This window comes from Enterobacter sp. HK-058-C-ECC, from assembly GCF_047531125.1.
Lineage (GTDB): Bacteria > Pseudomonadota > Gammaproteobacteria > Enterobacterales > Enterobacteriaceae > Enterobacter > Enterobacter quasiroggenkampii.
Genome location: NZ_JBLKCH010000007.1, coordinates 88,892 through 146,562, shown reverse-complemented (window position 1 = coordinate 146,562; position 57,671 = coordinate 88,892). Strand labels below are relative to the sequence as shown.

Annotated in this window: 52 protein-coding genes (1 of these 52 cut by a window edge); 21 read left to right on the top strand and 31 right to left on the bottom strand. The window is 55.0% G+C overall.

Annotation, left to right across the window (positions count from 1 at the left end):
- A protein-coding gene (gene ligB, locus ACMWJS_RS15205; RefSeq protein ID WP_414747259.1) for an NAD-dependent DNA ligase LigB crosses the window boundary here: on the top strand, positions 1-834 show its 3' portion. Its footprint begins 837 nt before the window's first position; only the last 834 of its 1,671 coding nucleotides appear in the window; its start codon lies off the left edge, out of view; it ends in the stop codon at positions 832-834.
- Here ligB and ACMWJS_RS15200 read toward each other — a convergent pair.
- From ACMWJS_RS15200 to ACMWJS_RS15190, 3 genes are all read right to left on the bottom strand, one after another.
- On the bottom strand, positions 831-2,483 hold the full coding sequence (locus tag ACMWJS_RS15200) for a phosphoethanolamine transferase (RefSeq protein WP_325842082.1): 1,653 nt from the start codon (positions 2,481-2,483) through the stop codon (positions 831-833). The genes ligB and ACMWJS_RS15200 overlap by 4 nt on opposite strands.
- Before the next feature lie 113 nt (positions 2,484-2,596).
- Complete coding sequence (locus ACMWJS_RS15195; protein WP_414747258.1) at positions 2,597-3,214, bottom strand: trimeric intracellular cation channel family protein; 618 nt, start codon at positions 3,212-3,214, stop codon at positions 2,597-2,599.
- Between the two features lie 205 nt (positions 3,215-3,419).
- Complete coding sequence (locus tag ACMWJS_RS15190; protein WP_063618639.1) at positions 3,420-4,283, bottom strand: YicC/YloC family endoribonuclease; 864 nt, start codon at positions 4,281-4,283, stop codon at positions 3,420-3,422.
- Positions 4,284-4,408: 125 nt separating this feature from the next.
- On the opposite strand from ACMWJS_RS15190, the gene rph reads away from it, so the two are divergent.
- Both rph and pyrE read left to right on the top strand, forming a co-directional pair.
- Positions 4,409-5,125 carry a ribonuclease PH gene (rph, locus tag ACMWJS_RS15185; protein ID WP_006812424.1) on the top strand — a complete coding sequence of 239 codons (717 nt, stop codon included), beginning with the start codon at positions 4,409-4,411 and terminating at the stop codon, positions 5,123-5,125.
- Between the two features lie 66 nt (positions 5,126-5,191).
- Positions 5,192-5,833 carry an orotate phosphoribosyltransferase gene (pyrE, locus tag ACMWJS_RS15180; RefSeq protein ID WP_045907916.1) on the top strand — a complete coding sequence of 214 codons (642 nt, stop codon included), beginning with the start codon at positions 5,192-5,194 and terminating at the stop codon, positions 5,831-5,833.
- Between the two features lie 82 nt (positions 5,834-5,915).
- Here pyrE and slmA read toward each other — a convergent pair whose 3' ends face one another.
- The 3 genes from slmA to coaBC all read right to left on the bottom strand — a co-directional run bounded on the left by slmA (position 5,916) and on the right by coaBC (position 8,280).
- A complete protein-coding gene (slmA, locus tag ACMWJS_RS15175; protein WP_008502690.1) occupies positions 5,916-6,512 on the bottom strand; it encodes a nucleoid occlusion factor SlmA in 597 nt (198 codons plus the stop codon).
- Between the two features lie 120 nt (positions 6,513-6,632).
- Positions 6,633-7,091: a dUTP diphosphatase gene (dut, locus tag ACMWJS_RS15170; protein WP_008502691.1), complete on the bottom strand. Its 459-nt coding sequence runs from the start codon at positions 7,089-7,091 to the stop codon at positions 6,633-6,635.
- Positions 7,069-8,280, bottom strand: a complete 1,212-nt coding sequence (gene coaBC / locus ACMWJS_RS15165) for a bifunctional phosphopantothenoylcysteine decarboxylase/phosphopantothenate--cysteine ligase CoaBC (RefSeq protein WP_086374967.1) — start codon at positions 8,278-8,280, stop codon at positions 7,069-7,071. The genes dut and coaBC overlap by 23 nt, the downstream gene beginning before the upstream one ends.
- A gap of 171 nt (positions 8,281-8,451) precedes the next feature.
- Here coaBC and radC point away from each other — a divergent pair, with 171 nt between their 5' ends.
- The 4 genes from radC (at position 8,452) to mutM (ending at position 10,647) form a co-directional block, all read left to right on the top strand.
- Positions 8,452-9,120: a RadC family protein gene (gene radC, locus ACMWJS_RS15160; RefSeq protein ID WP_032675724.1), complete on the top strand. Its 669-nt coding sequence runs from the start codon at positions 8,452-8,454 to the stop codon at positions 9,118-9,120.
- A gap of 218 nt (positions 9,121-9,338) precedes the next feature.
- Positions 9,339-9,575 carry a 50S ribosomal protein L28 gene (rpmB, locus tag ACMWJS_RS15155; RefSeq protein ID WP_002436699.1) on the top strand — a complete coding sequence of 79 codons (237 nt, stop codon included), beginning with the start codon at positions 9,339-9,341 and terminating at the stop codon, positions 9,573-9,575.
- 22 nt (positions 9,576-9,597) lie between these two features.
- Positions 9,598-9,765 (top strand): 50S ribosomal protein L33, encoded by a 168-nt coding sequence (gene rpmG, locus ACMWJS_RS15150; RefSeq protein WP_003024094.1) that lies wholly within the window; start codon positions 9,598-9,600, stop codon positions 9,763-9,765.
- Positions 9,766-9,837: 72 nt separating this feature from the next.
- A complete protein-coding gene (gene mutM, locus ACMWJS_RS15145) occupies positions 9,838-10,647 on the top strand; it encodes a bifunctional DNA-formamidopyrimidine glycosylase/DNA-(apurinic or apyrimidinic site) lyase (protein ID WP_032675725.1) in 810 nt (269 codons plus the stop codon).
- 2 nt (positions 10,648-10,649) lie between these two features.
- Here the strand turns inward: mutM and coaD are convergent, their stop codons facing one another.
- The 7 genes from coaD to ACMWJS_RS15110 all read right to left on the bottom strand — a co-directional run bounded on the left by coaD (position 10,650) and on the right by ACMWJS_RS15110 (position 18,464).
- Positions 10,650-11,129 (bottom strand): pantetheine-phosphate adenylyltransferase, encoded by a 480-nt coding sequence (gene coaD / locus ACMWJS_RS15140; protein WP_023309891.1) that lies wholly within the window; start codon positions 11,127-11,129, stop codon positions 10,650-10,652.
- 3 nt (positions 11,130-11,132) lie between these two features.
- Entirely contained in the window at positions 11,133-11,903 is a 771-nt protein-coding gene (locus ACMWJS_RS15135; protein ID WP_128301798.1) for a glycosyltransferase family 2 protein, read from the bottom strand.
- Complete coding sequence (waaA, locus tag ACMWJS_RS15130) at positions 11,903-13,177, bottom strand: lipid IV(A) 3-deoxy-D-manno-octulosonic acid transferase (protein WP_024906625.1); 1,275 nt, start codon at positions 13,175-13,177, stop codon at positions 11,903-11,905. Before waaA ends, ACMWJS_RS15135 begins: the two co-directional genes overlap by 1 nt.
- Before the next feature lie 156 nt (positions 13,178-13,333).
- The gene (locus ACMWJS_RS15125; protein WP_414747257.1) at positions 13,334-14,968 is read right to left on the bottom strand and encodes a sulfatase-like hydrolase/transferase; all 1,635 of its coding nucleotides are present in this window, start codon (positions 14,966-14,968) and stop codon (positions 13,334-13,336) included.
- A gap of 18 nt (positions 14,969-14,986) precedes the next feature.
- Positions 14,987-15,958, bottom strand: a complete 972-nt coding sequence (locus ACMWJS_RS15120; RefSeq protein WP_048226536.1) for a hypothetical protein — start codon at positions 15,956-15,958, stop codon at positions 14,987-14,989.
- A gap of 8 nt (positions 15,959-15,966) precedes the next feature.
- Positions 15,967-16,950 carry a glycosyltransferase gene (locus ACMWJS_RS15115; RefSeq protein ID WP_414747256.1) on the bottom strand — a complete coding sequence of 328 codons (984 nt, stop codon included), beginning with the start codon at positions 16,948-16,950 and terminating at the stop codon, positions 15,967-15,969.
- Between the two features lie 143 nt (positions 16,951-17,093).
- Positions 17,094-18,464, bottom strand: a complete 1,371-nt coding sequence (locus ACMWJS_RS15110) for an O-antigen ligase family protein (protein ID WP_414747255.1) — start codon at positions 18,462-18,464, stop codon at positions 17,094-17,096.
- A 230-nt stretch (positions 18,465-18,694) separates the two neighbouring features.
- Here ACMWJS_RS15110 and ACMWJS_RS15105 point away from each other — a divergent pair, with 230 nt between their 5' ends.
- Positions 18,695-19,798 (top strand): glycosyltransferase family 4 protein, encoded by a 1,104-nt coding sequence (locus ACMWJS_RS15105; protein WP_353145135.1) that lies wholly within the window; start codon positions 18,695-18,697, stop codon positions 19,796-19,798.
- On the opposite strand, the gene ACMWJS_RS15100 is transcribed toward ACMWJS_RS15105, so the two are convergent.
- Genes ACMWJS_RS15100 through rfaD form a run of 5 tightly spaced genes read right to left on the bottom strand, consistent with a single transcriptional unit; the run spans position 19,777 to position 24,956 of the window.
- Positions 19,777-20,886: a glycosyltransferase family 4 protein gene (locus ACMWJS_RS15100; protein WP_262821266.1), complete on the bottom strand. Its 1,110-nt coding sequence runs from the start codon at positions 20,884-20,886 to the stop codon at positions 19,777-19,779. The genes ACMWJS_RS15105 and ACMWJS_RS15100 overlap by 22 nt on opposite strands.
- Positions 20,883-21,992 (bottom strand): putative lipopolysaccharide heptosyltransferase III, encoded by a 1,110-nt coding sequence (rfaQ, locus tag ACMWJS_RS15095; protein WP_126534967.1) that lies wholly within the window; start codon positions 21,990-21,992, stop codon positions 20,883-20,885. Before rfaQ ends, ACMWJS_RS15100 begins: the two co-directional genes overlap by 4 nt.
- Positions 21,985-22,971 (bottom strand): lipopolysaccharide heptosyltransferase RfaC, encoded by a 987-nt coding sequence (rfaC, locus tag ACMWJS_RS15090; RefSeq protein WP_414747254.1) that lies wholly within the window; start codon positions 22,969-22,971, stop codon positions 21,985-21,987. The genes rfaQ and rfaC overlap by 8 nt, the downstream gene beginning before the upstream one ends.
- A 3-nt stretch (positions 22,972-22,974) precedes the next feature.
- Complete coding sequence (rfaF, locus tag ACMWJS_RS15085) at positions 22,975-24,021, bottom strand: ADP-heptose--LPS heptosyltransferase RfaF (protein WP_045907906.1); 1,047 nt, start codon at positions 24,019-24,021, stop codon at positions 22,975-22,977.
- 2 nt (positions 24,022-24,023) lie between these two features.
- The gene (rfaD, locus tag ACMWJS_RS15080; protein WP_008502707.1) at positions 24,024-24,956 is read right to left on the bottom strand and encodes an ADP-glyceromanno-heptose 6-epimerase; all 933 of its coding nucleotides are present in this window, start codon (positions 24,954-24,956) and stop codon (positions 24,024-24,026) included.
- A 215-nt stretch (positions 24,957-25,171) separates the two neighbouring features.
- On the opposite strand from rfaD, the gene kbl reads away from it, so the two are divergent.
- The 3 genes from kbl to ACMWJS_RS15065 all read left to right on the top strand — a co-directional run bounded on the left by kbl (position 25,172) and on the right by ACMWJS_RS15065 (position 28,346).
- Entirely contained in the window at positions 25,172-26,368 is a 1,197-nt protein-coding gene (gene kbl / locus ACMWJS_RS15075; protein ID WP_048028122.1) for a glycine C-acetyltransferase, read from the top strand.
- Between the two features lie 9 nt (positions 26,369-26,377).
- Positions 26,378-27,403, top strand: a complete 1,026-nt coding sequence (tdh, locus tag ACMWJS_RS15070; protein ID WP_024906616.1) for an L-threonine 3-dehydrogenase — start codon at positions 26,378-26,380, stop codon at positions 27,401-27,403.
- 142 nt (positions 27,404-27,545) lie between these two features.
- Positions 27,546-28,346, top strand: coding sequence for a glycosyltransferase family 2 protein (locus tag ACMWJS_RS15065; RefSeq protein WP_045907904.1), 801 nt, complete (start codon positions 27,546-27,548; stop codon positions 28,344-28,346).
- 11 nt (positions 28,347-28,357) lie between these two features.
- On the opposite strand, the gene ACMWJS_RS15060 is transcribed toward ACMWJS_RS15065, so the two are convergent.
- Genes ACMWJS_RS15060 through gpmM form a run of 3 tightly spaced genes read right to left on the bottom strand, consistent with a single transcriptional unit; the run spans position 28,358 to position 32,131 of the window.
- The gene (locus ACMWJS_RS15060; protein ID WP_045907903.1) at positions 28,358-29,290 is read right to left on the bottom strand and encodes a divergent polysaccharide deacetylase family protein; all 933 of its coding nucleotides are present in this window, start codon (positions 29,288-29,290) and stop codon (positions 28,358-28,360) included.
- Positions 29,291-29,293: 3 nt separating this feature from the next.
- Positions 29,294-30,553 carry a murein hydrolase activator EnvC gene (gene envC, locus ACMWJS_RS15055; protein WP_025910576.1) on the bottom strand — a complete coding sequence of 420 codons (1,260 nt, stop codon included), beginning with the start codon at positions 30,551-30,553 and terminating at the stop codon, positions 29,294-29,296.
- 33 nt (positions 30,554-30,586) lie between these two features.
- Positions 30,587-32,131 (bottom strand): 2,3-bisphosphoglycerate-independent phosphoglycerate mutase, encoded by a 1,545-nt coding sequence (gpmM, locus tag ACMWJS_RS15050; RefSeq protein ID WP_414747253.1) that lies wholly within the window; start codon positions 32,129-32,131, stop codon positions 30,587-30,589.
- Between the two features lie 247 nt (positions 32,132-32,378).
- On the opposite strand from gpmM, the gene ACMWJS_RS15045 reads away from it, so the two are divergent.
- The 5 genes from ACMWJS_RS15045 (at position 32,379) to cysE (ending at position 35,489) form a co-directional block, all read left to right on the top strand.
- Entirely contained in the window at positions 32,379-32,810 is a 432-nt protein-coding gene (locus tag ACMWJS_RS15045; protein ID WP_414747252.1) for a rhodanese-like domain-containing protein, read from the top strand.
- 11 nt (positions 32,811-32,821) lie between these two features.
- Positions 32,822-33,073, top strand: coding sequence for a glutaredoxin 3 (gene grxC / locus ACMWJS_RS15040; RefSeq protein ID WP_008502715.1), 252 nt, complete (start codon positions 32,822-32,824; stop codon positions 33,071-33,073).
- Between the two features lie 32 nt (positions 33,074-33,105).
- On the top strand, positions 33,106-33,573 hold the full coding sequence (secB, locus tag ACMWJS_RS15035; protein ID WP_003860835.1) for a protein-export chaperone SecB: 468 nt from the start codon (positions 33,106-33,108) through the stop codon (positions 33,571-33,573).
- Complete coding sequence (gpsA, locus tag ACMWJS_RS15030; protein WP_045907901.1) at positions 33,573-34,592, top strand: NAD(P)H-dependent glycerol-3-phosphate dehydrogenase; 1,020 nt, start codon at positions 33,573-33,575, stop codon at positions 34,590-34,592. The genes secB and gpsA overlap by 1 nt, the downstream gene beginning before the upstream one ends.
- 75 nt (positions 34,593-34,667) lie before the next feature.
- A complete protein-coding gene (cysE, locus tag ACMWJS_RS15025; RefSeq protein WP_008502718.1) occupies positions 34,668-35,489 on the top strand; it encodes a serine O-acetyltransferase in 822 nt (273 codons plus the stop codon).
- A gap of 32 nt (positions 35,490-35,521) precedes the next feature.
- Here cysE and trmL read toward each other — a convergent pair whose 3' ends face one another.
- The 10 genes from trmL to ACMWJS_RS14975 all read right to left on the bottom strand — a co-directional run bounded on the left by trmL (position 35,522) and on the right by ACMWJS_RS14975 (position 51,442).
- A complete protein-coding gene (gene trmL, locus ACMWJS_RS15020; protein ID WP_048226547.1) occupies positions 35,522-35,992 on the bottom strand; it encodes a tRNA (uridine(34)/cytosine(34)/5-carboxymethylaminomethyluridine(34)-2'-O)-methyltransferase TrmL in 471 nt (156 codons plus the stop codon).
- 45 nt (positions 35,993-36,037) lie between these two features.
- The gene (locus ACMWJS_RS15015) at positions 36,038-37,378 is read right to left on the bottom strand and encodes an MFS transporter (protein WP_045907899.1); all 1,341 of its coding nucleotides are present in this window, start codon (positions 37,376-37,378) and stop codon (positions 36,038-36,040) included.
- Between the two features lie 182 nt (positions 37,379-37,560).
- A complete protein-coding gene (gene lldD / locus ACMWJS_RS15010; RefSeq protein ID WP_023334042.1) occupies positions 37,561-38,748 on the bottom strand; it encodes a quinone-dependent L-lactate dehydrogenase in 1,188 nt (395 codons plus the stop codon).
- Positions 38,745-39,518, bottom strand: a complete 774-nt coding sequence (gene lldR / locus ACMWJS_RS15005; protein WP_023294814.1) for a transcriptional regulator LldR — start codon at positions 39,516-39,518, stop codon at positions 38,745-38,747. The genes lldD and lldR overlap by 4 nt, the downstream gene beginning before the upstream one ends.
- The gene (gene lldP / locus ACMWJS_RS15000) at positions 39,515-41,170 is read right to left on the bottom strand and encodes an L-lactate permease (RefSeq protein ID WP_039267048.1); all 1,656 of its coding nucleotides are present in this window, start codon (positions 41,168-41,170) and stop codon (positions 39,515-39,517) included. Before lldP ends, lldR begins: the two co-directional genes overlap by 4 nt.
- A gap of 277 nt (positions 41,171-41,447) precedes the next feature.
- Positions 41,448-47,012, bottom strand: a complete 5,565-nt coding sequence (locus ACMWJS_RS14995) for a DUF3320 domain-containing protein (protein WP_334762680.1) — start codon at positions 47,010-47,012, stop codon at positions 41,448-41,450.
- Positions 47,013-47,277: 265 nt separating this feature from the next.
- Positions 47,278-47,640 carry a YibL family ribosome-associated protein gene (locus ACMWJS_RS14990; RefSeq protein WP_021242435.1) on the bottom strand — a complete coding sequence of 121 codons (363 nt, stop codon included), beginning with the start codon at positions 47,638-47,640 and terminating at the stop codon, positions 47,278-47,280.
- Positions 47,641-47,698: 58 nt separating this feature from the next.
- Complete coding sequence (mtlR, locus tag ACMWJS_RS14985) at positions 47,699-48,289, bottom strand: mannitol operon repressor MtlR (protein ID WP_047071159.1); 591 nt, start codon at positions 48,287-48,289, stop codon at positions 47,699-47,701.
- Entirely contained in the window at positions 48,286-49,434 is a 1,149-nt protein-coding gene (gene mtlD / locus ACMWJS_RS14980) for a mannitol-1-phosphate 5-dehydrogenase (RefSeq protein WP_167214688.1), read from the bottom strand. Before mtlD ends, mtlR begins: the two co-directional genes overlap by 4 nt.
- 100 nt (positions 49,435-49,534) lie before the next feature.
- The gene (locus ACMWJS_RS14975; RefSeq protein ID WP_045907896.1) at positions 49,535-51,442 is read right to left on the bottom strand and encodes a PTS mannitol transporter subunit IICBA; all 1,908 of its coding nucleotides are present in this window, start codon (positions 51,440-51,442) and stop codon (positions 49,535-49,537) included.
- A gap of 657 nt (positions 51,443-52,099) precedes the next feature.
- Between ACMWJS_RS14975 and ACMWJS_RS14970 the strand changes: the two genes are divergently transcribed.
- The 5 genes from ACMWJS_RS14970 to selB all read left to right on the top strand — a co-directional run bounded on the left by ACMWJS_RS14970 (position 52,100) and on the right by selB (position 57,626).
- Positions 52,100-52,456 carry a DUF3302 domain-containing protein gene (locus ACMWJS_RS14970; RefSeq protein ID WP_024906600.1) on the top strand — a complete coding sequence of 119 codons (357 nt, stop codon included), beginning with the start codon at positions 52,100-52,102 and terminating at the stop codon, positions 52,454-52,456.
- 2 nt (positions 52,457-52,458) lie between these two features.
- Entirely contained in the window at positions 52,459-53,595 is a 1,137-nt protein-coding gene (locus tag ACMWJS_RS14965; RefSeq protein ID WP_025758413.1) for an HlyD family secretion protein, read from the top strand.
- An 89-nt stretch (positions 53,596-53,684) separates the two neighbouring features.
- Positions 53,685-54,293 (top strand): glutathione S-transferase, encoded by a 609-nt coding sequence (locus ACMWJS_RS14960; RefSeq protein ID WP_045907894.1) that lies wholly within the window; start codon positions 53,685-53,687, stop codon positions 54,291-54,293.
- A 103-nt stretch (positions 54,294-54,396) separates the two neighbouring features.
- A complete protein-coding gene (gene selA, locus ACMWJS_RS14955) occupies positions 54,397-55,782 on the top strand; it encodes an L-seryl-tRNA(Sec) selenium transferase (RefSeq protein ID WP_334762679.1) in 1,386 nt (461 codons plus the stop codon).
- Positions 55,779-57,626 (top strand): selenocysteine-specific translation elongation factor, encoded by a 1,848-nt coding sequence (selB, locus tag ACMWJS_RS14950; protein ID WP_414747251.1) that lies wholly within the window; start codon positions 55,779-55,781, stop codon positions 57,624-57,626. The genes selA and selB overlap by 4 nt, the downstream gene beginning before the upstream one ends.
- Positions 57,627-57,671 lie beyond the last annotated feature (45 nt).

Sequence of the window (57,671 nt, the reverse complement as noted above, 5' to 3'; positions counted from 1 at the left end):
CGGTCGGAGGATACGCCTGCGGGGGAAGGCTGGTTGCCGGGCGAAGGCAACTGGGTGGTTGCGTGGAAATATATGCCAGCAGCCCAGGTGGCCGAGGTGAGTGATATACATTTTTCCGTGGGGCGAACGGGCAAAATGTCCGTTGTAGCCGCGCTGGAACCCGTGCAACTGGATGATAAACAGGTGCAGCGGGTGAGTCTGGGCTCAATTGAGCGCTGGCAGCGGCTGGATATTGCCCCGGGGGATCAGATCCAGGTCAGCCTGGCCGGGCAGGGTATTCCCCGGTTTGATAAGGTGGTCTGGCGCGGGACGGACAGACATAAACCTGAGCCTCCCGCCTCGCGTTATCATGCGCTTAGCTGTTTTTATGCTTCGCCGGAGTGTATGGAGCAGTTCTTTGCCCGACTGGCGTGGCTCAGCTCAAAGCAGGTGTTTGATATTGAAGGATTAGGTGAGTCAGGCTGGCGGACCCTCTGGCAGGCGCATCATTTTGAACATCTCTTTTCGTGGCTGTTATTAACGCAGGCGCAAATGCAGGCTACGCCTGGATTTTCCTCCGCGCGTGGGCTGGCGCTCTGGCATCGATTTAATCTGGTGCGCGAGAAGCCTTTTATCCGCTGGCTCATGGCACTGGGTGTTCCGCTGACGCAGGCTTCGCTGAAGGCGATGGGGGACGTAACGTGGCAAACATTGAGCGGACGTAACGCAAAGGACTGGCAGAGCCTGCCGGGAACGGGAGAGAAGAAGGCGCGACAAATTGTTGCATTCATCCATGACCCTGGCGTTGCCGGCCTGGCTTCCTGGCTAGGCAAGCAGGGTCTGCCCGGATTTTAGAGCGAGCTTGCTTTAGCTTTGCGCCAGGGGGTATGTCTGTCTGGTGAACTGAAGGTTTCGCGAAGCTGATCGTAGTCATAGATGTGGCGGCCGCCATCAATTACCGGGATCAGTGTAGGAGCCTGATAGCACGCTGCAAGCACCGAGCTGCATTGATCAACACCCGTTGTGATTCCAAGCCACGTTAACATCAACTCATAATTGCTTGCTGTGGGCCACGCTTCATGTACCCACCCCACCGCTCTTTTTTGGGCATTCAGGGCTTGCTGGCTATACCAGATAAACTGGGGGACCTGGTAAGCCTCTTTGCTTGGGTTGCGTGAGCCATGCATATAGATGGAATTCAGTTGCGGGTTTTTTTCCAGCCCATGGTCTGAAAAATAGAGCATAGAGGATGCGCTGCCCTGCAGACGTTTAGCCACTTCGCCAATGAAGTAGTCGGTAAACAGAATCGCGTTATTGTAGCAATCTTCATATTTGTTGCCGGTATGCAGAATATTCGCTGATGCCGGATACCGATCGCAGGCCATCTCATGGCTGCCGTTGATATGCAGGAAAATTAACTTCTTGCCGGGGGCTTTAAGCGCCTCATCCAGGGCCGGTAAAAGCTCGGTGTCATAACGGGTATCAATCCACTGGGCTTTATGGCTGATAGAGGCAATGGCCACAATGTAGTTATTGCTCTTGCCTGTGTTACCCTGGGCGCTAATCCACTCGGTGTGATAGCCCGTTTTTTTAGCGACGCTAACGATATTGTCAGCAAGCTTATCGGTGGTGAAGTGGTCTGGATCAGCTTTGCTTAAAATCATCGGCACGGAAAGCACGGTGGCTGACGCGGGGGCAATAGCATTGCTAAAGATGAGGGCGTCCTTCGCCAGCCTGGATTCCACTGGCGTGGTATCCTGGTGAAAACCGTAGAGCTTCATATTGCTGCGACGTGCGGATTCACCCACGATAACAACATAGTTTTCGATGCCCGTATCATGATATTGCAACGCAGGATAATTGACGCTGTGCTGGCTAATTTTCTCCGCCAGCGCGTTATCGCGATGGGCAATAATGAACTCTGCACCGGTGTAAAACGGCGTATTGGTTAAAATCCGCGAGCTTAGCGGATAATAAACTTCAAGATCGTGGCGTTTTTTTAGCCAGTTCGCCGTTGAATACCAGCCCAAATAAACGGCAAGCAGAACGAAGCCGACAGTTCTCACACGGGAAGAAACATGCTCGCTCGTCGATTTGATTGCGTACCAGGTGACAACAAAGTAAGCAACCGCGGCTGGTAAACAGTGCAGGTATAAACCTGACATGCTTTTCGCTTCGGCTACGTGAGTGCCGAGAATACTCATCGCAAATACGGTGTTAAATTCGCTCTGGTAGACACTCCATGTGCTGTAAGCAACCGCAAAATTTAACGTAAGCAGGGCGGTTAAAACAAATGCGACGATCTTACCGGGAAGCGTGCGATAGATCGCTGCGGCGCAGACCAGTAAGAGCGCATTACAAATCGCAATGCGCACTGCGAATCGCGCAGGTTGTGTTAAAAATACTGGCCATAACTGAATCAGCACGGAAACGAGCAGCAAAATTAAAAAATGGCTGCTGAGTTTTTTATTAATAATCAGTGCTGACGTTTTGGCAAAGGACATTGTTTTAACGCAAGTTTATGGGGACAAAGTGGCGACATTTTATCGTGTTTGGCCCGGTTATATGGGATAACAAAAGGTGCTTTTTACTACTTTGTTGTGGTTTTGTTGAGAATTCAATGGGTGTCCTGCGTGTAATGAAAAACGGGCAATCCCAGTTTTAAGCGCAGCGCCAGCAAGCGAGCCGTAAAACCAAATAATAACGTGGCAATGACCACAACATCATGGCTCGAAACATAATGTTGTAAAGCAATATACAGAACGGCAGAGGCAAAGGATATTCCAGCGTAAAGCTCTTTCTGGAAAACCAGTGGAATGCGCTTACAGAACATATCGCGCAGTACGCCGCCAAATACACCTGTTACGACCGCGGTGATAGTGGCTATGACCGGGCTTTCGCCCATATCCAGCGCGATTTGCGCCCCGATAATGGAGAAAACCACCAGACCCAAAGCGTCAAGGACTAAAAAAAGACGGCGAAGATGGGGCATAACGGGCGCCACGATGGTGGTCAACACGGCGGCAATCGCGACAATAACAATGTATTCAGGGTTTTTTACCCAGCCGAGCGGATAATGTCCCAGCAGGATATCTCGTACCGAACCGCCGCCCAGCGCGGTCGCTGTAGCAATAATGATCACGCCGAAGGTGTCCATACGGCGACGTCCGGCGGCAAGTGCGCCGGTCATGGCTTCTGCGGTGATGCCAATGAGATAAAGAATGTGAAGCAGCATATACCCTCCGGTGTGAATGCGGGGAGGTTAGCGATTTGTGCGCAAGATCACGATTGAGTTTTTCTAAGGCGACAGGGTTTGCCCTATATATTTTTATCAAGTTAAGTTGAATGAGCTTGATGAGCGGCGGTGAAACGCAAAATCAGGTGTTGGGATGGATTAGAAATAATAATGGGTGGCACCGTCGACACCACCCGGAAAGGCATTACTCAATATTCTGGATCTGCTCGCGCATTTGCTCAATCAGCACTTTCAACTCAATCGCGGAGTTGGTGACTTCTGCATTGATAGACTTAGACGCCAGGGTGTTCGACTCACGGTTGAACTCCTGCATCATAAAGTCCAGACGGCGGCCCACCGCTTCCTTCTTCTTCAGAATGTTGTAGGTCTCTTTAACGTGCGCTTCCAGACGGTCCAGCTCTTCAGCGACATCGATACGTTGCGCCATCAGCACCAGCTCTTGTTCCAGACGGGTGTTTTCCAGCTGAACTTCTGCTTCTTCCAGTTTGGCGACAAGCCGCTCGCGCTGCCACTGCAGCACTTCCGGCATATGGGTGCGAACTTTAGCCACTTCAGCGCTTACGCCTTCAAGGCGCTGCTCGATCATTGCTTTCAGCGCCTGACCTTCGGTTTCGCGGGCAATGATAAAGTCATCCAGCGTGCCGTCGAGGGCGGCCAGAATTTCAGCGGCAATGGCGTCCAGATCCTGCTCACCGGCGGCCATGACGCCAGGCCAGCGCAGAATATCAACCGGGTTGATTTCGCCTTCATCGCTCTGCATTTTGACCCAGTTCGCCGCATTGACGAGCTGTTTCGCCAGTTTTTCGTTAAGGATCAGCTCGCCCTGTGCGCTGGCATCAGGCTCAAAGCGCAGGTTACATTCCACTTTACCGCGCGTCAGGCGCGTACGGATACGCTCGCGTACAACAGGCTCAAGGCTGCGGAACTGCTCCGGCATACGGAAATACGTTTCCAGGTAACGCTGGTTTACCGAGCGCATTTCCCATGTAGCGCTACCCCAGCTACCCTTGATTTCACGCCGGGCGTAGGCGGTCATACTGCGGATCATAGACATTCCCGTTTTTAAAGGAGAGATGGGGGGATTATAGCTTTCGGGGGCTTCTCAGGATAGGAATAAGCGTCCTTTATCCGTATAATGCGCAGCCACATTCGTTTCAAGCCGGAGAATCCATCATGCGTCCATCAGGTCGTAGCGCCAATCAGGTGCGTCCCGTCACCCTGACCCGTAACTATACAAAACACGCTGAAGGCTCCGTGCTGGTTGAGTTTGGTGACACTAAAGTGCTGTGCACCGCCTCCATCGAAGAAGGCGTTCCGCGCTTCCTGAAAGGTCAGGGTCAGGGCTGGATCACCGCAGAATACGGCATGCTGCCGCGCGCGACCCATACCCGTAATGCCCGTGAAGCGGCGAAGGGTAAGCAGGGCGGTCGTACCATGGAAATTCAGCGTCTGATCGCGCGTGCGCTGCGCGCCGCCGTTGACCTGAAAACCCTCGGCGAATTCACGATTACTCTGGACTGCGACGTGATTCAGGCCGATGGCGGCACGCGTACGGCATCGATTACCGGCGCCTGTGTCGCGCTGGCCGATGCCCTGAACAAGCTGGTTGCAGCCGGTAAGCTGAAAACCAATCCAATGAAAGGCATGGTTGCGGCGGTCTCCGTAGGCATCGTTAACGGTGAAGCGCTTTGCGATCTGGAATACGTTGAAGATTCCGCGGCAGAGACAGACATGAACGTGGTGATGACCGAAGATGGTCGCATCATTGAGGTGCAGGGCACGGCAGAAGGCGAGCCGTTCACTCACGAAGAACTTCTCTCCCTGCTGGCGTTGGCCCGAGGGGGAATCGAATCCATTGTCACGACGCAGAAAGCGGCGTTAGAAAATTGATTTTAAAGGCGACCAATGAGTCGCCTTTTTTTTGCCTGTAAGACAGAAAACCAAAGGAGCAAATCCATGAAATCGTATCAGCGCCAGTTTATTGAGTTTGCGCTTAACAAGCAGGTACTTAAGTTTGGCGAATTTACGCTGAAATCCGGGCGTAAGAGTCCCTATTTCTTCAACGCCGGGCTGTTTAATACCGGGCGCGATCTGGCATTGTTAGGCCGTTTCTATGCCGAAGCGCTGGTAGATTCCGGGATTGATTTTGACCTGCTGTTTGGCCCGGCCTATAAAGGCATTCCGATTGCGACCACCACCGCGGTGGCGCTGGCGGAACACCATGACCGCGACGTGCCGTACTGCTTTAACCGCAAAGAGGCTAAAACCCACGGTGAAGGCGGGAATCTGGTCGGCAGCGCGCTGCAGGGCCGCGTCATGTTGGTCGACGACGTGATCACCGCAGGCACGGCGATCCGCGAATCAATGGAGATTATCCAGGCCAACGGTGCAACGCTGGCTGGTGTGTTGATTTCGCTGGATCGTCAGGAGCGTGGTCGTGGAGAAATCTCCGCCATTCAGGAAGTGGAGCGCGACTACAACTGCAAAGTGACGTCGATTATCACCCTGAAAGAGCTGATTGTGTATCTGGAAGAGAAGCCTGAGATGGCGGACCATCTGGCAGCGGTAAAAGCGTATCGCGAAGCGTTCGGGGTTTAATTGTATTGCCCGGTGGCGCTACGCTTACCGGGCCTACCCGTTCGCAGGCCGGATAAGGCGAAGCCGCCATCCGGCGATGGCGTTACTGTAATTGTGCTGCGACTAACGGCCAGCGGGCGTCAAAATCGTCCGTTGGGCGGTATTTGAACTCGCTACGCACAAAGCGGGAGAGCATCCCTTCACAAAACGCCAGAATCTGGCTCGCCAGCAGCGTTTCATCAATGCTGTATCCTTCACCTTCACGCATTTTCTTCTCGCGCAGCACCTGGCGCAGCTGCGCTTCAATGCGTTCGAAAAGTTGGTTAATGCGGCCCTGCAGTCTGTCTTGTTCAAACATCAGCGCGTGGCCGGTCAGGATACGGGTTAAGCCCGGATTGCGTTCACCAAAGCCCAGGATTAACAGCACAATCAGACGCAGACGCGCGGTGGTGTCTTTTTCGTCTTTCAGAATCAGGTTGATGCGTGTGATCAGGCTGTCTTCAATAAACTCGATCAGGCTGTCGAACATCCGGGTCTTGCTCGGAAAATGACGGTACAGCGCCGCCTCAGACACGCCTACGGAGGCGGCCAGTTTAGCGGTGGTGATGCGTTGACTGCCATCGCTGGATTCAAGCATCAGAGCCAGAGATTGAAGTATTTCTTCGCGACGATTCCTTTTCGCGGTTTGTTTTTCTGCCATGTTACAAAATACCCCTGAAAATAAGCACTTGCCAGGCTGGCATCCACACAGCGACCGCAAACGAACGTTTGCGGTTTGTTATTGCATTATGACGCTGTGGGATACGTGTCTGTCGGGCAGTTATTTGCGCCCGGAATGGCCGAAGCCGCCTTCGCCACGGTCGGTGGCATCAAAGTCTGCCACCAGGTTAAATTCTGCCTGTACCACCGGTACAAAGACCATCTGTGCGATACGCTCGCCCGGTTCAATGGTGAAGCTGTCCTGACCACGGTTCCAGACGGAGACCATCAGCTGGCCCTGGTAGTCGGAGTCGATCAGTCCCACCAGGTTACCCAGCACAACGCCGTGCTTATGACCCAGGCCAGAACGCGGCAAGATCACCGCCGCCAGCGACGGGTCAGCGATGTGAATCGCCAGGCCAGTCGGAACCAGGGTCGTGGCACCCGGAGCCAGTTCTACGGCGTCATCGAGACAGGCGCGCAGGTCAAGACCGGCAGAGCCGGAGGTGGCATAGGTTGGCAGCGGAAATTGCTCGCCAACACGCGGGTCCAGAATCTTAACGTCGATTTTTTTCATCATAACGGGTAACGATCTCGTCGAGTAAATGTTGGCCCAGGAGTTCCTTGCGCTCAAGCGGTAAGACTTTATCTCCATCCTGCCAGAAAAGGTGCAGTGCGTTGCTGTCGCTGTTAAATCCTTGTGTGGCCAGCGATACGTCGTTCGCGCAAATTAAATCGAGGTTTTTGCGGGTACGTTTTTGCCGGGCATATTCTTCCACATTATTCGTTTCTGCGGCAAACCCAACAACGTATGGACGGTGGCTTTTTAGTGCGGCGACACCGGCAACAATGTCCGGATTTTTCACCATTTTTAGTGTTAATTCATCGCCTTGCTTTTTAATTTTAGCCTCGGCGATCGTCTCGGCGCGATAGTCTGCAACGGCCGCACAGCCGATAAAAATCTGCTGGTTTTGCGCATGTGCCTGCACGGCGGCTTCCATCTCCAGCGCGGTGGTAACGTCAATTCGCTTCACAAACGCAGGGGTAGGCAGAGAGACCGGGCCGCTCACCAGCGTGACGTTCGCGCCACGCTTCGCGGCGGCGGCGGCAATCGCAAAGCCCATTTTGCCGGAGCTATGGTTGGTGATGTAGCGCACCGGATCCAGCGGCTCGCGCGTGGGGCCCGCGGTAATCATGATGTTGAGATGTTGCAGATCGTTGACAGGCGAAAAATGGGCTGCGGCCATATCAACAATCGTTAGCGGATCAAGCATGCGGCCCGGACCAACATCGCCGCAGGCCTGGCTACCACTGTCCGGACCCCAGATAAGCAGGCCGCGTGAGGCCAGCGTCTCAAGATTATGCTGAGTGGCGGCATTACGGTACATCTGCTGGTTCATGGCCGGAACGACGGCAACAGGGGCAGGCGTAGCCAGACAAATGGTGGAAACCAGATCGTTTGCCATACCGGCCGCCACCCGAGCGATTAAATCCGCGGTGGCGGGGGCGAGGATAACCAGGTCTGCCCATTTCCCAAGCTCAATATGGCCCATCGCGGCTTCGGCAGCCGGATCGAGCAGGCTGTCAGATACCGGGTATCCTGAAACGGCCTGCAGGCTCAGAGGAGTGATAAAGGCTTTACCGCCTTCGGTTATCGCGACCCGCACATCTGCCCCGCGCTCGCGCAGACGACGCACCAGCTCCGGCGCTTTGTAGGCAGCAATACCGCCGCTCACGCCAAGAACGATTTTTTTACCGGCCAGGCTCATCATGATTCTTTCCTGTTGGGTTTCACCAGAGAGCGGGCATTTTATCACAATCCCCAAAACGGGGTGATTTTGTCCTTCGACCACTTTGCGAGGCGCTACGCAAGAACGCAACGTGGCCGTCGAGCGCCGGATGGGCCTGTGGCAGCATGCGGTTAAAAAGGGAGAAAGAGCATGGAAGAAGAGGATGAGCAGCTGCTGCCGCGTGAAAAACTGCTGCGCTACGACGTCACCCTGTTAAAAGATGATGAACTGCTGGCGCTCTTTTTACGTACCGGAACGCCCGGCAAAACGGTATTTACGCTGGCAAAAGAGCTGATAGCACGTTTCGGTTCGCTGTACGGTTTACTGACCGCCGAGCTGGCGCAGTTTAAGCATGTTGAGGGGATCGGCGTGGCGAAATATGCCCAGTTGAGGGCCATTGCCGAACTTGCCCGCCGTTTTTACAATGTCCGCATGGAGAAGGACGATCCGATCCTGACGCCAGCGATGACGCGTGAATACCTGCAAAGCCAGTTAACCGATATCGAGCGCGAGATCTTTATGGTGATCTTTGTCGATAACCGAAACCGGGTACTGAAACATAGCTGCCTCTTTGCCGGTACGTTAAGCCACGTTGAGGTGCATCCGCGTGAAATTGTGCGGGAAGCGATAAAAGTGAATGCAGCGGGCGTGATCCTCGCGCATAATCACCCCTCTGGCTGTGCAGAACCGAGCAGAGCGGACAAAGAAATCACCGAGCGCATTATCAAATGCTGTCAATTCATGGACATTCGTGTGCTGGACCATCTGATAATTGGCCGCGGAGAGTACATTTCTTTTGCAGAACATGGCTGGATTTAGGCTATTTCTCGCGATCCATCGGGATCTTTGTCTGTTCGGGACTTGAGCACACCGCCGAGTCAGCGTATACTACGCCACCTTTGAGAATCTCGGGTTTGGCATTTGGGCCTGGCAATCGAGAGTTCACTTAGAACTATGCGATGACCGGGCTGTAAAGCCTGACGAGGCGCCGATACCCCATACGAAGCTCGAGCTAATTTGATTTTTGGAGAATAGACATGTCCCGAGTCTGCCAAGTTACTGGCAAGCGTCCGGTGACCGGTAACAACCGTTCCCACGCACTGAACGCGACTAAACGCCGTTTCCTGCCGAACCTGCACTCTCACCGTTTCTGGGTTGAGAGCGAGAAGCGTTTTGTCACCCTGCGCGTATCTGCTAAAGGTATGCGTGTAATCGATAAGAAAGGCATCGATACAGTTCTGTCCGAACTGCGTGCCCGTGGCGAAAAGTACTAAGTACTTAAAGAGGAAATAAATCATGGCTAAAGGTATTCGCGAGAAAATCAAGCTGGTTTCTTCTGCTGGTACAGGTCACTTCTACACCACCACGAAGAACAAACGTACTAAGCCGGAAAAACTGGAACTGAAAAAATTCGATCCAGTTGTACGCCAGCACGTACTGTACAAAGAAGCTAAAATCAAATAATTTTAGTCTCCTTGTATCGAAAAACCCCGCAACTGCGGGGTTTTTTGCATTCTGTATCTCAACGGAGGAACCATGCCTGAATTACCTGAGGTAGAAACCAGCCGTCGCGGCATTGAGCCCCATCTGGTCGGCGCGACGATTCTTCACGCGGTTGTCCGTAACGGGCGTCTGCGCTGGCCGGTGTCCGATGAGATCCACGCCCTGAGCGATCAACCCGTCCTTAGCGTGCAGCGTCGCGCGAAATACCTGCTGCTGGAACTGCCCGACGGCTGGATCATTATCCACCTGGGGATGTCCGGGAGCCTGCGCGTTCTTACCGAAGAACTGCCGGCGGAAAAGCACGACCACGTCGATCTGGTGATGAGTAACGGCAAAGTGCTTCGTTATACCGACCCACGGCGCTTTGGCGCGTGGCTGTGGACGAAAGAGCTGGAAGGGCATAACGTGCTCGCGCATCTGGGCCCGGAGCCGCTCTCAGACGCGTTTAACGCGGAATACCTGAAAGCGAAGTGCGCGAAAAAGAAAAGCCCGATTAAGCCGTGGCTGATGGATAACAAGCTGGTGGTCGGCGTGGGGAATATCTATGCCAGCGAATCGCTGTTTGCCGCCGGGATCCATCCCGATCGGCTAGCCTCTTCGCTGTCGGCGCAGGAGTGTGAGCTGCTGGTCCGCGTGATTAAAGCCGTATTGCTGCGCTCGATTGAACAGGGAGGAACAACGCTGAAGGACTTCCTGCAAAGTGACGGCAAGCCGGGCTATTTTGCCCAGGAGCTGCAGGTGTATGGCCGTAAAGGCGAACCGTGCAGAGTCTGCGGTACGCCCATTATTGCCACGAAGCACGCCCAGCGCGCCACGTTCTACTGCCGTCAGTGCCAGAAATAGGGCTACTTTAGCTTTTCCATCAACGCCTGGTGGACGTTAACCGGCAGGAAATGGGTAACGTCCCCGTGATGACGCGCCACCTCTTTTACCAGCGTGGACGAGATAAATGACCACTCTTTGGAGGGCATCAGGAACACGCTCTCCAGCTCCGGCATCAGGTGGCGGTTCATGTGCGCCAGCTGCATCTCATACTCGAAGTCTGCCACCGCGCGTAAGCCGCGGATCAGAATGTTCGCCTGCTGGGCGCGGGCGAAGTTAGCCATCAGGTCGCTAAACCCGACCACCTCAACATTTGGCAGGTGCGAAATGGCATCGGTGGCAAGCTGCACGCGCTCGGGGAGGTCAAACATCGGCTTTTTGCTGGGGCTGGCGGCAATCGCCAGGATCACCTTGTCAAACATGCACGCCGCACGGGTGATGATATCAAGATGACCGTTGGTGATCGGATCGAAGGTACCCGGATAAATCGCTTTTGTGCTCATGGCTCACGTTTTCTCTGAGTAGCCGCGGCAAAGCGCCCACAGCTCGGTGTATTTGTTGAAAGTATACTGGGCATTCACTACCGCGAGTAACCAGCCCTGCTTACCGTCCAGCACGCCACCACGCAGCAGCAGCGTTTTCAGGAACGCGCCCAGCGTGTGGGTGAAGATACCGGTCAGTGAGGCCTTCTTGCCGCGCTGGTGGCGCTCCTGCGCCCAAGCCGTGGCATAGTTGAGCTGTTTACGCTGGAAGCTCGCGAAATCCCGGCAGGTCAGGTGCAACAAATCGCCCGTCAGAGGGATGATTCGGGCGTTGTCGCAGCTCAGGGATTCATGCACAAGATTGTCGTTGTACTGATAGCGCTCGCGCTCGTAAAGGCGCGTCACGCGGTCTGGATACCAGCCGCTGTGGCGCATAAATCGGCCAAGGAAATAGTTACGACGGGCAATGCTGTATACAGCACCAGGCTGAGGCGAGGAAAGCACCGCCTGAATGGCCTGCTGAAGTTCTGGCGTAATACGTTCGTCAGTATCGAGCATCAGGACATAATCACCGGTGGCAAACCCCTGCGCGCGCTGGCGCTGGATGCCATAGCCTTGCCAGTCAGCATCGGTAAACACCTTTGCACCCGCAGCCCGGGCAACGTCCACCGTGCTGTCCGTACTTCCGGAGTCAAGAATGACTATCTCGTCAGCCCAGGCAACTGATGCCAGGCAGTCCGGAAGCAGGTCGGCGGCGTTTTTGGCGATCATCACGACCGACAGACGCGTTGACATTAGTGGCTCCGCTGGGGCAGGTAAGGTTGCAGAAGTTGCAGCAGACGGGTCAGGGCGCCCTGGTTCTGATGCAGCACTTCAACGGCATGACGCCCGTACCACAGGCGATAATCTTCATCAGTCAGAAGGGTCGATACCTCTTTGACTACCGAATCCGCATCGGTCACGGTAATTAAACCATCGGCCTGCTGTAATTTCGCGCAGATATCTTTGAAGTTAAACGTATGTGGCCCCATCAGCACCGGAATCGCGTGGGCGGCCGGCTCGAGCGGGTTATGACCGCCGCGCTCCACCAGGCTGCCGCCGACAAACGCGAGATCAGCAATGCCGTACAGCAGCATCAGCTCGCCCATCGTGTCGCCAATCACCACCTGGGTGCTGCCAGACGGGATCTCCCCGCTGCTGCGCAGCGTGAAGCTGAAACCGCCTTTCTGCACCATTTCACGGGCATCTTTGAAACGCTCCGGATGGCGGGGCACGAGGATCAGCAGTAAATCAGGGAAGCTTTCCAGCAGCTTGCGGTGCGCCTGCAGGATGATCTCTTCTTCACCGTCATGGGTACTGGTCGCAATCCAGACCTGACGACGCGGGGCCCACTGGCGACGCAGCGTGATCGCGCGGGCGGCGAGTTCCGGGGTAACCGAAATATCAAATTTCAGGCTGCCCGTCACTGCAAGCTGGTTGCGTTTGAGGCCCAGAGAGACAAAGCGTGCCGCATCTTCTTCATTCTGCGCGGCGATCAGCGTGATTTTGCTCAGCAAGCGGCGCATAAATTTACCCAGCTTGCCGTAACCTTTCGCCGATCGCTCTGACAGGCGCGCGTTGGCAATCACCAGCGGGATTTTACGGGCATGCAGGGCGGAAATCATGTTCGGCCACAGTTCGGTTTCCATCACAATCACCAGCTTCGGGCGAACGGTATTCAGGAAACGATTCATGGCGCAGGGCAGGTCGTAAGGGAGATAGACGTGATGAACGTCTTTGCCAAAAGCGGATAACGCGCGCTCCGAGCCGGTTGGCGTCATCGTCGTGACGGTGATCGGCAGCGACGGGTAGCGGTGACGCAGGGCGCGAACCAGCGGGATTGCCGCCAGCGTTTCACCGACAGAAACGGAATGCAGCAAAATACCGTCCGGCGCGACTTTATTGCGGCAGAAGCCATAGCGTTCAGCCCAGCGTTTACGATACGCAGGCGCTTTACGGCTACGAAGCAACAGTCTCAGCCACACCAGTGGCTGAATGATGTAGAGCAGAGCGGTATACAACAATTCCAAGCGATTATCCGTTTTTTTAGTTTCGGCGGGCAAATTCTAAGCATTTGAGCCGTCTAAAGCTATCTCTTTGGTGTTTTAAGACGCCCATTTGGCTGCGTTACGCTCATTCGCCTGAAAAAAAACGGGCAATTTCTTGCCCGTTTCTTGTCTCACCGTTTAGCGCTCTGCTTCGGGGAGGGCGTTCAGATGGTAGGTTACGCGCTCCGAAAGCCCGCGAATGTCACCGCCAGTGATAAAGAAGCTGTCATCTTTTTGATTTGGATTACTGACGTCGTAGCCCAGCATCTTGTTGATGAGCGTTGCCACCTGATAATGGTTGAGTGGCATCTGCGGGCTGATCTCCTTCATGGCGTAAGCTGGATCGTTGCTGAAGTAGAGGAACGGTACCTGAGCAATTGGCATTTCTACAACCGAGTGGCCAAACAGACCGTTATCGCCCACGCGTTCCCCGTGATCGGAGGTGATAAACACCAGCACCGGCAGTTTGGATTTTGCCAGCGCGGTGCGAATCGCGGACGCGAGTTCTTTGTCATACAGGCGGACCGCATCGTCATACTCATTTTTCTTCTGCGCCACATCATCACTCAGACGCGGTGTAGAGAACTTCGCGAAGCCCTGCGGGATATTACGCTCGTACGGGATATGTGGAGCACGGCTGTTGAGCACCATCAGGAACGGTTTGTTCCAGTCCAGCGTTGCTTTCTCAACGGATGGCGTCAGAACAACGTCCGCGCCGACATCCGGTGCCGGGCGGATCTGGGTATCTTCCCACAGATCAATATCATGGATACCAATCCAGTTGCTCAGCCCTTCTAGTCCTTGGGCGGAGATAAAGGCGGTCTGATAACCCTGTTTCTTCGCGTTGGCGAAGATATTGGTAGATTTCGATTTATAGGCCCCGTAGTTATCCGGCTCGCGCAGATTATTCACCAGCATCGGGATGGCCACGCGGGTGGACACGGCGTTGGAGACAATCAGACGGCCCGTACCTTGATACTGCTGGAGCAGCGCTTTCAGCTCGGGCGTGGTATCGCGTTCGTAGCCCAGGGCGCTGACGTGGTGCGGGTTAAGGCTTTCACCTATAGCCAGAATAATCGAATATTTGCCCGCACGCGTATCCTTAACAGGTTTGACCTGGTAGGGATCGTAATGGGTCAGATTCTGATTTTCTCCTGACATCGCTTCCGGGATCAGGCGTATGGCGCTGAAGCTCATCGCAGACAGGCCGTTACGCAGCAGGGAGTGGCGCAGGTCCGGGTTGAACTTGTACATCTGCCCGTCGACCGCTTTGTAGAACTGGCCGACAAACATCACGACGATGGCAAGCAGGCAAGGAAGCGCAATCCATTTGTGCCAAAGCGGCGCCAGACGACGCGCAAAGACCAGCGCAAACACGACCGCCACAATCATGATGGCGAAGTAGATGCCCAGTGAACCCAGGCTGTCGGTGATCCCACTGGCAATGTCTTTCGTTTCCACGAACGCCAGCCAGACTTCACTCGGGCCATAGAACTGACCGTAGAACTGGTAGTACACCGCTTCCGATATCTGAACGATAAACGTGACGGCCAGCAGCAGGCGAGTCAGGAAGAAACGCGCACTGGCAGCGGCAAGCAGGGAGATGATCAGATACAGCGAGATATCATCGGATTTCGGCTGGTAGACATGATCTTTCAGCAGAATGATGATTTCTGAGAGCGAGAACAGCAGCAAGAATGCCAGCGTTAACCCCAGGGTGCGCAACAGATTGCTGCGTGGGGTGAACGAAGATTGTGTCGTTGTTTTGAACATGGAAGGGCTCTATTCCGATCAGAACTTTTTAGTCAGCGGGCGAATGGCTTTACCAAAACCAAAGCGCAGTGCGCGAACTACCGTAGGACGATTGTGCAATCCTTTACGCCAGATATCCTCAAACAGGGCGTACCAGCGTGCGGCGACCGCTTCGCGGGAATAGACCTGTAGGCGTTTTTCACCCTGTTCGCGCATCTGACGATACAGTTCAGGGGAATTTTTAAGACGCATGATGGCATCGAAGGCTTCATCAGGGTTTTTGGCGATGAGGTAGTCCAGCTCGCTTTCGCGGATCGCGCGATAAGACGGCTCGTCATCACAGACCATCACCGTTTTCCCCAGCCAGTTGTTAATGAGCTTGCTGGCAGGCTTACGCGCCAGTTTATGATCGTGTGATTTGCGGAAGCTGATGCACACGTCCACGTCCTGGTAGTTTGTCCAGTTATCGAACGAGATGCGTAGCTCGATACCTTGTTCGGCAAGGCGTTGCTTAAAGTTTCCTTCGCGGTATTGGTCCGGGAAACTGTCTACACGGCCGAAGAATGCGACGGTTTTGATTGTCTCGTCGGTGCGCTCACGCGGTTTTACGCCCGGCTGTGGCCAGTAGGGGACGAAGATACGATTGCTATGATTGTCCACTTCCGGATTCTGGTCGACGACAACATCTGCGCCAATGACGGGAGGGCGGTCCGCACGCGCGACTACGGTGAAGCCACGCCACGGCTTCACTCGGGAACCAAAGTCATCGTTATGCATCAGGTTAATGGCATCCGGCCTGCATTCAGAGCCAAACGAACATTCGATTGCATCACCATAATAGTGCTTCAGCGCCAGGGTGGTCTGGAACGTCCAGCCTCCGCGACCACCGCAATAAAATCGCTCCGGAATGTCGTCAGGATTGACATGGTTATCCAGAAGGGTTTGGAAATCTGCGTAGTTTTTAGCGATGAAATCCGCGCGGGAAACCGCATGTAATTTAAGTTTGTTCATAATTTCCGTTAGCCAGCCAGTTTTTTAAGACGGAAGTAGCGACGTCCCAGACGCCACCGTTGGCGGAAGCCGCGCGCATTTTGCCAAATCAGCGTCCAGATACCGCGATCGAAAAGCTCACGAGTGATCTCGCGTTTTTTGGCCATATCGTCAATGTTGTTAATGCTATGCAGGATCCCCAGACCCTCTTTGGCGATTTGCCAGCCGCAGGCGGGTACGCGTTTCACCTGTTCCGGATAGCGTTTGTTGATGGCGTCCAGCATCTCCAGAATCTTCATGTAATGGCGCGAAGAGCGCATGCGCGTGTCGTCCGTGCCTGGCGTATGGGAAACGGAAGCGGAATGGATCAGGTAATCGTAATAGACCTCATCAATATACTGCACGCGTCTGGCGGTGAGCAGTACTTCCGTAGTCCAGGGGATGTCCTGATGGCGCAGACCATGTTCAAAGCTGAAGCCCTGCTCTTTGATAAAGGCGTGTCGATAGATATTCAGCCACGTTACGTGCAGGAACTTGCGCGATTCGAGCGCCATCTGCAGCCAGGTCGGGCCGTCCAGCACGCCGGTTGACGCAAGTTTATCTGAAGGGAAAATCTTCTTCGACGGGCGTCCGTCATCATAAATATAGGTACCGTTGCAGGTCGCGACGTCCAACTGCCCGGCGAGTGCAATCTCCAGCAGGCGCGGATACATACCCGGATAGATAACGTCATCAATATCCGGGAACGCGACGTACTCACCCGTAGCCACGGCCAGACCGGTATTACGGGCCGCAGAGACACCCCCATTAGGCTGGTCGATGACGTTAAAATGGCTGAATTCACTGGCGTAGCGGGCGATGATATCTGCGGAGCCGTCAGTTGAGCCGTCATTAACAATAACAAGTTCCAGGCTGGGCAGATTCTGTTTCTTTATGCTGTCAAAAAAAGCGCTCAGGAAATTCTCGCCATTATAGACGGCGACAACGAGGCTTAATTGAGGCGTTCCAGACATGCTTACTCCGTAATTTAACGCGGTGAGATGCGGCTAACGAGCGATACAGTAATGTGCAATGGCTTTTCGACAGCCGGCAGGCAAAAGAGTTCTGATGGGTAACGTTGCGCCGATGCCTGTTATCATCGGCGCAATATACGCGATCAGGAGGTTGTTTCTGTCCGTTTAGCGGGTCGTAACGCGCACATTCCCACAAGCAACCCGGTTAACATCATATATTGTTCCAGGTAGTGATCTTTCAGATTATGGTCAACCATGGTTCGGGAGAAGAAACCAACCGTAAACAGCAGCAAGAACATGCCTGCCATCATATTGCCATGGCGGAACTCGCGCCAGCCGATGTACCAGCAGCCTGCCAGCAGAATCAGCCAGCCTGCAATGCCCACAACCCCGTTCTGGATACCAAACTCAATCAGGCCGTAGTGGCTGTGTGGAATATCAATGCGATTGTCCTGCGTGTCGCGACGCAGCACATAACGGAAGGCCTCTTTGCGAGGTCCCATTCCTGCAGGATGTTCACCCACCAGTTTCCAGCCCTGATGGAAGAAACTCGCGCGACAGCCGTTGGAGTGGTTCATTGGACGACCGAGATCGTTAGTCGGTACTGTTCCGTTGGTTTTGTTATAGCAAAAACTGGTGAAAGGCGCGTTCCAGCCGGTTACGGCATCATCTTCCAGACTTTGCCAGCGCGGATCGGTTTTCCAGGAGGCATAGCCCAGAAGCGCAGAAGCGATAGTAATGCCCAAAAGAATGCCGCCTGTGAGCAACACCCGGCTGCGACGCATGCTGTGCAGGCTGAGCAGAATGAAGGTGGAGAACAGGCTGCCAACCAGGCCGATCGTTCCCCAGCGGGTATCGACTAATGCCGTGCAGACAAGGTTACACAGCAGCATAAAGGCGAGGAACGGTGTCTTCAGGCGTAAGAAACGCTGATGAAGCAGGCCGCGTGCAAGCAGTTCAGCGAGCAGGAAACCGGTGATCATATTGACCTGGAAGCTCATGCGCGTGCGGTTATAAACAATCCGCGTTTCGCCCCAGTGGATCACGCCGTCTCGCCAGTAAAGCCAGACGGTATCAAGGAGATGGATACAGACGACGCCCCAGAAAAAAAGGACGACGAGAGTAAAGAAACGGGCTGCCGATAAAGAGGGGAAGCGCTCCTGAATCACCGGTAATAACACCAGACCCGCACAGAAAAGTAATACCGGACGTAGCCACTGACCATCCCAGGTCGACACCATTTCTTTAATATCTGGCGCGACAAAAAAGCCGTTAATCAGGATAAAGAAGGTCAATGCCCAGAGCACAATAAGCACGAACTTAATTTTGTTTAAGTCCAGCGCTTTTCTCGCCACTGAGGAGCTAAAGAAAAGACCGAGCGCCACCACAATATTAGGATAAATCAGTCCATTACGATGAAAAGGTAGCTGATCGTTTGGGATTGGCCAGATAAAACATAAAGCCAGTACAGACAGTACTAAAAGACCTGTCAGGATGTTACGAGTATTTGTCATAATTTTGGTACTGGTAAAGGATCTCGGCGTTAATACCGGTTAGTTAACAATGCCATACGCAGATTCCACTGATTTTGAGTGGAATAAAAGCCTGAGAAAATTACCACATAAGCCATAACTACAGAAGGACATTGTTTGTAAGCAAGATTAATCCGCCTGTGCATTATCGTAATACCCACGTATATAATCGGCAGCCTGGACAGAGGTTTCAGCTAAACGACAGGAAATATATGCACATTGTTCACACTGAAGCAGACGGCGGCAAAGGCGGGCAGCCTCTGCGCATTATCAACGAATCGCTTGGGATGATTCAGCGTGGCCATCAGGTGACTCTCCTTTGTCCGGAAACTGCGCCGCTTCACGCGCTGGCACGCAATGCCGGTCTGACGGTGGTCACGATGCCGTTGAAGCGTAAGAACCTTAAAAACCTGCAGTTGCTGCGTCGCTGGCTGAAGGATAACCGTCAGTCGATTGACGTCATCAATAGCCATAACTCTGCCGATACCTGGCTGGTGGCGCTGGCGAATCTGACGCTCTCCAACCCTGTACCACTGGTGAGAACCCGTCATGCGTCCGGCGTTCCGCGTAACAACTGGACGACACGCTGGCTGTTCCGCACCGCCTGCGCGCACATCGTGACTACCGGGGAGGCGCTGCGCCATCAGGTGGCAAATATTGGCGTGCCGATGTCTCAGAGTACGTCGGTGCCAAGCGGTGTCGATACGCAGCGTTTCCATCCGGGAGATAAGCACCAGGCCCGGGTTCATTGTGGTTTGTCGCAGGACGATTTCTGGCTGGGCGTGGTGTCGCATTTGCGCCCGAACAAAGGCCATAGCGTACTGCTGCGCGCCCTGGCGAAAATCGACAATCCACACATCAAGCTGGCGATTGTTGGCGAAGGCCCGCACAAGGCGACGCTGGAACAGGAAATCGCCGCGCTGGGATTACAGCAGCGCGTGGTCATGGCGGGACATCAACCCGATCCGGAACGCTGGTTTCCGGCCTTTGATATTGCGCTGAGTCCTTCGCATGATATGGAAGGTGTGCCGCAGGGCGTCCTGCAATCGTTAGCCACCCGTATTGCCACCATTGCGACGGACGCCGGTGGAACGGGGGATGCGGTGATTAACGGGCAGACGGGATTGTTGGTCGCCCAGCGCGACGAAAACGCACTGCGCGATGCCATAATGAAACTCTATGCCGACTCAGCCCTTCGCGAGACGCTCGCGCAACAGGGGTATGACTACCTGAGCACGCACTTTACCCGCGAATGTATGCTGGACGCGATGGAGAAGGTCTTCTCCGATGCCGCTCAGCGCAGCAAATCGCGATAAAGCGCCTGTAGCTCTCGGGCCATTCTGTCCAGGGTGAAAGGTTCCGCAGTCGCACGCGCGGCAGCGGCGTAATCGACACCCTGTTCACGGCCTTTTAGCCACAGCGAGATGGCCTGCTGGTAACCTTCGCTGTCCAGCGCATCGCGTACCCAGCCGTTTTGACCCTCGGTTATCCACTCCGCCGCGCCACAACCGTGGCTGGTGAGCAGTGGCAAACCACAGGCCAGGGCTTCCACGCAGACGTTCGGGAAGGGATCGTAGAGCGTCGGCAGGATAAGGGCATCAGCCGTGCCATACACTTCACGCACGTTGGCTACGGGGCCCAGGAACTTCACTCGAGAGGAAATTCCCAGCGCCTGCGCCAGCTTTTCGAACTTCCGCGCATGTTTATCGCGGCCGGCAATCAGCAGCCAGACGTCAGGATGCGCCACAATAGCGCGCAGCGCGGTGGCGACGCCTTTGCGGCTGAAGCCTGACCCAACATACGCCAGTACCGGTGCGTTACGGGGAATACCCAGTGCATCACGCTGCGAAAGGGCGCGGACCTCAGGACTAAACTGAACGGTGTCTACGCCGTTGTAGATCACCGTCAGCTTGTCTTCCGACAGCCCGAAACGACGGGCGATATCATCGCGAACCATCTTCGAATTACAGATCACCTTGCGCAGTTGCGGATGGGTAAACATCTGCGCCTCAGCCTGCAGAATGTAGCGGTGATAACGGCTCAGAGACTGCGCCCAACGCGCCAGTGGCGACAGAATACGACCATATTGCTCAAGCCAGGTGGCGTGAACACCGTCGCCCGCCCGGAAGATGGTGGCGCCCGGTATGCGTTCGTGGCTTTGCACAATATCAAACTGCGTAAAATGCGCGGCGGCTTCGACGGCAAAACCGGATTCACGCGCGATGCGATTGCGAAACGGCGGATTGACCGTCAACGTTTTCCAGCCTGCGGCATCCTCCCACTGGCGAGCAATCAGCGTGACATCAAGGGAGGAATCCTGCGCCAGCACGTTCAGCGCACGTGAGACAAAACGCTCTGCGCCACCGTTGGGGTTGTAGGTCTGTCGAACAATGGCCAGCTTCATGCAGGGGTTTCCGTTTCCAGAAGCATCGTATCGATTGCGCTCAGCACCTGCTGTGGGGTAATGGCCGTAATGCAGTCTGAGACACCGCTGTCTCCGCAGCCCGCTTTGCCGCACGGCTGGCAGGTAAACCCGGCCACAATCACACGATAATTTACCCCCCACGGCGCCCATTTGATGGCGCCGGTAGGGCCAAAGATAGCAACGGTCGGCGTACCGACGGCGCTTGCAAGGTGCATCGGCATGGAATCCACGCCAAAGTACACCCGGGCGTGCTTCATCAGCGCACCCAGCTCTTTCAGGTTCAGCTGACCGCTTAAATCAAAGACCGGCTGGGTGAGGGCTGCGCGCAACTCATCCATGTAGGCCTTCTCTTCTTTTGACGGTGCGGCGGAAAGGACGATCGGCAGGCCGCGCGCCGCCAGGTTATCAATGGTCGCTGCCAGTTTTTTGATATCCCAGGCCTTAAACATCCAGCGCGAGGTCGGGTGAACCAGAATGTAGGATTTACTCGTGAGCCCAAACCCGGCCAGTTTTTCGGCCACAGAAGCTTCTGCCGCGTCACCAGGCACAAAAAGCGTATGCTTGTCTGCGTCGGACTGCGGATGAATACCGATTCGGCGCAGGGCATCCAGATTGACTTCCACCATATGGCGGCTGTTGTCCTGAATGGCCGGGTAGAGCGTGGTGAACGATTTCACCCAGCGACGACGTGCCAGGCCCCCGCGTTTATCCGGCTTAAAGCCGACGGAGACGCGCGGTTTCAGGCGACGCGCCAGACGCGCGCCGTGCCAGTGTTCGGTCAGATTAATCAGCACGTCATACTGACGGCCTTTCAGGGTATTCAGCAGGGCGCGGTAGAGGCGGAATTGTTCAAACCAGCCCTTCTTGCGCCAGTTGCGCCCAATAGTATGCACCTGGTCGATATGCGGATGGCTGGTCAGCATCGCCTGGGTATCGTCATAAACCAGCGCATCGACTTCCACGTTCGGCCAGTTCTTTTTCAGCACGGTAAACACCGGCGAGGTAAGCAGAACGTCACCGTGGTGACGCAGCTTAATAATCAGCACGCGCTTTGGCGGGCGCTCCGCTGAGAAAAAATCAGACATAGGCTCTCTCTGCTGCCAGCAAAGGCTCTAATTGCGCAAATACCGCAGCGGCGCTGAGATCGCTCAACTGCGATGAGTGTTCCGGGCGGCAGATATACTGATTTTTTCCATAGCCGCCGATCAGGCCCGGGTCCGTTGGGCCGTAAAGCGTGATGTTAGGACGGTCCAGCGCCGCCGTCAGGTGGCTGAGGCCCGTATCCACGGAGACTACAGCCGTAGCGCCTGCCAGCGCCTGAGCGACGCCGTCAAGTTTCATGCGCGGCAGAACGTCCACGTAATCAAACCCTTCTGCCAGACGTTTGGCCCGTGCCTCTTCGTGCGGTGCGCCCCACGGGAGTTTGATACGCAGCCCCGCGCTTGCCAGCAGGCCGATCAGTTCGCGCCAGTGCGCTTCCGGCCAGTGCTTGTCATCGCGGGTTGTCGCGTGAAGGAAAATCAGATAAGGATCGCTTTTCTGCGATGAGGTGTGCAGGAAATGCCGGGAAATCGCATAGTCGCCCTGGGTTTCCGGTTTCGCATAGCCCAGGCTTTTGGCAAACAGCTCTCGGGTACGTTCCACCGCGTGCTGTTGCTTTGCGATGTGGTGGTGGCGGTTATAAAACAGGCTCGCCAGCGGTTCGCGGACGCTGTGCCAGTCCATTCCGTGCTTTACGCCGTGTGCCAGACGCGTTACCAGCGCGGCGCTTTTGACCAGCCCCTGCGCGTCAATGATGGCGTCGTAATGCTGTGCCCGCACCGCCTCGCGGAAGGCTTTGCGTTCGGCTTTAATCGGCGCGGAGAACCACGCTTTGCGCCAGCGGCGAATCGCCACCGGGATCACGCGGTCAACCGCTTCATGCCAGGTGGGGATCTGCGCGAAGCCTTCTTCCACCACCCAGTCAAAACGAATGCCGTGGATGGCCCGCATGGCGTCCGTCAGCGACGGCAGCGTATGCAGAACATCACCCATCGAAGAGGTTTTAACGATCAATACCCGCATTCGTTATCCTTCTTCGCTCAACAGCAGTGCGTTGAGTTCTTCGAGAACGCGCGCTGGCGTAATGTCGATCAGGCTCTGATGATAACCTTCTGCGGCATCGCCTTTGCGCACCTTGTGGTAGCCGGTGATCAGGCGGATGACGCGCGCTTTATGGGAAAGCGGAGGCGTGAAGTCCGGGCTGCTTGGGCCATACAGCGCCACCAGCGGGCGGTTGAGCGCAGCGGCGACGTGCATCAGGCCTGAATCGTTGGTGACCACAGCGTGACAGGCGGCAATCAGAATAACGGCCTGTTCAAGCTGCGTTTCTCCCGCCAGGTTGCGGCACCAGGCCTGCTGTTCATTACTGAGTGTGGCGAGAATTTCGTTGCCCGCCTCGTGGTCTTTTGCCGAACCGAACAGGACAATCTGGTAGCCTTCGTCGATCAGCTGTTTCGCCAGCTCCGCATAGTGGTAGTGCGGCCAGCGTTTTGCCGGACCGAACTCGGCGCCAGGGCAGAAGCCAATCATCGGGCGTTCAGACGAAAGGCCAAACGCGCTGCAGGTCTGGGATTTTTCACCGTCGTTAACCTGAAGCTGGGGCCAGAGCAGCGGCTGCGGCAGGTCTTTCGCACTGCGCATCACGCCTTTGTCATAGGCCAGCGCCACGTAGCGCTCCACCATTAATGGCCAGGCCGCTTTATCCAGCACCCGCGCATCGTTCAGCAGACCGTAGCGCATTTCGCCGCGCCAGCCGGTGCGATGCGGGATGCCCGCAAAGAAGGGCACCAGCGCGGATTTAAAGGAGTTGGGCAGGACATACGCACGATCGTACCGCTTTTCGCGCAGGCTATGGCCGAGCTTGCGGCGCTCGCCAATCTCCAGCGCCCCGTGGCCGAGCGGCATCGGGATCGCTTCATTCACTTCCGGCATACGCGATAACAGCGGACGGCACCACGCGGGTGCCATCACGTCGATTATCGCCTGGGGATAACGCGCCTTGAGCGTGCGATAGAGACTTTGCGACATCATCATGTCGCCCACCCATGACGGGCCGATCACCAGAATTCTCATACTTACGCGTCGCGGTTCAGCCAGGCCATATATTCCGTTACGCCTTCGGCAACGGTCTTGAACGGCTTGTCATAACCTGCGGCGCGCAGGTTAGTCAGATCGGCCTGCGTGAACGCCTGGTAACGGCCTTTCAGCTTATCAGGGAACGGAATGTACTCGATGCTGCCTTTTTTATGGTACGCCAGCGTGGCGTCAGCCACCGCCTGGAAGGACTCTGCGCGGCCGGTACCGAGGTTGAAGATGCCGGACACGCCGTTTTCCCAGAACCACAGATTTACGGCCGCCACGTCACCCACGTAGACGAAGTCACGCTTAAAGCCGTCGCTGCCTTCGAACAGTTTTGGACTTTCACCGTTATTCAGCTGGGTGTTCAGGTGGAACGCCACGCTCGCCATGCTGCCTTTGTGGCCTTCGCGCGGTCCGTAGACGTTGAAGTAGCGGAAACCGACGATCTGCGAGTTCGCTTCTGGCAGTACCTGACGCACGTACTCGTCGAACAGGAACTTGGAGTAACCGTAGACGTTCAGCGGCTGCTCATATTCGCGGGACTCGATGAAGTCCGAGGTGCGCCCGCCGTAGGTGGCAGCAGAAGAGGCATACAGGAACGGAATTTCACGCTCCAGGCAGTAATGCAGGATCTCTTTGGAGTACTGATAGTTATTGTCCATCATGTACTTGCCGTCCCACTCGGTAGTGGACGAGCAGGCACCTTCGTGGAAGATGGCTTCGATCTCGCCGAACTCTTCACCTGCCATAATCTGGATAAGGAAGTCTTCTTTATCCATGTAGTCAGCGATGTTCAGATCCACCAGGTTAACGAACTTGGTGCCGTCTTTCAGGTTGTCAACCACCAGGATGTCGGTGATGCCTTTGTCATTGAGAGCCTTAACAATATTGCTGCCGATAAAGCCTGCGCCGCCGGTAACGATGATCATAACTGTAACCTTTGAAGTGTGGAGCCCGGGGACAATCCCGGACGCTAATGTTTCTATCATATCATTAGTATGGCTGCCCTTCAGCCATTCACCGACATAGCGCAAGGGTACACGTGATTTATGCTGCAAAAACGACAAGAGATGACGTGTCATCTCGTCATGAACTATAGGTTTGGGTAATATGTCCCGAAATTTGCCGAGTCTGGAGAATTGCAATGCGTGGTGATTTTTACAAACAGTTAAACAGCGACCTCGAGACCGCACGTGCGGAAGGGTTGTTCAAGGAAGAGCGTATTATCACGTCTGCCCAGCAGGCGGACATCACCGTTGCCGACGGCAGCCATGTGATCAACTTTTGTGCGAACAACTACTTAGGTCTTGCGAATCACCCTGAGCTGATTGCCGCTGCCAAAAACGGCATGGATACCCACGGCTTCGGCATGGCCTCCGTACGCTTTATCTGCGGAACCCAGGACAGCCACAAGCAGCTTGAGCAAAAGCTGGCAACCTTCCTCGGAATGGAAGATGCGATTCTGTACTCCTCCTGCTTTGACGCCAACGGCGGCCTGTTTGAGACCCTGCTCGGCGCAGAAGATGCCATTATCTCCGACGCCCTGAACCATGCGTCCATCATTGACGGCGTGCGCCTGTGCAAAGCGAAGCGTTTCCGCTACGCCAACAACGACATGGTTGAGCTGGAAGCGCGCCTGAAAGAGGCCCGTGAAGCGGGCGCTCGCCATGTGCTGATCGCCACCGACGGCGTGTTCTCCATGGACGGCGTGATCGCCAACCTGAAGGGCGTATGTGACCTGGCAGATAAATATGACGCGCTGGTGATGGTTGATGACTCTCACGCGGTGGGCTTTGTCGGCGAAAACGGCCGGGGCTCCCACGAATACTGCGACGTCATGGGCCGCGTGGACATCATCACCGGTACGCTGGGCAAAGCGCTTGGCGGCGCATCCGGCGGCTATACCGCTGCGCGCAAAGAGGTGGTTGAGTGGCTGCGTCAGCGCTCGCGTCCGTATCTGTTCTCCAACTCCCTGGCGCCGGCGATTGTTGCCGCTTCTATCAAAGTGCTGGAGATGGTGGAGTCCGGTGCCGGGCTGCGCGACCGTCTGTGGTCTAACGCCCGTCTGTTCCGTGAAAAAATGAGCGCAGCAGGGTTCACCCTGGCCGGTGCCGATCATGCGATCATTCCGGTGATGCTGGGCGATGCGGTCGTGGCGCAGCAATTTGCCCGCGAACTGCAGAAAGAAGGGATTTATGTCACCGGGTTCTTCTTCCCGGTGGTGCCAAAAGGTCAGGCACGTATCCGCACCCAGATGTCTGCGGCGCATACGCCTGAACAAATTGAACGTGCGGTGGAAGCCTTTACCCGCATCGGTAAACAGCTGGGCGTCATTGCCTGAGGACGTGTGATGAAAGCGTTATCCAAACTGAAAGCGGAAGAAGGGATTTGGATGACCGACGTGCCGGAACCGGAAGTCGGTCATAACGATCTGCTGATCAAAATTCGTAAAACAGCTATCTGCGGTACTGACGTTCACATCTACAACTGGGACCAGTGGTCGCAGAAAACTATTCCGGTACCGATGGTTGTCGGTCACGAATATGTCGGCGAAGTGGTGGGTATCGGCCAGGAAGTGAAAGGCTTCAAAATCGGCGACCGCGTTTCCGGTGAAGGTCATATTACCTGCGGCCACTGCCGTAACTGCCGCGGTGGGCGTACGCACCTGTGCCGCAATACCATCGGCGTGGGCGTGAACCGTCCGGGCTGCTTCGCGGAATACCTGGTGATCCCGGCCTTTAACGCCTTCAAAATCCCGGACAATATCTCTGACGATCTGGCCTCCATCTTCGACCCATTTGGTAACGCGGTACACACGGCGCTCTCCTTCGATCTGGTGGGTGAGGACGTGCTGGTCTCCGGTGCGGGCCCAATCGGCATCATGGCGGCGGCCGTGGCGAAGCACGTAGGTGCACGCAACGTTGTGATCACCGACGTGAACGAATACCGCCTGTCGCTGGCGCGCAAAATGGGCGTCACCCGCGCGGTGGATGTCTCGAAAGAGAGCCTGACCGACGTGATGGAAGAGCTGGGCATGACCGAGGGCTTCGACGTGGGTCTGGAGATGTCCGGCGCGCCGCCGGCGTTCCGCACCATGCTCGACACCATGAACCACGGTGGCCGTATCGCGATGCTGGGTATCCCGCCGTCGGATATGTCCATCGACTGGAACAAAGTGATCTTCAAAGGGCTGTTCATCAAGGGTATCTACGGCCGCGAGATGTTCGAGACCTGGTACAAGATGGCGGCGCTGATCCAGTCAGGTCTGGATCTGTCCCCGATTATTACTCACCGTTTCTCCATCGATGAGTTCCAGCAGGGCTTTGACGCGATGCGTTCCGGCCAGTCAGGGAAAGTGATCCTGAGCTGGGAGTAACTGAGAAAGCGCCTTCGGGCGCTTTTTTTACGACCTCTTCACGTTTCTTACATCCGCAATCAGATTATTTCGATTTTTCCTTCGCTTTTTTACCCGCACACTTATAAAGTTTGTTGATTATCCGTTTAAGTTTACAGCGCCTATGTTCAAGCTTACCGTTTGTTTATTGACCTGTAATTCTGCGCGTTTGCTGCGCGAGGTGATTCCTCCGCTGCTGACGGTGGCAGATGAAATTGTCGTTCTCGATTCCGGCAGTACGGATGCCACTCTTTCTATTTGCCGCGAGTACGGGCTCTCCCTTCATCATCACCCCTATGCTATGCATGGCGTGCAGATGAACCATGCGATCGATCTGGCGAGCAATGACTGGGTGCTTTGCATGGATAGCGACGAGATTCTGGACGCGGAGACTGTCGACTTTATTCTGACCCTGAAAGCCGGGGATGAACCTTCCGCCGATCGCGCCTGGCGTATCGCCCGGTACTGGCACGTGCTGGGTGAGGAGGTGCGTACAATCTATCCTGTTTCCTCCCCTGATTTCCCGGTGCGGCTGTTCAATCGTACCCAGGCTCGCTTCAACCAACGACCCGTGGATGACAAAGTTGAAGGCAAGATTGTCGCCATGAAAATGCCAGGGCGGGTGCGTCACGACACGTTTTATAACCTTCATGAAGTGTTCAACAAGCTCAACAGCTACACCACCCGGCTGGTGAAGTACCAGCCAGCTCGCCCTTCGATCGGACGCGGCATCATCAGCGCCATCGGGGCGTTCTTCAAATGGTATCTGTTCAGCGGAGCCTGGCGTCAGGGCAAGGTTGGGGTCGTGACGGGACTGTATGCTACAGCCTACAGCTTTTTGAAGTATTTCAAATCCTGGTATCAGCATCAGGAGAAAAAAGAGCCCGTTGCGAATGAGCAGACGGACTCTCAGATTGCGAAATAAGCGTCAGGCGGTCAGGCTTTCTTACCCCATCCCTGCCACTGCTGCTGGACGTATTTCACCAGCGTACTGTTACTGATGCTGTCTCCGATGACAGAGAAGAAGCGGGTCGCGTAGACCGGTTCAAGCGGCTGCTTCGGTACGCAGCGCTTCACGCCGCGGAACGGATTACGCGGTGCAGTCGGCACGGGCTGCGCAGAATTCGGCGTAGAGGTATCCACTTGCGGCTCGTTAAGCAGATCGCTCGGGCGCACCAGCGTGATATCGGAAGGTAAGGTCGGCAGCATTTGCTGCAGGACGCGGACGGTCGACGGGTGCGGGTGACCGATGGCAATGGCCGAACCATTGCGGCGGGCCAGCTGTACCGCGCGATTGAACTGCATACGAATATCGGCTTCGTTCTGGGTGTCATCCAGGAACACCTTGCGCTTAATCACCTTTACGCCCGTTCCCTGAGCGGCGCGCATCGCCTGGCTGTTGCCGATGGTCATGCTGTCGAGGAAGTAGAGATTGTAACGCTCCAGCGCCTGCATCACTTTAAGCATCCCGTACAGGCTGGAGGTCATCGCGCTGCCCATATGGTTGTTCAGCCCTACGGCATACGGCACCTTGTTGTAGGCGTCGCGGATGATGCGCTCGATCTCCTCGCTGCTCATATCCGGGCGCAGGGTATCTTTTTCCAGCGGCTGCTTGCTGAGCGGGGCCATGGGCAGGTGGATGAGAACCTGATGCCCGCTGCTGTGGGCTTTGGTCGCCATCTCACGCGCGTGGGGGGCATTTGGCAGGACGGCAACGGAGATGGCTGACGGCATCGCCAGCACCTGATTTTCATAGTGCGGACGATAACCAAAGTCATCAATCACGATAGCGAGCTTACCTGCGTATACCGGTGCAGCCAGCGCCAGCGCGCTGACGACGGAGAAAACGATTCGACGAAATTGAAGCAAAACTTATCTTCCCAACCACGGCTGTGGATTGACCGCCTGACCCTGACGACGAATTTCGAAATAGAGTGACGGGCGGCCCTGACCGCCACTGCTGCCCACAAGGGCGATGGGTTGGCCCGCGCGCACCTGCGTGCCGACGCTGACCAGCGCGCTCTGGTTGTAGCCGTAAAGGCTCATATCACCTTTACCGTGTTCGACCACCACCACCAGTCCGTAACCCTGCAGCCAGTCGGCCAGAATCACGCGACCATCGGCAATCGCTTTCACTTCGCTACCTTCAGACGCACCGATAACGATCCCTTTCCAACGTAGCTCACCCTGCAGCTGTTCGCCATAGCGATGCAGAATTGAACCGCGAACGGGCCAGAAAGCCTGACCGCGAGGTGAGCCCAGGCCGCCGGTACGCGACATCAGGGAACGTTCACTTTCGCTTGGTTTGTAGGTGGTGCCTTTGCGGGAGGCTTCCTGCTGCTTGTCGCGAACGGCCTGCGCCTCGCGAGCCTCTTTTTCGGCGCGCGCTTTCGCCGCGGCTTCCGCACGGGCGATGCTGTTACGCAGTTTAGATTCGTTGGCGCGCATTTCGCTCAGCTGGCTCTGCCCTTCCTGAATCGAGGACTCGAGACCGGCCAGGGTTTTCTTACGCTCGTTGCGCGCCTGCTCGAGCTTCGCCTGCTGGGCCTGCTGATCGTAGAGCAGCGTCTGCTGCTGGCTCTGCTTCTCTTCCAGTTCGGCTTTTTGCGTGGAGACCTCTTCGCGCGTCTGCTTCAACTGTGCGATCGTCTCCTGACGCGCCTGGTTCAGATACCCAAAGTAGGCCTGCAGGCGCTGGCCGCGCTGGCTCTCTTCGCCGCTGAGGATCAGCTGGAGTCCGGTATGTTCACCCTGGCGGAATGCGGCATCAAGCTGTGCCGCAAGATTGCGCTCCTGCGCATCGCGCTGGCGCTCGAGTTTGGCAATCGACGCGTTCATCTCGTCGATCTGCTTATTCAGCTGGGCGAGGGTGTTTTGCGTTTCACGGAGTTTACGCGTGGCAGCGGAGATGGCCTCTTCCTGCTGCTTAAGCTGGGCGAGCAGGGCGGCACGTTGCTGCTGCTGCTGGCGTACCGCACGCTCTTTGGCGGCGATATCGGCCTGAATGGATTTCAGCTGGTCGCGGTCATCCGCGTGGGCGGATGCGGCGCACAGCAATACGCCAGCGCTGAGTGCGCTGGCGTAAAACAGAGGTCTGACTGATAACCTAAGCGGCTTCACGACCCATGTGATTGAAAAAATCGCCTTTCCCCTCATGGGGAGCGATTATTCCACGATGAACAGCGGCTTACCAGTCATCTCTTCAGGGATCGGCATCCCCATCAGCGACAACATGGTTGGCGCGATGTCAGAAAGCTTGCCGCCTTCTACGGCTTTCACTGATTTATCACCCACATAAATCAGCGGAACCGGCAGGTTGGTGTGGGCGGTGTGTGCCTGGCCGGTCGCCGGGTCGCGCATCTGTTCAGCGTTACCGTGATCCGCGGTGATCAGCAGCTGGCCGCCAACGGACTCAACCGCTTTCGCCACCTGCTCAACGCAGTGGTCCAGCGCTTCAACCGCTTTCACTGCCGCTTCCATCACCCCGGTATGACCGACCATGTCGCCGTTCGGGTAGTTACAGATGATGGTGTCGTACTTACCGCTCTCGATGGCCGCAACCAGTTTTTCAGTCAATTCTGCAGAGCTCATCTCTGGCTGCAGATCGTAAGTGGCGACTTTCGGGGAGTTGATCAGAATGCGCTCTTCGCCTTTGAACGGCTCTTCAACGCCGCCGTTAAAGAAGAAGGTCACGTGTGCGTATTTTTCCGTTTCGGAGATACGCAGCTGCGTTTTGTCGTTCTTCGCCATCCACTCACCGAAGGTATTGGCCAGCGAGGCAGGTGGGTAAGCGCATGGGGCTTTGATGTCTGCCGCGTATTCGGTCAACTGGATGAAGTCGATGTTTACCACTTTCTTACGGGCAAAACCGTCGAAGTCGCTGTTGACGAACGCACGGGTGATTTCGCGCGCGCGGTCAGCGCGGAAGTTCATGAAGATCAGCGCATCGCCGTCTTCCATCGCGGCATCGGCCTGGCCTTCAGCACGGATCACGGATGCTTTCACGAATTCGTCGTTTTCATCACGTGCGTAGGCGGCTTCCAGCGCTTCAACGGCGGTCGCGAACTGGAATTCCCCTTTTGCCAGGGTCAGCAGGTCATAGGCCTGTTCAACGCGATCCCAGCGGTTGTCGCGGTCCATGGCGTAGTAACGACCAATGATGGAGGCCACGCGGCCTTTGCCCAGCGCGGCGAATTTGTCTTCAAAGGCTTTCAGGGAGCCTTCTGCACTGCGTGGTGGCGTGTCGCGACCATCCAGGAAGGCGTGCAGATAGATTTTTTCCGCACCGCGTTCAGCGGCCAGCTCAACCATCGCCATGATGTGATCTTCGTGGCTGTGAACGCCGCCAGCAGAGAGCAGGCCCATGATGTGAACGGCCTTGCCAGCGTCAACGGCTTTATCAACCGCGCCAGACAGCGTTGGGTTAGAGAAGAAGGTGCGTTCTTTGATTTCAACGTCCAGACGCGTCAGGTCCTGATACACAATACGACCAGCGCCCAGGTTAACGTGACCGACTTCGGAGTTGCCCATCTGGCGGTCCGGCAGGCCTACTTCCAGGCCAGACGCGTCAATCAGCGTATGCGGACGTTTTGCCCACAGGGCATCCATGACCGGGGTTTTGGCGTTGAAAATAGCGTTATCCTGGCTTTCTTCACGGTAGCCATAGCCATCCAGAATCACCAGTACCATAGGTTTTTTAGAAACCGACATTGCGACAACCTCATGCTCAAGAGTCAAAATTTGCGTAATTTTACTACAGCTGAATCGATCAAATAGCCGCGGAAGATCAAAGAAAGCGCAGGGGCAAGATGCTGACCAGACCATTTTGAGGCATTTTTTTAGGTGGCATGCCGCAGAAAATGGATTAGGTTAGGGTCGCTGGCTGTATTTGCCAGAACGCACAGGTATACTCCTGTCCTGGTTTTTTTTATCACTTAGTCGGGAGTAGTTACCCTCCATGCAAGAAATTATGCAATTCGTTAGCCGCCATCCGGTTCTGAGCATCGCGTGGATTGGCCTGCTGGCTGCTGTGCTGTTCACCACATTTAAGAGCCTGACGTCTAAGATTAAGGTTATCACCCGTGGTGAAGCGACGCGTCTGATTAACAAAGAAGATGCCGTCGTTGTCGATCTGCGTCAGCGTGACGATTTCCGCAAAGGTCACATTGCGGGCGCAATCAACCTGTTGCCAGCTGAAATCAAAGCGAACAACGTCGGTGAGCTTGAAAAACACAAAGCCCAGCCGATTATCGTTGTGGATGCGACCGGCATGCAGGCACAGGAATCTGCCAGCGCGCTTCATAAAGCAGGCTTCGAAAACGTAATGGTGCTGAAAGAAGGTATTTCCGGCTGGAGCGGGGAAAATCTTCCTTTGGTGCGCGGTAAATAAGGAGTTCAGTCATGGCCCATATTGAGATCTATACCAAAGCGACGTGCCCGTTCTGCCATCGTGCGAAAGCGCTGCTGAACAGTAAAGGCGTCACGTTCCAGGAACTGCCGATCGACGGTGACGCGATTAAACGCGAAGAGATGATCCAACGTAGTGGTCGTACGACGGTTCCACAGATTTTTATTGATGCGCAGCACATTGGCGGCTGTGATGACTTGTATGCGCTCGACGCCCGTGGTGGACTCGATCCGCTGCTGAGCTAAGAGACTTTAGGACAATTAAAAAGGGTATTTCCATGTCAGAACAAAACAACACCGAGATGACTTTCCAGATCCAGCGTATCTACACCAAAGATGTCTCTTTCGAAGCGCCAAATGCGCCACACGTTTTCCAGAAAGATTGGCAGCCAGAGGTTAAACTTGATCTGGATACCGCATCTACCCAGCTGGCAGATGACGTGTATGAAGTCGTGCTGCGTGTGACCGTTACCGCCTCTCTGGGCGAAGAAACTGCATTCCTGTGTGAAGTACAGCAGGGCGGTATCTTCTCTATTGGCGGCATCGAAGGCAACCAGATGGCGCATTGCCTGGGTGCGTACTGCCCGAACATTCTGTTCCCGTATGCACGTGAATGCATCACCAGCCTGGTTTCTCGCGGTACATTCCCGCAACTGAACCTTGCGCCAGTTAACTTTGATGCGCTGTTCATGAACTATCTGCAGCAGCAGGCTGGCGAAGGTGCTGAACAACATCAGGATGCCTGATGAGCACTGTTAATGCGTCAATGACTGTGATCGGTGCCGGCTCATACGGCACCGCTCTTGCCATTACTCTGGCAAGAAATGGTCACGAGGTGGTCCTGTGGGGCCACGACCCAAAACATATCGCCACGCTGCAGCGCGATCGTTGCAACGTCGCGTTTCTCCCGGACGTTCCGTTCCCTGACTCCCTGCACCTTGAAAGCGACCTCGCGACCGCGCTGGCGGCCAGCCGCAACATTCTGATTGTGGTTCCGAGCCATGTCTTTGGCGACGTGCTGCGTCAGATTAAGCCGCTGATGCGCCCGGATGCGCGCATTGTCTGGGCGACAAAAGGACTGGAAGCCGAAACCGGACGCCTGCTGCAGGACGTTGCCCGCGAAGCGCTGGGTGATGCGATCCCGCTGGCGGTCATCTCCGGCCCGACCTTTGCCAAAGAGCTGGCCGCTGGCCTGCCGACGGCGATTTCGCTGGCCTCAACCGATCAGGCTTTCTCCGACGATCTCCAGCAATTGCTGCACTGCGGCAAGAGCTTCCGCGTCTACAGCAACCCCGATTTTATCGGCGTGCAGCTGGGCGGGGCGGTGAAGAACGTGATTGCGATTGGTGCCGGGATGTCCGACGGCATTGGTTTTGGTGCCAACGCCCGTACGGCGCTGATCACCCGCGGTCTGACCGAGATGTCCCGCCTGGGCGAAGCGCTGGGTGCGGATCCGGCCACCTTTATGGGGATGGCTGGCCTGGGCGATCTGGTGCTGACCTGTACCGACAACCAGTCTCGTAACCGCCGCTTTGGCATGATGCTCGGACAGGGCAGCGATGTGAAAGATGCGCAGGAGAAGATTGGCCAGGTGGTTGAAGGCTACCGCAATACCAAAGAAGTCCGCGAGTTGGCGCACCGTTTCGGTGTCGAAATGCCAATAACCGAGGAAATTTATCAGGTATTGTATTGCGGAAAAAATGCGCGCGAGGCAGCATTGACCTTATTAGGTCGTGCGCGCAAGGACGAGCGCAGCAGTAACTAGTCGGAACCGTTGTCACCTGAATGACCCAGCCAGCGCAGAACTGGCTGGTCATTATACTATCGTCTGGAGTTAGCAATGCCGTGTGAAGAACTGGATATCGTCTGGAACAACATTAAAGCCGAAGCCCGGGCGCTGGCCGACTGTGAGCCTATGCTGGCCAGTTTCTACCACGCAACGCTACTCAAGCACGAAAACCTCGGCAGCGCGCTCAGCTATATGCTCGCCAACAAGCTGGCGTCCTCGATCATGCCCGCGATTGCCATTCGTGAGGTGGTGGAAGAGGCTTACGCCGCTGACCCGGAAATGATCGCGTCTGCCGCCTGTGATATCCAGGCCGTACGCACGCGTGACCCGGCGGTCGATAAATATTCTACCCCGCTGTTGTACCTGAAAGGCTTCCACGCTCTGCAGGCGTACCGCATTGGGCACTGGCTGTGGAATGAAGGCCGCCGCGCGCTGGCCATCTTCCTGCAAAACCAGGTTTCCGTGACGTTTCAGGTTGATATTCACCCGGCGGCGAAGATTGGCCGTGGGATCATGCTCGACCACGCCACCGGGATTGTTGTCGGGGAAACGGCTGTGATTGAAGACGACGTCTCGATCCTGCAGTCGGTTACCCTGGGCGGTACCGGCAAAACCAGCGGCGATCGCCATCCGAAAATTCGCGAAGGGGTGATGATAGGCGCGGGTGCCAAAATCCTCGGCAATATCGAAGTCGGACGCGGCGCGAAGATCGGCGCAGGTTCCGTGGTGCTCCAGCCGGTTCCGCCGCACACCACCGCCGCTGGCGTACCGGCGCGCATCGTCGGTAAGCCAGACAGCGATAAGCCGTCCATGGATATGGATCAGCACTTCAACGGTATTCACCATACGTTTGAGTATGGTGACGGCATCTGACATTTTGCCCGGTGGCGCTGCGCTTACCGGGCCTACCTTAGAATAGCGCCCGGATAACCCAGCTGGCGCCATGCTTCATACACCACTACCGATACCGCATTCGACAGGTTCATGCTGCGGCTGTCCGGCATCATCGGAATACGGATTTTCTGCTCAGCGGGCAGGGCATCCAGAATCGTGGCCGGCAGGCCGCGGGTTTCCGGGCCAAACATCAGATAGTCACCCTCCTGATAGCTTACGGCGCTGTGCGCTGGCGTACCTTTGGTGGTCAGGGCGAACATGCGCTGCGGCTGCTCGGCTTCCAGAAACGCGGCATAATCGTGGTGGCGAATAACGGCGGTAAATTCATGATAATCCAGCCCCGCGCGGCGCAGGCGTTTGTCGTCCCACGTAAAGCCCATTGGCTCAATGATGTGCAGACGAAAACCGGTGTTGGCGCACAGGCGGATAATATTGCCGGTATTCGGCGGAATTTCTGGTTCGAATAAAACGATGTTAAGCATGCTGCCCCCTTAATTGCGGGGGCAGAATAGCAGAAAAGAGAGGACCTACGCGACGCCGGGTTCCTGCGAGCGGCTGTACAGCATTTTGTAGACGGTTGCCGCTGCGGCTACAAGAGCGGGTACGCTGAGGATCATTAAAATACTGTCTGCCTGCCACTGCATCGAAAGAAGCTGGGCGCTGGTCATGGTGCCCGCCACGCCGCCAAAGCGGCCGATCCCCTGCATCCAGGCGATGCCCGTCGCGCGGCACTCGGTGGGATAAAAGGTGGCGGCCAGGGTCTGCATACCCGACTGCGCGCCGTTCATCGCGATCCCCATCAGGAAAATCAACCCGCCAAACAGGGCGATATGGTTATGCTCCATGCCGAGTAGCAGGATCAGCCCCATCGTCAGGATAAACCCGCCCGCGACAACCTTGTGCGCTTCCCAGCGGTCCATCATCCAGCCGGCGAGCAGAATGCCGGCCGTGCCGCCGAAGGTGAACAGCGAGGTGAGCCAGGCGGACTCCGCCAGCGCATAACCCATACCCTGCATCAGCGTCGGCATCCAGCTCAGCAGGACGTAGTAGATGACCAGCCCCATAAAGTAGGTCACCCACAGCATCAGGGTGCCGGGCAGCCAGGGCATCGAAAACAGCTGCGACACGCTCCCCTTTTTAGACGCGGTTTTCTCCTCCGCCAGGAAAAAGCCCGTGACGCCCTCCAGCGTACCGCGGGCGAACCGGCTGGCAATGCGGCGAACCTGCATGACGTCTTTCCCGCGCTGCACCAGAAACTTCACCGACTCCGGCAACAGCAGTGCCAGCAGCAGCGTTAAAATCAGCGGCGCAATTGCGCCGGTCAGCAGCACGCTTCGCCAGCCGTGGTGGGGAATAAGCCAGGACGAGATCGCGCCGCCGCCCGCCGCACCCAGAGGGAAGCCGCAGTACATGGTATTAATCGCCATGGCGCGGCAGCGCTGGGGGGCAAACTCGGAGATCAGCGTAATGGCATTCGGCATGGCGGCGCCGAGCCCCAGGCCCGTCAGAAAGCGCCACAGCGTCAGGGTGTTGAGGCTTTGCGCCCAGGCCGTGCCCAGGCTTGCCAGGCCGAAGAACAGACACGAAAAGACCAGTACGCGCTTGCGGCCCATCCGGTCCGATACCGGACCGGCGATCAGCGCGCCCAACGACAGCCCCAGCAGCGCCGCGCTCAGCACCGGCCCCAGATCCTGTTTATGGATCCCCCATTCTGCCGACAGCGTGGGCGCGATGTAGCCCATTGCCGCCGTATCAAAGCCATCGATCGCCAGAACCAGAAAGCCCAGCACAATGAGCAGCCAGTGAAACCCTGAAAAGCGACTGTCGTCGATCACCTGCTGAATATCCACCTTACCTGAATAGGTCATACGCTCCCCTCTGATGTGATGTTGTTTTTGTGTTCTTGTCTTTGCTTGTCTATACAATTGCGGACGGCATGTATATGTCAAATTTTCTTATCCAATATGTTATCTGGATGTTATTTTTGGCATAAAAAAGCGCCCGAGGGGGAGATCGGACGCATGAGAAAGAGGTGTTAACGAGGGGGGATTCAGGCCGCGTTTCCCTGAGCAAGTGGAGCCAGCGCTGCCGGTAATTTGCTTAACTCCTGCACCAGGGAATCCTTACTGATTTCGCTAATGGTTTTCGCACCGGTCAGCGTCATCGCCACCTTCATCTCTTTTTCGATCAGGTTAAGCAGATTCGCCACGCCTGCCTGACCGGCCGTCGCCAGAGCATACAGATACGCGCGTCCCAGCAGCACGCTGTCGGCACCCAGCGCAATCATACGCACCACGTCCAGCCCGTTGCGGATCCCGCTGTCGGCCAGGATGGCGATATCGCCTTTCACCGCATCGGCAATAGCTGGCAGGGCGCGGGCAGAGGAGAGCACACCGTCAAGCTGGCGTCCACCGTGGTTAGAGACCACAATCCCGTCTGCGCCAAAGCGGACCGCATCGCGGGCATCTTCCGGGTCGAGGATCCCCTTGATCACCATCGGGCCGTCCCAGAATTCGCGGATCCACTCCAGGTCTTTCCAGGAGATGGACGGATCGAAGTTATTCGCCAGCCAGCCGATGTAATCTTCCAGCCCGGTCGGTTTGCCAAGGTAGGCCGAGATGTTCCCCAGATCGTGTGGGCGACCGTTCAGGCCGACGTCCCACGCCCACTGTGGATGCGTTACCGCCTGCCAGTAGCGGCGGAGCGCCGCATTTGGGCCGCTCATGCCGGAGTGCGCATCGCGGTAGCGCGCGCCGGGGGTCGGCATATCAACGGTAAAGACCAGCGTGGAGCAGCCCGCCGCTTTGGCGCGCTCCAGCGCGTTACGCATAAAGCCGCGATCGCGCAGGACGTACAGCTGGAACCACATCGGCCGCTTGATGGTTGGGGCGACCTCTTCTATCGGGCAGACGGACACGGTGGAAAGGGTAAACGGAATGCCTTTAGCATCTGCGGCGGCGGCGGCCTGCACTTCACCGCGACGGGCGTACATGCCGCATAATCCGACAGGTGCGAGCGCGACGGGCATGGAAAGCGTTTCGTTAAACAGTTTTGTCTCAAGGCTCAGGTCAGACATATTCTTCAGCACGCGCTGGCGCAGAGCCACCTCCGACAGATCTTCCACGTTGCGGCGCAGGGTGTATTCGGCATACGCTCCGCCGTCGATATAGTGGAACAGGAACGGGGGCAAAATGCGCTGCGCCGCGGCGCGATAGTCACTGGCTGCTGAAATGATCATGCTTTGTTCTCCCTGGAAATATCACTGTCGCCAGGCAGACGGGTAATACGCGCCTGTCGGGCCTGGTCTTCATCGAATCGTTTGATGGTGGTATGCACGAAACCGAGATGCGCCATCATCGCTTTGCGCGCGGCTTCGGCATCACCGGCCAGAATGGCGTTGAGCACCGCCTCGTGTTGTTCGGTCAGCTGGGCAAACACCGGCGGAACCAGATACATGCGCTGGCGGCTCTGCTTCACGGAGGATTGCAGCAGGTCGAAGAACCCGCGCATGGTCTGGAGCAGCACGACGTTGTGCGACGCCTCGGCAATCGCCAGGTGAAAACGCACGTCCGCCTGGGAGGCGATGTCCGGGTCGCTGCTTTGCGTGGCCTCAAAGCAGGCGATGAGTTTCTCTTTGTCGGCGTCGGTTGCCCGCATGGCCGCGTGCCAGGCGGTACTGGTTTCGATGGCGTGACGCGCTTCAAGGATGTCGAAGCTGTAGTCCGGGTCGTTCTCCATCAGCGTTTTCAGCGGCTGAACGATGTTTTGCTCGGACCAGTCGTCATGCTGCCAGCGTACAAAGGTGCCGCCGCCGCGACGGCTTACCAGCACCCCTTCGCTGACCAGCGTCGCCAGCGCCTCGCGCAGTGAATTGCGCGACACGCCAAGCTGGGCGGCGAGCTGGCGTTCGGCGGGCAACTTCATGCCCGCTTCCAGCTGTTGTTCTTCAATCAGCGCCCGCACGCGAGAGGCAATCTCGTCGGACAGGCGTCTGGGCATCACTATCATGGGATCATCCAGGTTAAGACATAGGCCTGCAGGGTGGTGATCACCCCGACCATGCAGGTGAATATCAGGCTGTGTTTCACGGTAAAGCGGAACAGATCCGACTCTTTACCGACCAGTCCCACCGCCGCACAGGCAATGGCGATGGATTGTGGGGAGATCATTTTCCCGGTCACGCCGCCGGTGGTATTTGCGGCCACCAGCAGAACATCCGACACGCCAATCTGCTGGGCCGCCGTGGCCTGCAGCGCGGCAAACAGGGCGTTAGACGAGGTATCGGAACCGGTCAGGAACACCCCCAGCCAGCCGAGGAACGGCGAGAAGAAGGTGAAGGCGTGGCTGGTATGCGCCAGCGCCAGTGCCAGCGTCGATGACAAGCCGGAGTAGTTCGAGATAAACGCGAACGCCAGCACCATGCCGATGGAGTAGATCGGCAGCATCAGCTCTTTAACGGTCGCCGCAAAAGTCTGCACCGCAGCCGCAGGCTTCATGCGCAGCCACACCACGGAAAGAATAGCGGCAAACAGGATGGCGGTCCCGGTGGCGGAGAACCAGTCGAATTTATAGACCGCGGCATACGGCGTGGCGGCGTGCACCACCGGCGGCATACGGGCGACCATCTTGTCGAGGAACGGCACCGAAACGTTAATCACCATGTCGTACAGCGCGCCGCCCGGGGCGAACAGGGCTTTAAACGGCGGGATGCTCCACAGCGTAACCGTGGCGGTCAGGAACAGGAACGGCGACCAGGCGCGAATCACCTGTCCTGCGGTATAACCGGTGCGGGCCAGGGTTTGATCGACCTGCGAGGCGCCCATGTCGGCGAAGCGGAAAATACGGACCGGCTGCCAGCGTTTCAGGAACAGCGTCAGGCAGACCAGGGAAACCAGTGAAGAAATGATGTCTGGCAGTTCCGGGCCAAGGAAGTTCGAGCTGAGGTACTGGGCAATCGCGAACGAACCGCCCGCCACCATCACCGCAGGCCAGGTCTCCTTCACGCCGCGCCAGCCGTCCATAATCGCCATGATCCAGAACAGGACGATAATGGTCAGGAACGGCAGTTGGCGCCCCACCATCTGGCCAATCTCAAAGCTGTCCAGGCCGGTCACCTGGCCCGCAACCAGAATCGGAATACCCATTGCACCAAACGCCACCGGTGCGGTGTTCACAATCAGGCACAGACCTGCGGCATACAGCGGGTTAAAGCCCAGGCCCACCAGCAGCGCGGCGGTGATCGCCACCGGTGCGCCAAAGCCTGCCGCGCCTTCCAGAAACGCCCCAAAGGAGAAGCCGACAATCAGCATCTGCAGGCGCTGGTCCGGCGTAATGGAGAGAATCGACGAGCGGATAATGTCGAACTGCCCGGTTTTCACAGAGATTTTATAGACAAAGACCGCGGCGATGATGATCCACGCAATCGGCCACAGGCCGTAGAAGAAACCGTAGACGACGGAGGCCAGCGCGCGATCGACCGGCATTTTGTAGAAGAACAGCGCCACCAGCAGGGCGATGGCGACGGTGTACGTCGCGGCAAGGTAGCCCTTCAGCTTGAGCTTAATCAGCGCAAAGAAGAAGAACAGGATCGGAAGCGATGCGATCAGGCTCGACAGCCAGATATTGCCGGCCGGGTCGTAGTTTTGTTGCCAGAGGCTCATGCAGGTCTCCTGGGGACCAGACAGCCTGCGCTGCGGGTGAGTCTCCGCTCATCTCTGCGTCACAGTCTGTGTAAAAGTGGTCCTGCCAATGTTGTGTTGTAGGGTTAATGACAATGAATGGTTAACCAGATGTTATGAGCTAGCAATGGTTTTGTGAGCGGAAATAATGGAATTGTGAACCAGGGAAGAAAGAAAAGGGGGATTGGTTGGGCCAATTTGAAGCGGGGCTCCACCGTATGACGGTGGCCCCGTTCAAGAGTTACTAGAATTTCAGGAATTAGACAGCATTTTGAATAGAAGCGGTATCTCCGATGACAATCAAACCATCTTGTTGCTTAAGACGGTTATCTTTAATCTCCATCTCAATGACATCAGAGATCACTTTTCGAAGAACACTACTGGTAGATTTAAAACCAAGCATCCTTGAGACAGATGTAATGATTTCATCTTGAGTCGCTCCGAGGCCTGCGCTAACGATGTCAAATATACCCGAAGCGATTTCTATAGGTGCGATCAGTTCTGGTTTACGTAAGCCTGCAGATAAGACGTTCTGTCTGTTGCGGAGTCGAATCGTTACTTCATTGTGTATGAAAAATTCATGTTCCTTATAAATCTTACCTCTCCTGCAGGCAGTTTGAGCAGCCTGACTAACAACGCTTTCTATCCGTGCACCAGCCCGTTGCAATCCCCATGCGGAGCGAAGACGAGTTATTACTTCGTTAATATGGATAGGCGATTCTGTGAAGACTATTTTTTCAACCATGTCAGCAAGTATGCCGGTTGGTGTTTCATGTAAAGCATATGAAAGATTGGCTTCGGGCTGTGCTTCTTCATAAATCACAGACTGGTCATTAACGGAATCAGCTCTATCAAAACCAACCTCAATAACGTCTTCTCGTTCAACTGCCACGATATCAACAGGAACAGCTCGGGAACGACCGTATGTATGTTCTGCTCTGCTATTCAGTTCTGCTTTTGCATTATCAATAGCATCAATAACTTTTTGCAATTGTTCCTCTGGTCTTTGGAACCAATCCGTACTCCAGATTCGGTGTATGATCCAGCCATGATCTTCAAGAACGGCCTGACGTAAACGATCACGCTCTCGGGCAGACCGAGAGGAATGGTAAGCACTGCCATCACATTCGATTCCTAGAATATAACGTCCAGGTAATTCAGGATCGGCAATTGCAAGATCGATAAAGAAGCCAGCAATTCCGACTTGTGGGTGCACCTGATAGCCTCGGTTCTGAAGTGCTGAAGCGACTTGTTCTTCAAATACGCTATCCATCGGACGCCCGGAAACTGTGGACATTGATAAACGTCCTGTTCGGGCATATTGAAGGAAGAGTTTGAACGCTATTACGCCAACACCTTTTGCTCGCTCAAGATCAATATCTTCATCGGTGATCGATGCAAAAACCTCACATCGGCGTTTTGCACGGCTAATCAGCACATTTAGCCGTCGCTCACCACCTTGTGAACCCAGAGGGCCGAATCGCATTGCCAGATAGCCTTGTTTATTACGTGCATATCCCACAGAGATCATGATGACATCACGTTCATCACCTTGAATATTTTCCAGGTTTTTAATGAAGAATGGCTCTCCAGGATGGGAATTAAAGAAATCCTCATATTGAGGATTTAAACGGCGGAGAACTTCTAATTCATCCTGAATAGCCTTACGTTGTGAAACTGAGAATGTTGCGACCCCCAGTGACAATTCGGGATTCTGCTGTACATGCTCAAGAATTGCGGTAGCAATCCTTTTTGCCTCAATAGGATTGGCATTACCTGCACCTGATTCGAAAACGCCGTTTTCAACATAATGGAATCGCAAGCCCATACCTGCCTCTTCGGTATATGGGCTTGGGACAATAAACAATTTGTTTTCGTAGAACTGACTATTAGAAACCGCAATAAGCGACTGGTGTCGACTGCGGTAATGCCAGCGAAGCATTCGCTGTGGCAAGCCTCTGGCAACAAATAATCCAAGTATGCTTTCGATATCTGCTACTTGCGTCGAATCTTCATCCCCATCATCGTTGCTGGCTTCAGTCATACGAGAGAAGAAACTGGTTGGCGGTAATTGCCTTTCGTCGCCGACAACAACAACTTGCTGACAGCGCGCAATTGCACCTATTGCATCGACAGGCTGAATCTGGCTGGCTTCGTCCATAACAAGCAAATCGAATTTCTGCTTACCTGGGATCAAGAATTGTGCGACAGAGAGCGGGCTCATCATCATGACCGGTTTGATTGCCTGAATAGCCGGGCCCGCTTTAAGCATCAATTGGCGAATAGGCATATGGCCTCTTTTCCTCGCCATTTCAGCACGTAGGACTCCAACCGGACCTGCCGCTCCGATTTTTGAAGGAATACGACGATGGTGTGCCCGAGCGACCTCAATGCTTGAGCTCTTTATACGGCGTAAATCCATTTCGGCAAAGTACTGCACTTTTCGGTTATGAAGTTCACCATCGAAGCGGGAAAGAGACGGTGTCTCTTTAGCCATTAAACTGAACAGCGATTCATAATAGGTATATTCGACCGAGCTATAACAAGTGGATAATGGTAAGCGCCCATCCTCAAGCCGTTCTACAACTTCTGATAGTCCTAAATTATTCGCCTGGTTGCGTCGGTGTTGCCAGGCAACCCATTTAGACAGTTGTTCGGCATTTTCAGTCCATGAGGTTAGTTTTTTCAGGACACTATCGATACGTAAATGCTGATTATCCAAATGGAAGAATTCGTCGGTGGACGATTCGAGTTCGTTGGCTAGGTTTTCAAGTTCGTCAATGATAGAGACACGTGCCGCTGAAAGTTGATTAGCGGAATTCAGTAACTCACCACGATCGTTTACGGTCGCGCATATGAAGCGTAAGTCACCGTGTTTTTCAATCCATGCACAATCGCTAACGATATTGTGCCAGTGGGACCGAATGCCTAGCCATGCACTACCCAATGCTGCGCTTCCCAATTCGTATTGGGATTCGATGGCCTTCTTTTGATATTGCAATGCGATAATCTTCTTCACCAGCACCAGACGTTCACCGGGGCGATCTGCCGGATCTTTAAACACCTGATGTGATGTTGAATCTATACGACTGAGTTTTTGAGCCAGAGCTTCTACATAGCTTAATGGAACACGCTTAATAGAATAATGATTATCAAACCAGGATTCTGCAGTTGCGCCAAAAGCCTTCCAAAGTTGTTTCAGTTCAATATCGGCTTGATTAAGAAGCTGCTCCAGTTTCTGGCTAAGGTGCCTCAACGTTTCACGATCAGACAGTTGGCTCGCCAGTAAACGTGCTTCTGAACCAACATCTTTAAGCGTTGCCATCCATTCTACTAATGCCTTCAGAGCACTACTGTCACTGTTTTCACCACGCCAATGTGGGCCAAACGCACTGTTGCCAAACTCGCTAGCGTAGGAGATATTTTTTCGTAGCATTTGCGCCTGAATAACTTTATCCAAAAGCTCAATTTGCTGCTGAATAGGTTGATTTGTATCTCTAATGAGAGAGTGAACAAGCGCACGTGAACGACGCCATTCGCTGTTCAGTATTTTGAACATCCCAGTATGTATCGCAAGGTTATGACGAATTTGTGTAAGTTCGGTATCCCATATGGCCTCCGAAACATGGGGATCGATTTTCTGACGCAAGGAATGTAAATCAGCGATTGAATTGACCAACTCTCTGGCTTGTTCGACACCATGTTCCCATACGGAAGCGACAAAGGCTTGCGGGCTCGCATCGGGGGCATCAGCTACGCGTATGCTGAGTTCAATCAGATTTTTGATTTCCTGAGATGAACGATACAAGGATTCGGTACCTAGCTCTTTCGTCAGATGGGCCACTGTTAATTGAATTTGCGGTAATAGTGGTAGTAATGCTCTGGCGGTCGAGAAGGCATCTGGCAAAAGATCCTCCGGGACTGTTTGCAGTTCATCTCGGAATTCAAGGAGAGGGGTATCAAACTGTTCATCATGAATCAGGTCTTTGATTTCATTGAAATTATTTTGATACGTTGTACCCTGCTCTATTAAACTTTTTATTTCGTAAAGAGAGTTAGACCAGACAGGATTAACTAGCGCAGCTTCCTCAAATTCAGGTGCCTGATTTATGAGGTTAGCAATGTGAAAAATTTTGTCCGCGTCGTTGAAAAGTACGGGTTCAGGTGTTATTCCAACTCGTACAGCTAGAGCCGCTATAGTGTTTTGAAAGTCATGTATTTTGTGCAACAACGTAGTAATTTTTGGCATCAGGCGATCGAGTTCACCCGGTAAAACGGATTCTCGTTTTACCCCATTCCAGGGATGATTATGGGGAAGCCCAATATTCTCAATTCGTTCAATAAGCTCTTTAACGAGATCCAGTCGTTTTATCAGATCGTTATTACTCCATTCATTGAAGCCATGAAGAATGAAGTCCGTAGGTGTTTGTTCATTTTGACGCAATCTTACCAATTGCCCAATCACCTGATAAGGGCTCAAACCCGAAGGCGTATAGACTTTATGGAGGCGAGCTGGGTGGGCATTCAGGGAGTCACGGGCTTCGGTTAAGTTCTCAATCAATTCATCAGGAAATTCACCGCGGGGCGAACCTAAATCCCATACTCGCTTCAACTCTTCGAGTAAAATTCGTTTATTGGCCTTATTGCTGTGAAGTTCTAAACAGGCATCACCGACTCCTGTTTGGTCGAGGCGCCGTTTGACGACTTCAAGAGCTGCCATTTTTTCTGCAACAAAAAGTACTGTTTTTCCATCCGCGATAGCCGACGCGATGATATTGGCTATTGTCTGTGACTTACCCGTCCCCGGAGGCCCTTGTATGACAAGGTTTTTCCCTCTCCTTACTTCATGGATCGCAAGCGTTTGAGAGCTATCACTATCCATAATATGAAGCATATCTTTCGGCGTGATAAGGGGGTCTATAGAGCTGTCTTCTGAAAGTAGTCCGTCGCTTTCATCAAACCCTTCTTCCATGAGCGCGCGAATAAGATATTTTGATGTAATAGCTTCATCATCGGGCCAGTTTGCAGGATCGAGATCTCGATACATCAAAAACTTAGAAAATGAGAACAAACCAAGGATGATGTCATTGGTTATAACTTCCCAATCTGTTTTCAATGTTATTGATTGCTGTACAGCTTCAAAGTAACTACTTATGTTAATTTCATCATCATCAGATTGCATTACAGGTAATGTGATCTGATGTACGCGTTCAAGGAATGCTTCCAAAGAGAGGTTAGGAATGATGTCTTCTGAACGCGCTTTTAGTTTAAATCTTTCTCCAGCACTACCGCGTTCCAGACTAACTGGCACTAGTATCAGAGGGGCATAACGGACATTCTCTTTATTAGCAGGATCTACCCATTTCAATGTGCCCAATGCCAGGAAAAGAATGTTTGCGCCTTGCTCCTCTTCAAGTGTTTTGGAGTCGTGGTACAAATCAAGTAATCGAGTCTGTAACCCTTTAGGTGTTAAACGAGTCTGCAGTTTAGTATCAAGATGCTGTGATTTTATTTCAGTTTTTGTTTCATCAAATTGATAAATAAAAGCTTTTTCGTCTGAAAGACTATCTTCAGTCTCCTGATCGTCTTCTTTACCTGATTTACCGTGCAAAAATGTGAACGTTTTTTTTTCATTAAACAGAAGGTTGTAGACCAGTTCAGAACGCTCATCAATCACTTCCAGGAAACGTGTATTCTTCGATCGCGGAATGTTGAGTAAGCGGTTTCTTGCCCCTAAATCCAGAAGTTCAGCCCTGGCTTTTTCAAGTTTTTGTTCTAAAGAAAGGGCGCTGTTTTGAAAGGTAGAGCTCTCAGTAGAATTCATAAAATTTATAACCTAATGCAATGACATACCATCATGCCAAAGAAATATATTATATTTCAATGACGTGCCGTGTGTATTAGTTAGATCGAAAGAAATGAATGTCCACTTTACTCTTAAGAATGAGAATTGTGAACCTGCAGATTTTACTATTCCCTGTTTACACTTCCGGGAAGTACCCCAGTAGTTTTGGACAATAAAAAACCCAATATATTCTTCTAATGAATATATTGGGCTGACTTGTTTTAAATTTTACTTAGATTAAGTATCAGAACGCCGTCTTACAAAAACCCGTCATCTCTTTCAGGCCCATTTCGCGGCCAAGCTCGGTCATCGGGTGAACCACCACCAGACCACGGACGCTTTTCTTCAGCTTGCCCATGTCGGCCTGCTCTTTTTTGGTGATCGCACGGCGGTGCGGCATGTTCATCAGTTTCTGCGCTTCTTTGCTCAGCTTCTGGCCTTTGACCTCGCGCAGGCGCTCGATCTCCGCTTCCAGCTTCGCGGTCTCTTTTTCAAGCTCGGCATACTTCTCGGCGGACTCGACCAGTGACAGGCCCGCCATCTGGTGGCGGATGAGATCCAGGCGGTCGCTCAGGCGTTTAATTTCGTTCTTTTCGACTTCTTTCATGACAAATAACTCTGAAAACGGGGAATTTACAGGGAAGGATACACCAATGTGAGCAGGCTTACTTCTGAAACGCTTTTTTTAAGCTGATTCGGGAAATCAGCTCAGTCAGGGAGAGAACCATCGTGGAACGGACAACCTGTTGATAACGCAGCTTTTGCATCGCGTAGAGCTCAGGGTCGCTGTTATCAAACTGCGGTGCCGGAGGAAGCGCGGTGACGCAGTGCAGCTCGCCGAACGGCCCCAGGATTTCATCGTCGGTAAAGGTGTATTCATTACCGTCATGATTGAGTTCTTCGCGCAGCGCCATTAGCAGCTCTGCATCTTCATACTCTTGTCGGTTCAGCACGCCAAGACCATAAATCAGCTTCAGACGCACGGATAAATCGCCCAGCGGTCCGTCTCCGTCCAGTAACGGTTCTACAGCATATTTTACCGCGTAGTCGTCTTTGCGAAACACCTGAAGCACCAGGATATTCACCGCCTCGGTTAACAGCTCGACGGCGGCAATCAGGAAACTTCGTACGGTTTTGCCAGCATTCAGACGCTCAAGCACACGATTTTCAAAGGCCTGGGTTTGTTCCATTATTGCCTGCATATCTGACAATCTGTTATCCGGGCGCAGGCTAACCTGCGCCGCATTCTGCATCATTTGGTTGCGTTGTATGCGTTAACCGCCTCCACAACCACGTCGCTGTTGGCGTCCAGACCGGAAATCTGCGCCAGCGCAGCCTGCGCGCCCTGGGTATCAATCAGCTGAGCCAGTTCCTGCGCCTGCGGGTCCTGCTCGCTGCGGTAGTGCATTGCGGCGGCAATCCCTTTCACCAGATTGGCATGCGGCAGGCCGTATTCCAGCGTGCCCAGCAGCGGCTTAATCAGGCGGTCGCCCGCGCTCAGCTTACGCAGCGGCTGGCGGCCCACGCGCTCAACGTCATCTTTCAGATAAGGGTTTTCAAAGCGACCGAGGATTTTCTGGATGTATGCTGCATGTTTATCCGCATCGAAACCGTAGCGTTTAATCAGCACCGCGCCGCTCTCTTCCATTGCCCCTTTTACCACTGCGCGGATCTTCTCATCGAGGATCGCGTCACGAATGGTCTGATGACCGGCCAATTTTCCGAGGTACGCGGTTATAGCATGCCCGGTGTTCAGCGTGAAGAGTTTGCGTTCGACAAATGCCATCAGGTTATCGGTTAATTCCATTCCCGGAATGGTCGGCAGCGCGCCTTTAAACTGGGTTTTATCGACGATCCACTCGCTGAAGGTTTCTACGGTCACTTCCAGCGGATCGTTGGTCGCGGATTCGGAAGGCGGAACGATGCGATCCACGGCGGAATCCACAAAACCCACGTGCGCTTCAACCCAGGCTTTGTCTTCGTCTGCCACAGCGTTGAGCACGTGGCCTTTTAGCTGCGTGGTGCCGCGCACCATGTTTTCACAGGCGATGATGTTCAGCGGGGTATCGATACCCTGCTCTTTACGTTTTGCGAGGCCTTTCGCGACCGCAGGGGCGATGCGCTCAAGCACAACCGGACCTACGGCGGTGGTGACCAGATCGACGCTGGCGATAAGGTCAATAACGTCGTCGCCGATGCTGCTGACCGCGTTGACGCCAGATACCGTCTCAACCTGCTCGTTTTCACCGACCACATGGACCTGATAGCTATGACGGGCATTCAGGGCATCCAGGACAACCTGATTCACATCGGCGAATGTCAGGGTAATGCCCGCGTCTGCCAGCAGTTTACCGATAAAACCACGACCGATATTACCTGCGCCAAAATGTAATGCTTTCATAGTGTTAACCTTCATCAATGTTTTTACCCGAGAGGGCTGGGGTGAGGAACGTTTTCCCCTCACCCTAGCCCTCTCCCCGGGGGGAGAGGGAGGAGTACCGTTATTTGTTAAGCAGAGCCAGAACTTCTTCAACGCTGGTGGTGTTGGCCAGACGCTCAATGACGGACTCATCATCCAGCGCGTTGGTCAGGCTGGTAATCACCTGAATGTGCTCGTTGTTGCGAGCGGCGATACCAATCACCAGACGGGCGATGTCGTCTTCTTCTTCACCGAAGCGCACGCCCTGCGGATACTGACAGAATACGACGCCGGTCTTCAGGACACGATCTTTCGCTTCAACCGTACCGTGCGGCACCGCGATGGATTCGCCCAGGTAGGTCGGGGTCAGTTTTTCGCGTTCCAGCATCGCGTCGACATATTCAGGCTGAACGTAGCCGCCTTTCACCAGCTGCTCACCGGCAAAGCGAATTGCTTCTTCTTTGGTGGCCGCGGTACGACCGAGGAAGATGTTTTCCGCACCCAGCTTAAACAGGTGGGCGTTGCTCTCGTCAAAACTGTCCTGCAGGCTGGAACGCACTTTCACTTCGTTGTCTTCGTGACGCTGCGCGGCAACCAGACGTTCGGTCAGGCTGGTATACAGGCCGCTGTCGAGGAAGTTGGTCAGCGAAATGTGCTGTGCCTGTGGTACCTGACGCATGGCGCGTTCGGTCAGGTCGCGGTGCGTGATAACCAGGTCAACATCCGGCGGCAGGCTGTTAATGGCGCTGTTGGTCACGGAGATGTTGGTCAGGCCCGCATCCTGCACTTTCTTACGCAGCACGCCTGCACCCATTGCGCTGGAACCCATACCGGCGTCGCAGGCAACGATGATTTTACGCACGTGGCTCAGGTCGTTAGAGACATCACCGGCTGCCAGTGGCGTCGCGCCTTTGGATTCGGCTTTCATGTCGTGCATACGACGGGTTGCGGCTTCGATGTCATCATCTTCTTTCACTTTGCTGGTTTTCAGCAGGATAGAAGAGACCACGAAGGAGACGGCCATTGCCGCAAAGATAGCCGCGAGGTTCGCGAAGTAAGCGCCTTTTGGCGTCATCGCCAGTACCGCCAGGATAGAACCCGGAGAGGCCGGAGAAACCAGACCGCCGCCCAGCACGCTCAGGGTGAACACACCGGTCATACCGCCGAGGATAACGGCCAGGATCAGACGTGGGTTCATCAGCACGTAAGGGAAGTAAATTTCGTGGATACCGCCCAGGAAGTGGATGATCGCCGCACCGCCAGCAGACTGTTTAGCGCTGCCACGGCCAAAGAAGATGTACGCCAGCAGAACGCCCATACCCGGACCCGGGTTGGCTTCAATCAGGAAGAAGATAGACTTGCCGAGATCGTGAGACTGCTGGATACCCAGCGGCGAGAAGATGCCGTGGTTGATGGCGTTGTTAAGGAACAGGATTTTCGCCGGTTCAACGAAGATAGATGCCAGCGGCAGCATCTCGTGCGCCACCATGAAGTTAACGCCTGCCGCCAGAATTTTGGACAGCACTTCAACCGCAGGGCCAATGCCGAGGAACGCCAGAATGGCGAGGATCATCCCGATGATGCCCGCAGAGAAGTTGTTCACCAGCATTTCGAAGCCGGATTTGATCTTACCATCAACCCAGACGTCGAATTTCTTAATCGCCCAGCCGCCCAGAGGACCGGCAATCATCGCACCGAGGAACATCGGCATATCTGCACCGACGATAACACCCATGGTTGTGATAGCACCCACGACGCCACCACGGTCACCGCCTACGAGACGACCTCCGGTGAAACCGATGAGCAGCGGCAGGAGATAGGTAATCATTGGGCCAACAAGTTTCGCCAGCGTTTCGTTAGGCAACCACCCTGTCGGAATGAACAATGCGGTGATGATACCCCACGCGATAAACGCGCCGATATTTGGCATCACCATGTTGCTGAGGAAACGACCAAAGCTTTGAACTTTGATCTTGAAATCGGATGACATAAAACACCCCTTCTTCTGTTTACGCTTAGGCTTGCGGCCCGAGGTTTATTGTTAATGAGGCGGCAGAGGTAGCCGGACCCTGTTCTGATGCTGTGAAATCTGGCACTGAATCGTTCAACTGTCCAGACAGGGAAAATTTGTGTGATGCGTGTCACGTAAAGGCAGGGGGTAGGGATATCAATGGAGTGATCTCAATCACAAAATCTGCGGGCAAAAAAAATACAATGGCGACAAAAAAAGCAAAATCCACCCTTTTATGTGATTGTTGTCACGTTTTGTTCTGGTGGGTTTGTTTCTGGATTGTGACTGATTTCACAAAATATTTTTATGCGGATTTCTCCGGCTGTCATCGGCGGCAAACTCTGCTTCGCGATTCAGCGCCAGGATGATATTGCACGACACGATAAGCTAAAAAACCACTTTTGATGTGTGGTATGGCGAAAAGTTAAAAGGTGGATTACGCTCATATTGTAAGGTTAAGTCTATTATTATTCAGGATATATTTTGACACGCTTATAAACTTGCATGGAGATATTATAAAAACCGATACTCCCCGGCTCGGAAATAGTAAGCACAACCCCGTGTTTATAAAAAATTAATTAGGTTGCGTACCGTTTTATTAATTTAATGAGTTGACGTTGTTTAAGTGAGGAGAATATGTTTCTCAACTATTTTGCGCTGGGCGTATTGATTTTTGTATTTCTGGTTCTCTTTTACGGAATCATCGCCATCCATGATATTCCTTATAATATGGCCAAAAAGCGTAACCATCCGCATGCCGATGCCATTCATACGGCTGGCTGGATTAGCCTGTTTACGCTCCATGCCATCTGGCCATTCCTGTGGATTTGGGCCACGCTGTACCGCGAAGATCGCGGCTGGGGCATGCAAAACCACATCACAAAGCCTGATGAGGTCCCGGGCATGGATGCGCTCGCCAAACGCGTGGCGGAACTTGAACAAAAGCTGGCCGCGGTAAAGCCTGCTGCTGATAAGAACACGCTGGAGCGCTAATCATGGATCTGTTGATTATTTTGACCTACGTGGCATTTGCCTGGGCCATCTTTAAAATATTCCGAATTCCGGTCAACCAGTGGACGCTTGCCACCGCAACATTAGGCGGCGTATTTATTGTTGCCGGACTTATTCTGCTAATGAACTATAACCACCCGTATACCTTTACGGCGCAAAAAGCGGTTATTTCTATTCCAATCACGCCGCAGGTGACCGGTGTGGTCAGCGAAGTGACCGATAAAAATAACCAGCTAATTAAAAAAGGCGAAGTGTTATTTAAACTGGATCCAGGCCGCTATCAGGCGCGAGTCGACAGACTTCAGGCCGACCTGGTGACCGCGACGCACAATATCGATAATCTGAAAGCGCAGCTGGCGGAAGCCGTTGCCAATACCACACGCGTCTCCGCTGAACGCGATCGCCTGTACAAAGATTATCAGCGCTACCTGAAAGGCAGCCAGGCGAAGGTGAATCCGTTCTCTGAAAGCGATATCGACAACGCGCGTCAGAACTATCTGGCACAGGATGCGCTGGTGAAAGGCTCCGTGGCTGAACAGGTGCAGATCCAAAGCCAGTTAGACAGCATGGTGAACGGTGAACAGTCGCAGATTGCGTCGTTACGCGCCCAGCTTGCCGAAGCCAAATACAATCTGGACCAGACCGTGGTGCGTGCGCCGAGCAATGGTTATATCACTCAGGTGCTGATCCGTCCCGGGACCTATGCCGCCGCGCTGCCTTTGCGTCCGGTGATGGTCTTCATTCCTGAACAGAAGCGTCAGATTGTGGCCCAGTTCCGTCAGAACTCGCTGCTGCGTCTGAAGCCGGGCGATGAAGCGGAAGTGGTGTTTAACGCGCTGCCGGGCCAGGTGTTCTCCGGGAAGCTCACCAGTATTCTGCCGGTGGTGCCGGGGGGAACCTATCAGGCGCAGGGCGCGCTGCAGTCGCTGACGGTGGTGCCGGGAACGGACGGCGTTCAGGCACTTATTGAGCTGGAACCCAACGCCGAAGTCGATGCCCTGCCGGACGGTATCTATGCCCAGGTAGCGGTCTATTCGGACCACTTCGCCCACGTCTCGGTTATGCGTAAAGTACTGCTGCGTATGACCAGCTGGATGCACTACCTCTACCTCGATCACTAATCCTTCCAGGGCAGGAATGCGACATGCAGACCTGCCCTTTTTTCATCGCTTGATCCATACTGACTTTTTCCGGCATCAAGGATCAGGCAATGAAACTCATCGGCAGCTATACCAGTCCCTTCGTGCGAAAAATCTCGATTCTCCTGCTGGAGAAGGGGATTGAATTTGAATTCGTGAATGAACAGCCCTACAACGCAGAAAACGGCGTCGCGCAGTACAACCCGCTGGGGAAAGTCCCGGCGCTGGTCACGGACGAGGGCGAATACTGGTTTGATTCCCCGATTATTGCGGAGTATATCGAGCTGCTGGGCGTTGCCCCGGCAATGCTTCCAGCAGACCCAAAAGCGGCGCTGGCGGTGAAGCAGGTTGAAGCCCTGGCCGATGGCATTATGGATGCGGCGTTAACCTCCGTACGGGAACAGGCAAGGCCCGCCGCCCAGCAGTCGGAAACGGAACTGTTACGCCAGCGGGAAAAAATCAGCCGCAGCCTGGACAGATGCGAACAGCTAATCCGGGAGGGTAAGATCGACACCGACAGCCTGAACCTGGGGACCATCGCCATCGCCTGCGCGATTGGTTATCTCAACTTCCGCCGCGTCTCCCCGGGCTGGTGCGTCGACCGTCCGCTGCTGGTGAAGCTTGCAGACACGCTGTTTAGTCGCGAGAGCTTTGCCCGTACCGAACCGCCAAAGGCTTGACGCGGGTTATAACACTTCGCCGTCGGAGGCGGTACAATCCCCTCACATGTTAACTCCCTCTCCCGTCGGGAGGGGGGAAGATATTTACTCGCCAGGCGCTTTCATGACTACTCATCATTCGCTGTACAGCCAGATCCCCGCTACCGACCGTCTTCTTCGCGAACCCCGCATTCATGCTGTTGTTGAGCGTTTCGGCCATACCGCGACGGTGGAAATGTTACGCCTGCTTCAGGACGAAGCCCGCTGCGCGATTCAGACAGAAAACGCCTTGCCCGACTGGTGTAGCGCGTGGGAGCAGGAAGTTGAACAGCGGCTGGATGAGAAGGCGCAAAGCGCGTTACGCCCGGTGATAAACCTGTCGGGTACCGTGCTGCATACCAACCTGGGGCGCGCGCAGCAGGCGGAAGAGGCCGTTGCCGCAGTCGTGCAGGCCATGCGAATGCCCGTGACGCTGGAGTACGATCTGGACGGCGCCGGGCGCGGGCACCGCGACCGCGCGCTGGCGGAGCTGCTGTGCCAGCTGACCGGCGCGGAAGATGCCTGCATTGTGAATAACAACGCCGCAGCGGTGCTGCTGATGCTGGCGGCCACCGCCAGCGGCAAAGAGGTGGTGGTGTCCCGCGGCGAGCTGGTGGAGATTGGCGGGGCGTTTCGTATTCCGGACGTGATGCGCCAGGCAGGCTGCACGTTGCATGAAGTGGGCACGACAAACCGTACCCATGCGAAAGATTATCGCGCGGCGGTGAATGAAAATACCGCCCTGTTGATGAAGGTTCACACCAGCAATTACCATATTGAAGGCTTCACCAAAACGGTTGACGAGGCGGAGCTGGCGGCGATTGGGCGCGAACTGAATATACCGGTGATTGCCGATCTCGGCAGCGGCTCGCTGGTGGATCTGAGCCTGTACGGGCTGCCAAAAGAGCCGATGCCGCAGGAGATGATTGCGGCGGGTGTTAGCCTGGTCAGCTTTTCCGGCGACAAACTGCTGGGCGGGCCGCAGGCCGGGATTATCGTCGGCAAGCGCGAGCTGATTGCGCAGTTGCAGCAGCACCCGCTTAAGCGCGCCCTGCGCGCCGATAAAATGACGCTTGCCGCGCTGGAGGCGACGCTGCGGCTCTATCTCCACCCGGAAAAACTGGCTGACCGTCTGCCCACGCTGCGTCTGTTAAGCCGCGATGCCGCCTCGATTCGCGCCCAGGCCGAACTGCTGCTGCCGCGCGTCGCCCCGCACTACCCCGATTTTGACGTTCGCATTGAGCCCTGCCAGTCGCAGATTGGCAGCGGGTCGCTGCCGGTGGACAGGTTGCCGAGTGAGGCGCTGACGTTCACGCCGCGTGACGGGCGCGGCAGCCAGCTTGAGGCGCTGTCGTCGCGCTGGCGCGGTCTCTCGACGCCGGTTATCGGGCGGATTTACGACGGCCGAATGTGGCTGGATCTGCGCTGCCTTGAAGATGAAGAGCGATTTCTGGAGATGTTGTTGAAATGATTATTGCCACCGCCGGTCACGTCGATCACGGAAAAACCACGTTACTGCAGGCCATTACCGGCGTAAACGCCGATCGCCTGCCGGAAGAGAAAAAGCGCGGCATGACCATCGATCTGGGCTATGCCTACTGGCCCCAGCCTGATGGTCGCGTGCTGGGCTTTATTGATGTGCCGGGGCATGAAAAGTTTCTGTCCAACATGCTGGCGGGCGTGGGCGGCATCGATCATGCCCTGCTGGTGGTGGCCTGCGATGACGGCGTGATGGCGCAAACCCGCGAGCACCTGGCGATCCTGCAGCTAACCGGCAACCCGCAGCTGACCGTGGCGCTGACCAAAGCCGATCGCGTGGATGATGCGCGCATCAGCGAGGTGCGCGAAACGGTCCAGGCGACTCTGCGGGAGTATGGTTTTGCCGACGCATCGCTTTTTGTCACCGTGGCGACAGAAGGGCATGGTATCGACGAACTTCGCCACCATTTGCAGCACCTCTCATCACGCGACCACGCCAGCCATCATCGTTTCCGTCTGGCGATCGATCGGGCGTTTACCGTAAAAGGTGCGGGGCTGGTCGTGACCGGCACCGCGCTGAGTGGTGAAGTCAGCGTGGGAGATACGCTCTGGCTGACGGGCGTGAACAAACCGATGCGCGTGCGCGGGCTGCATGCACAAAACCAGCCCGCTGACCGTGCCCACGCCGGGCAGCGTATCGCGCTGAACATTGCCGGGGATGCAGAAAAAGAGCAGCTTAATCGCGGAGACTGGCTGCTGGCCGATGCCCCGCCGGAACCGTCTGAACGCGTGATTGTCTCCCTGCAGACACACATGCCGCTGACCCAATGGCAGCCGCTGCATATTCACCACGCGGCAAGCCATATCACCGGGCGCGTGTCGCTACTGGAAAACGACCTTGCCGAGCTGGTATTTGATTCGCCGCTCTGGCTGGCAGATAACGATCGTCTGGTACTGCGTGACATTTCTGCAAGGGAAACGCTGGCAGGCGCGCGCGTGGTGGCGCTTAACCCACCCCGACGCGGCAAGCGTAAGCCGGAATATCTGCAGTGGCTGGCCGCGCTGGCGCAGGCCAGCGATGATAACGCCGCGCTGCGGGTGCACCTCGATCGCGGGGCGGTGAGTCTGCGTGATTTTGCATGGGCACGCCAGCTGAGCGGGGAAGGCTTACGGCAGCTGACCCAGGAGCCGGGCTTTATTCAGGCCGGCAACAGCCTGCTCAATGCCCCGGTTGCTGCGCAATGGCAGCGTAAGATACTAAACACGCTTGCGACTTACCATGAACAGCATCAGGACGAGCCTGGCCCGGGGCGCGAGCGTCTGCGACGCATGGCGCTGCCGATGGAAGACGATGCGCTGGTGCTGCTGCTGATCGAAAACATGCGCGAAAGCGGCGTGATTAAAAGCCACCACGGCTGGCTGCACCTGCCGGATCACAAGGCCGGGTTCACCGCCGAGCAAGAGGCCATATGGCAAAAAGCGGCCCCGCTGTTTGGTGATGAGCCGTGGTGGGTTCGCGATCTGGCTCGCGAAACCAACACCGACGAGCAGGTGATGCGCCAGGTATTGCGCCATGCGGCGCAGCAGGGGCTAATCGTCGCGATCGTGAAAGATCGTTACTACCGTAACGATCGCATTGTGGCGTTTGCCAACCTGATCCGCGAGCTGGATCAGGCGCGCGGCTCGACCTGCGCAGCGGATTTTCGCGATCGGCTGAACGTGGGGCGCAAGCTGGCGATCCAGATCCTGGAATACTTCAACCGCATCGGCTTTACCCGCCGTCGCGGTAACGATCATCTGTTGCGCGATTCGTTATTATTTCCTGAAACTCCGTGACCTCCGTCGTAAACACCGTTACCGGCTGGCGAGAAAATCGCCAGC

Coding starts and splice junctions, on each gene's coding strand:
- ACMWJS_RS15200 (WP_325842082.1), bottom strand. CDS start 2,483: ATGTCCTTTGCCAAAACGTCAGCACTGATTATTAATAAAAAACTCAGC.
- ACMWJS_RS15195 (WP_414747258.1), bottom strand. CDS start 3,214: ATGCTGCTTCACATTCTTTATCTCATTGGCATCACCGCAGAAGCCATG.
- ACMWJS_RS15190 (WP_063618639.1), bottom strand. CDS start 4,283: ATGATCCGCAGTATGACCGCCTACGCCCGGCGTGAAATCAAGGGTAGC.
- rph (WP_006812424.1), top strand. CDS start 4,409: ATGCGTCCATCAGGTCGTAGCGCCAATCAGGTGCGTCCCGTCACCCTG.
- pyrE (WP_045907916.1), top strand. CDS start 5,192: ATGAAATCGTATCAGCGCCAGTTTATTGAGTTTGCGCTTAACAAGCAG.
- slmA (WP_008502690.1), bottom strand. CDS start 6,512: ATGGCAGAAAAACAAACCGCGAAAAGGAATCGTCGCGAAGAAATACTT.
- dut (WP_008502691.1), bottom strand. CDS start 7,091: ATGATGAAAAAAATCGACGTTAAGATTCTGGACCCGCGTGTTGGCGAG.
- coaBC (WP_086374967.1), bottom strand. CDS start 8,280: ATGAGCCTGGCCGGTAAAAAAATCGTTCTTGGCGTGAGCGGCGGTATT.
- radC (WP_032675724.1), top strand. CDS start 8,452: ATGGAAGAAGAGGATGAGCAGCTGCTGCCGCGTGAAAAACTGCTGCGC.
- rpmB (WP_002436699.1), top strand. CDS start 9,339: ATGTCCCGAGTCTGCCAAGTTACTGGCAAGCGTCCGGTGACCGGTAAC.
- rpmG (WP_003024094.1), top strand. CDS start 9,598: ATGGCTAAAGGTATTCGCGAGAAAATCAAGCTGGTTTCTTCTGCTGGT.
- mutM (WP_032675725.1), top strand. CDS start 9,838: ATGCCTGAATTACCTGAGGTAGAAACCAGCCGTCGCGGCATTGAGCCC.
- coaD (WP_023309891.1), bottom strand. CDS start 11,129: ATGAGCACAAAAGCGATTTATCCGGGTACCTTCGATCCGATCACCAAC.
- ACMWJS_RS15135 (WP_128301798.1), bottom strand. CDS start 11,903: ATGTCAACGCGTCTGTCGGTCGTGATGATCGCCAAAAACGCCGCCGAC.
- ACMWJS_RS15125 (WP_414747257.1), bottom strand. CDS start 14,968: ATGTTCAAAACAACGACACAATCTTCGTTCACCCCACGCAGCAATCTG.
- ACMWJS_RS15120 (WP_048226536.1), bottom strand. CDS start 15,958: ATGAACAAACTTAAATTACATGCGGTTTCCCGCGCGGATTTCATCGCT.
- ACMWJS_RS15115 (WP_414747256.1), bottom strand. CDS start 16,950: ATGTCTGGAACGCCTCAATTAAGCCTCGTTGTCGCCGTCTATAATGGC.
- ACMWJS_RS15110 (WP_414747255.1), bottom strand. CDS start 18,464: ATGACAAATACTCGTAACATCCTGACAGGTCTTTTAGTACTGTCTGTA.
- ACMWJS_RS15105 (WP_353145135.1), top strand. CDS start 18,695: ATGCACATTGTTCACACTGAAGCAGACGGCGGCAAAGGCGGGCAGCCT.
- ACMWJS_RS15100 (WP_262821266.1), bottom strand. CDS start 20,886: ATGAAGCTGGCCATTGTTCGACAGACCTACAACCCCAACGGTGGCGCA.
- rfaQ (WP_126534967.1), bottom strand. CDS start 21,992: ATGTCTGATTTTTTCTCAGCGGAGCGCCCGCCAAAGCGCGTGCTGATT.
- rfaC (WP_414747254.1), bottom strand. CDS start 22,971: ATGCGGGTATTGATCGTTAAAACCTCTTCGATGGGTGATGTTCTGCAT.
- rfaF (WP_045907906.1), bottom strand. CDS start 24,021: ATGAGAATTCTGGTGATCGGCCCGTCATGGGTGGGCGACATGATGATG.
- rfaD (WP_008502707.1), bottom strand. CDS start 24,956: ATGATCATCGTTACCGGCGGCGCAGGCTTTATCGGCAGCAATATTGTT.
- kbl (WP_048028122.1), top strand. CDS start 25,172: ATGCGTGGTGATTTTTACAAACAGTTAAACAGCGACCTCGAGACCGCA.
- tdh (WP_024906616.1), top strand. CDS start 26,378: ATGAAAGCGTTATCCAAACTGAAAGCGGAAGAAGGGATTTGGATGACC.
- ACMWJS_RS15065 (WP_045907904.1), top strand. CDS start 27,546: ATGTTCAAGCTTACCGTTTGTTTATTGACCTGTAATTCTGCGCGTTTG.
- gpmM (WP_414747253.1), bottom strand. CDS start 32,131: ATGTCGGTTTCTAAAAAACCTATGGTACTGGTGATTCTGGATGGCTAT.
- ACMWJS_RS15045 (WP_414747252.1), top strand. CDS start 32,379: ATGCAAGAAATTATGCAATTCGTTAGCCGCCATCCGGTTCTGAGCATC.
- grxC (WP_008502715.1), top strand. CDS start 32,822: ATGGCCCATATTGAGATCTATACCAAAGCGACGTGCCCGTTCTGCCAT.
- secB (WP_003860835.1), top strand. CDS start 33,106: ATGTCAGAACAAAACAACACCGAGATGACTTTCCAGATCCAGCGTATC.
- gpsA (WP_045907901.1), top strand. CDS start 33,573: ATGAGCACTGTTAATGCGTCAATGACTGTGATCGGTGCCGGCTCATAC.
- cysE (WP_008502718.1), top strand. CDS start 34,668: ATGCCGTGTGAAGAACTGGATATCGTCTGGAACAACATTAAAGCCGAA.
- trmL (WP_048226547.1), bottom strand. CDS start 35,992: ATGCTTAACATCGTTTTATTCGAACCAGAAATTCCGCCGAATACCGGC.
- ACMWJS_RS15015 (WP_045907899.1), bottom strand. CDS start 37,378: ATGACCTATTCAGGTAAGGTGGATATTCAGCAGGTGATCGACGACAGT.
- lldD (WP_023334042.1), bottom strand. CDS start 38,748: ATGATCATTTCAGCAGCCAGTGACTATCGCGCCGCGGCGCAGCGCATT.
- lldR (WP_023294814.1), bottom strand. CDS start 39,518: ATGATAGTGATGCCCAGACGCCTGTCCGACGAGATTGCCTCTCGCGTG.
- lldP (WP_039267048.1), bottom strand. CDS start 41,170: ATGAGCCTCTGGCAACAAAACTACGACCCGGCCGGCAATATCTGGCTG.
- ACMWJS_RS14995 (WP_334762680.1), bottom strand. CDS start 47,012: ATGAATTCTACTGAGAGCTCTACCTTTCAAAACAGCGCCCTTTCTTTA.
- ACMWJS_RS14990 (WP_021242435.1), bottom strand. CDS start 47,640: ATGAAAGAAGTCGAAAAGAACGAAATTAAACGCCTGAGCGACCGCCTG.
- mtlR (WP_047071159.1), bottom strand. CDS start 48,289: ATGATGCAGAATGCGGCGCAGGTTAGCCTGCGCCCGGATAACAGATTG.
- mtlD (WP_167214688.1), bottom strand. CDS start 49,434: ATGAAAGCATTACATTTTGGCGCAGGTAATATCGGTCGTGGTTTTATC.
- ACMWJS_RS14975 (WP_045907896.1), bottom strand. CDS start 51,442: ATGTCATCCGATTTCAAGATCAAAGTTCAAAGCTTTGGTCGTTTCCTC.
- ACMWJS_RS14970 (WP_024906600.1), top strand. CDS start 52,100: ATGTTTCTCAACTATTTTGCGCTGGGCGTATTGATTTTTGTATTTCTG.
- ACMWJS_RS14965 (WP_025758413.1), top strand. CDS start 52,459: ATGGATCTGTTGATTATTTTGACCTACGTGGCATTTGCCTGGGCCATC.
- ACMWJS_RS14960 (WP_045907894.1), top strand. CDS start 53,685: ATGAAACTCATCGGCAGCTATACCAGTCCCTTCGTGCGAAAAATCTCG.
- selA (WP_334762679.1), top strand. CDS start 54,397: ATGACTACTCATCATTCGCTGTACAGCCAGATCCCCGCTACCGACCGT.
- selB (WP_414747251.1), top strand. CDS start 55,779: ATGATTATTGCCACCGCCGGTCACGTCGATCACGGAAAAACCACGTTA.